Here is a 57,671-nt window from a genome sequence, read left to right as displayed (position 1 = left end):
CGATCAGGACGCTGAGATGCAGACGCTGCTTCAGGCCGTCAACGTCCTCATCGGACACGTGCAATCGAAGGCGACGCGGATCCTGCTGCTCATCGATGGGCTGGACCGGATCGTCGAGCTCGATCGGGCGGAGGCGCTGTTCATCGAGTCGGAGATGATCGCGCAGCTCGAGTGCCGCGTGGTCGTGAGCGGCCCGTTCGCGCTGCGATCGAGCCCCGTGGCGAGCGCGATCCCGCGCTTCAACCTGATCCTGCCGCTCGTCAACGAGCCGGTCATGGATCACCGCGATCCGACGCAGCGCGGGCCCGGGCTCGATTTCTTCTGCGAGCTCTACGCGCGGCGCACCGCCGATCTGGGCGCGCCGGATCTCGTCGCGCGGGCGGAGCTAGAGCGGCTCGCTTACTACTCCGGCGGCAGGGCGCGCGATTTCGTGAAGTTGATCCGAGCGCTCGCCGAGCAGGCCTGGCTCGAGGACGCGCCGCACGCGACGCCGGCGCTCGTCGACGCGGTGCTCGACAGCATGCGCCGGCTGCTCGAGACCGGCCTCGATGAAGGTCATATCGAGGTGCTCGAGGCGGTGATGGCGAACCCGCGGCACCGCATCCCCTCCGACGGGAGGGCGCGCGAGCTCCTCACGTACGGCCACCTCCTGCCCTATCCGAACGAGTCCGAATGGTATTACCCCCATCCGCTCCTGACGATGCACCTGCTCCGGCCGATCGCGCGCTCCACGAGCGGCTCCGCCTGATCCTGCGGCTCGGCGAGGCAGGCGTCCTCGTCCTCATCGACCAGGCGCGACCCGAGCGGCTCGGGTCCCTCGTGCGGGCGCTCGCCATGGGCGAGCCGGACCTTTTCGTGCACACCGACGCGACGCAGCTTGCCCGTGCGCCGAAGGGTGCCGTGGTCGTGCTCGTGCCGGACGCCGCGCAGGCGGGGTGGCTGAACGTGGAGCGGCCGATCCTGGCGGAGCGGGCGCTCCGGGTGATCCTGTTCAGCGACGCAGCGACCTCGGCGGCCCTGGCGAGGAAGGCGCCGGATTTCTTCCACTGGATCTCCCATCGGCTGGAGTGCCCGAGAGGGCCGTGGCCGCCGGTGGTCTGGGGGATCCGGGCGGCAGACGAGCGGGGCTGGGGGATGTTCTGGCAAGAAGGAGATCTCGATGAGGCGTTCGCGGCGGCGCTGCCAGCGAGCACGCGGGTGCGCGTGTCCGCGACGGCGCCGTATCCGGCGCTGGTGGAGGCGATCCGGGCGGCAGACGGCGGCTGGATCGAAGCCTGCGAGGTCGACAGCTTCTTCGAGCTGCGCCGCCTGCGTTGGGCGCTCGTGGAAGCTGGGCGGAGAGAGCCGCTCGTGACCGAGCGGGTCGTGGCGCGCGGTCGAGCCGCGATGTCCGGTACCGGCAGCATGGGCCTGCTAGAGGTGGACTCGCGTCCAATGCCGCTCGCGCAGGCGATCAGGGAGCTCGAGGCCGCGGGAGCCGAGGGCGCTGGACGGCTCGCGGCGCTCCTCGATTTCGAGTGCGATGCGGTCACGACGGCGGTCAGGCTGCTCGAGGCAGGCCTCCCGCAGGCGCGGCTCGACGATGTTGCGCGCGCAGCGGGTGATCCGGTGCAGCGGCTATGGCCGCTCTGCAGCGCACATGGCATCTCGCCGGCGCGAGGAGTGGGGACGTCCCTGCTGCGCACCAACATCGCGCCTCGTCGGGATCTCCGTTTCTCCTGCGAGCAGCTCATCGCCGAGCGCCGCTGGATCGGTGCTGCGCGCGGCGCCATCGCGGACGGGGATCCGATCGTGGCCGTCCACTGGGCGCAGCGCGCGCTGGCAGAGGAGCGCGGCAACATGGATGCCGCTCGCACGCTGGGTGTGGCGCTGGCCGACGGAGGGCAGCTGGGCAGGGTCCGGGAAATCCTGCGCGAAGTTTTCGCCGAGAGCGAGCTGAAGGAGCACGCCGAGCTGGTCGATGAGCTGGTCGGTGTGATCCAGTCGATCGACCTCTCGGGAGCCCGTAAGCAGTTGGAAGAGGCGCTGACGCTCGTGGACGATCACGATGTCGAGCCCTCCCTCGAGGGCGCGAACGTGCTTCGCGAGCTGGCTCAACTTCAAATCGCCGCCGGCAATCTGACCGGCGCGCGCACCAAGCTGGAGGAGGCATCGTCGCTCCTGACGAGGACGCACGGGACCGAGGAACACCCGCGCGTCGCCGCCTCGCTGCGCGACCTCGCTCGCGTCCTCTTCGCGCAGGGTGAGGTGCCGCGCGCGCGCGAGCTCCTGGAGCAGGCGCTCCGTATCGAGACGAAGGTGCACGGAGACTGGCACCCGCGCGTCGCCGCCTCGCTGCGCGAGCTCGCCCGCGCCCTCTTCGCCCAGTCGGATTCGAGAGGGGCGCGCGAGCTCCTCGAGCGGGCGCTACAGATCCAGCTGCGGGTTTACGGGACGGGAGAGCATCCTGGTGTCGCCGATTCGCTCCACCACCTCGCCCGGGTCCTCTTCGCGCAAGGCGAGCTGCCGTACGCGCGGCAGCTCCTGGAGCAAGAGCTGAGCATCAGGACGAAGATCGAGGGGGCGAACGCTCCCGAGGATATCAGCGCCTCGCTCGAGTCGCTGTCCATGGTGCTCCTGTCCCAGGGCAACCTCGGGGGGGCACGCGAGGCGCTCGAGCGCGCGCTCCCGATGCTCGAGCGCGTTCACGGGACCGCCCGGCACCCCGAGGTGGCCGTCATGGAGGGGAACCTGGGAGCTGTGCTCCTGGCCCTGGGCGAAACGGAACGCGGTATCGCTTTGCGCCGTCGAGCGCACGAGACGCTGCGCAGTCAGCTGGGGCCCGATCATCCGTTGACCCGCGACATCGGGAGGAATCTTCCACGCTCGGCCAGCCAGACGGAGGCTGCGGAGCCTCATGCCATCGAGACCACAGAACGCATGCTGAAAGCACGCAACGCGCCGAGCTCGTGATGGCCCCTTCTACCCGCTGAGCTGCGCTCGGCGGTCCCCTCACGACGCTCGCCCGTTACGGTGCAACCCCGTCGCCCGGCGCCGGCGGGACCTCCAGCGCCGTGTACACGATCCCCTCGCGGTCGAGCCGCTCCCGCGCCGTCGCGAAGGCGAGCGGGCTCCGGTCGCCGCCGACGAAGCGGCGGCCGAGGCGCGCGGCCGCGACGAGGGTGGTGCCGCTCCCGCACATGAGATCGGCGACGGTCGCGCCGGGCGCGGAGGACGCGCGGACGATGCGCTCCAGCAGCCGCTCCGGCTTCTGCGTGGGGTAGCCGGTGGCCTCGCGGCGCAGCGGGGTGTTGGCGACCATCCCGGGAATGTCGCTCCACACGCTCCCGAGCCGGCGGCCCTCGTCGGCGTAGTACCTGTACGCCTTGCCGCCGAGGATCCGCTCGCGGTACAGGCGGCCGTCCTCGTCGCGGTGCTTGAAATGCATCGCGAGGCTGGTCTCGGCGTACGGCTCGCGGAGCGTCGGATCCGCGGCGTTGTAGACCACCTGGCCGCGCTCGCTCGCGGCGCGCGCGTAAAGGAGGATCGTCTGGTGCGTGACGGAGAAGCCGCGCGCGCCCCGGCCGCCGTTGCCGGGCGCCCAGATGATCTCGCCGAGGAAGGCGCCGCGGCCGAACAGGCGATCACACGCGACCTTCGCGTCGTGGACCGCGCGGTGATCGAGGTGCAGGTACAGCGTCGCGCCCTCGGTCATGCGATCGCGGATGGCCTCGAGGCGCGGCGCGAGCATCGCGACGAGCGCGTCGGCGCTCGCGCGATCGTCGTACGCGTCGGGCCCGCTCTCCGGCCTGCGCCGGCCGCGCGCCTGGCCGCGCGCCGCCCGCGCGGTCATCGTCGTCCCGACGCCGAAGGGAGGATCGAGGTAGACGAGATCGAACCGCACCTCCGCGGGGAGCGCCGCGCAGACGTCGGCCGCGTCGCCGTGCGCAAGGAGGTGGCTCACAGCGCGCTGTCGGGAGCCGCCACGCGAGAGCCCGCGGCGGCGCTTCCAGGCAGGAGGTCGTCGAGCAACGCCGCGGCGAGATCGCTGTCCGACGGCGCGATGAGCTCTGGCACCGCCGGCAGCCACGGCCACCGCGGGCCGCCGCCGAGGCAGCCGGAGAGGGTCTCGTCGGGCGTGCAAGCGACGCGGAGGTGGATGTGATCGTCGTGGGCCGTGCTGTCGCCCGGCTGGAGCAGCACGCTCTCGGCGTACCAGATGAGCTCCGGGTCCTCGCCGAGCGCGCGCGCGTACTCGATGAGCAGCGCCTCGAGCCAGCGGGCCAGGAAGAGCCACTGGACGTGCGCCTCGGGCGAGCGGATGAGCGACTTCACGAGCAGCCACTCCCGCTCGACGTCGAAGCGGACGTACTGAGGCGCGCCGGCGCGCGGCGACGCGGGCTCCTCGGCGCCATCGCTGATCCGCCCGAGCCCGTCCGGCCCGATGGCGACGAAGCCCGGCGACCGCACAGGGCGGCCGTCCGGGGTCAGCGCGTAAAGCAAGAGGTCGGCGTCGCGCCCGGTGCGGTGGGACCGGTGCCCCCGCGTCGCGCCGCCGTAGCGCGCAGAGAGGTCGCCGACGACGAGCGGCGCGCCGCCCGGCCGCGCCAGCGCCACCTCCGCCGCGGCGCGCTGGACCGCGGCGACCAGCCCCGCCGTCCCCCACCGGATGCCGTTGCTGCGGAGCAGCCGGTAGCCCGGGCCCTGCTTCGGGAGCTCGACGGCGTCGGTGATGACGCCGTGGTGCGGGACGCCGATCGAGCCGCGGAGCGCGGGGGCGAGCGGCGTGGGCGAGGAGCCGACGCAGGCCGCGCAGCAGAGCGCGACGAGCCCGAGGAGGAAGGCGGCGAGGAGAGGACGGCTGGTCATCACGACGAAAGAGAGGAGGGCCGCGGCGCCAGGCGCCGGACGGACGAAGCTGACAGCCGCTCGTTAACCTCGCCGGCGGCGGAGGGGAAGTTCTCGGCTCACCAGGATGCCCGGAGCGCGGCGCGCGCCGCGATCGTGGGTCCAGCCGGCGACGCAGATGAGCTCGCCTGCGCGCGTGCGATCCCCATGAAAGTTCAGGTCGTTGATGATCCATGGAGGGGCCGTGTCGGGAGGCCCGTCGTGGACACGATCGGCCTGGTTCAAACGCACGCCGGGCCCGGGAACAAGATGGCTGTTTCGGTGATCGCTCGTCCTCCTGGCGGAGGTGAACTCGCAGGGTCCTGCGCCCCGAGTTGGTCCCTCGATGGTGGATATCGAGCATCGATGGATATCGGCACGACCCAGCGCGCGCGAACCGGCGTCGCGCCGCGCAGAGGCGGCCGAACTGCCACGCAGATCTGGCGCCGCAATACGCTCCCCCTGCCCTCGCGGAGCGATCAGCGCTAACACCCACGCCCCATGGATCCCGACCAGCGCGCCGCCCAGCGGAACACCAGCCAGGGGAGCACGGGCGCAGATCGACAGCCGCCGCCAGCGGACGAGCCCGAGGGCGTCGCCTGGAAGGGCGCGCTGGCCGTCGCCCTCGCCGTCGGTGGCCTCGTCGTGTGGCGCGCCTGCTCCGCCCCGGGAGGCGCCGCGAGCGACGCGCCCGCGCCGCCCAGCGCGAGCCCCGCGGCGTCCGCGCCGAGCGACGCCGACGATGCCGCCGCGGCGCAGCAGCCGGCGCCCCCGCGCTGCACGCCCGCGAGCCCGCCGCCGTTCGTCATCGGCGACGCGCCGCCCGCGCGCGGGGCCGAGCAAGGCGCGGGGGGCGGCGGCGCGGACGGCGTTGAAGACATCGCGCCGTTCGCCGTCGAGGTAGGCCGCGGGACGACGTTCTCCGGCGGGTTCGCCGTGGGCGCCCAGCGCGAAGCCGAGGGCGGGACCGTCGCGATGGTGGCCACGCTCTCGGCCGACGGCGCCCAGGGGAAGCTCGTCCGCCTCGCGCGATCGCGCGGAGACATGGATCCTCCGGTCGTCGCAGGCGCCGGGGGCGCGATCCTCGCCGCGATGCTCGAGCCGAACGCGGGCGGGCGCGCGATCAAGGTCGCCAGGGTCGAAGGGGACCACGTGACGTGGGGGGCCGAGCTCGCCGAGGGGCGGGACGAGTCGCTCGCGCTGGACATCGCCGCGTCCGGCGAGCGCGCGGTCATCGTCTGGGACGACGTGACCCGCGACGGCAAGCGATCGCGGATCATGCTCGCCTCCGCCGACGTGGGCACGCTGCGCTCCGTGACGTCGGCCCGCCCGGTCTCCCAGCCGAGCACCGACGCCGAGATGCCGCGCGTGCTCGGCCGGCCGGGCGGCTACTGGCTCGCGTACATCGCGCGCGCCGAGGAGCCGGCGCGAAAGGCCGCGGCCAAGATGGACGACGGCGACGAGGACACCGCCGCGGCAGGCGAGACGATCACCCACCAGTGGATCGAGGTGGTCCCCCTCGACGAGACGGGCGCGCTCACCGCGACGCCCCGCGCGGTCACCCCCAAGAACGGACACGTGCTGGCGTACGACCTGACGCTCGGCGACGACGACGGGCTCATCCTCGCCTTCCGGGACGACGACACCCCGAGCGGCTCGATCGGGGGGCGCATCAGCGCCGTGCTGGTGCGGCTCGGCGGCGCCAGCGAGCCGCGCGTGCTCGTCGGCGGCGATCGCGAGCAGGACGCCCCGCCCGAGGCCGCGCTGGGCCTGGGCGCCGGGGTGCCGGCGCTCGTTCCCGGCGCTCGAGGCCCGGCGAAGGCCGCGGGCGCAGCGGCATGGCTCGCGATCGCGAACGCGTCCGGCCCGACGCAGCTCGCGACGCTCACCGCGAGAGGCGAGCTCGACGGCGGGCTGCAAGCCGAGCCGGCCCTCGGGCGCGGCGAGCCGATCGCCGCCTCCGCGGATGCGCTGCTCGTGGCGCACCCGGCCGGAAAAGCGATGAAGCTCGCCTTGCTGCGCTGCGCGTCGACAGCACCGCTCAACAAGTAGGTCGCCCCTGTATCGGTAAGCGCGCGACGCCGGCGAGCAGGCGCATCGACTGTAGATTGAAGGCGCGTGGATGTGTAGCATCCGCGGCGGTGGCCCACGGGGACGATCCGCAACACGAAGCGTCGCGCCGGCCTGGTTTGCCGAGCCTGTCCGGATCGCCGGACGAAGGTGGCTGGGAAGCCAACGCCGACAACGCTCAAATGACGCGCGCGAGCGCGCAACCTCAGCCCGGCGCGAAGACGCTGCTCGTCGGCACGAGCACGTCGAGGCTCGGCGCGCCGTCGAGCGCGAGCGCGCCGGCAGACGGCGAACCGCTGCAGGCAGCCGCGAGCGCGCCGACAGGCGGCGAGCCGCCGCCGGCGACCGCGAGCGCGCCGACAGGCGACGGGCCGCTGCCGGCGGCCGCCAGCGCACCGACAGACGGAGAACCGCTGCCGGCGACGGCGAGCCCGCTGCCGCCGCCGAACCCGCCGCCGCTGCCGAGCCCGCCGCTCACCTCGATCCCGCCACCGCTGCCGAGCCCGCAGCTGGCCTCGAGCCCGCCGCTGCCGCCGAGCGCGCCGCCGCCAGGGCCAAACAAGACGCCGGCCCCGAGCGTACCGCCGCCGGTACCGAGCAGGCCGCCGCCGCTGATCCGCCGCAAGGACGGCAGCGTCGCGAGCGGGCCGCCACCGGCGCCGCCGTCGCTTGCGCCGCCATCGAGGCCACCGCCGCCGATGCCTCCGGGAGGCGCGTCCAGGTCCAAGACGACGGCGCCCCCTGGATCCCCCCCAGCCCGCCCTCCGGCGCGCGGCCCAGGCCAGCGCCCGCCGAGCCCGAACCGCGCCGCAACGCAGCCCGCTCCAGGCTCCGCCGCGAGCGCGGGCAAGCCGGCGCCGGGCTCCCAGCCGGGCGGCGCGGCCCAGGCGATCGCCGCCTTCGACGCAAGCACGACGCCGATGCCCATCTCGGTCGAGCCGACCGCGACGCCGCTGCCCATCTCGGTCGAGCCGACCGCGACGCCGCTGCCCATCTCGGTCGAGTCGATCGAGCCGGCGCCCATCTCGGTCGAGTCGATCGAGCCGGCGCTCGCACAGAGCGGCGCGCCCGCGCAGAGCGCTGCGCCCGCGCCCGTACAGAGCGCCGCGCCCGCGCAGAGCGCCGCACCGGCGCCCGTACAGAGCGCCGTGCCCGCGCAGAGCGCCGCGCCCGTACAGAGCGCCGCGCCCGCGCAGAGCGCCGCGCCGGCGCCCGCGCCAAGCGCGACGCGCACGCCGCTGCCAGGCGGCGCGCACGCGCCGAGCGCCACGCGCACGCCGCTGCCGGGCGGCGCGCCCACGCCGGGCGCCCCACGCGCGCCGCTGCCGGGCGGCGCGCCCACGCCGAACGCCACGCGCACGCCGATACCGGGCGTCACGCCGAACGCCGCGCATGCGCCGGGCGCCACGCCCGCGCCGAGCCCAGCGGCGCTCGCGCAAAACGCCGCGCATGCGGCGACCGTCCTGCACGCGCCGAGCGCCGCGCATGCGGCGACCGTCCTGCATGCGCCGAACGCCGCGCATGCGCCAGCGCCAGCGCCGAGCGCCGCGCACGCGCCCGCCCAGCCACCTCCGGCGCCCCGCTCGCAGCCGAACGCGCCCGAGGCGCCCGCGCAGAGCCCGCAGCTCGCCGCGCCGGACCTCGCCGCCGAGCTCCAGCAGCGCGCCGAGCGGCTCAAGGGCAGCGATCCGGTCGGCGCGGCGCGCGCCCTCGTCGAGCTCGGCATCCATGAAGAGCGGGTGCTCAAGAACCCCGCCGCCGCGCGCCGCTCGTACGAGCGCGCGCGACAGCTGTCCCGCACGCTCGAGCCGGCGCTCTCGCGGGTCCACCGCGTGCTCGACGCGCGCACCGAGCTCGCCCTCGCGCTCGAGGTCGTCGAGGACAAGCTCCGCGTCGCCGAGACCGACGCGCTCCGGGCCGACCTCCTCGCCGAGCGGGCGCGCCTGCTCCAGGCCCTCGGGCGGACGCCCGAGAGCTGCGAGGCGTTCACCGAGGCGCTGCGGCTCGTGCCGCTCCACGCCGCGTCGCTGCGCGGGCTCGAGATCGCCCTCCGGCGCGAGAGCGCCCGCGGCGCCGAGCAGGCGGCCAAGGACCTCGCCGCGCACCTCGACCGGCTCTCCGCCGCCTACGCCCCAGGGCGCGGGCGGCCGGACGGCGACGGCCAGCTCACCGCCTGGGTCCACGTCGAGCGCGCCGCCGTGCTCGATCGCAAGCTCTACAAGCCGGAGCTCGCCCTCGCGTCCCTCGAGGGCGCGATCGCGTTCGATCCAGGGCCTGGGCCCGTGCGGGAGGCGCTCCGCCGCCACCTCGTGCACCACGACGGCATCGTCGGCCTCGTCAGCGCGCTCTCCCTGGAGGCCGATCACGAGAGCGACGACGACCGCGCGGCGCGGCTGCTCTACACGGCGGCGCGGCTGCTCATCGACAAGATCCGCTCCCCGGCGGACGCGGTGCCCCTCCTCCGGCGCGCGTCGACGCGGGCCCCGGCCGGCTCGCCGACCGCGCGGCGCGTGGTCGGCGAGCTGATCCGCCTGCTCGAGGCGAACGGCATGCTCGAGCTCGCCGCCAACGTGCGCCAGAAGGAGCTCGCGCTCCTCACCGACAAAGAGGCGATCATCCACGAGCACGTCCGCCTCGCGGAGATCTACGACACCCTCGGGGGCGCAGAGCAGGCCGCGCTCCACGCGACGCGCGCGCTCGACCTCGATCCCGAGGACAGCTCGACGCGGGAGCGGCTCGACCGCGCCCTCCAGCGCCTCGGCCACCACGCCGAGCGCGTGGAGGTGTGGACCGCCGTCGCCAACGCCGACCGGCCCGCGCCCGTCCGGGTCGCGGCGCTGCTCCGCGCCGCGGACATCTCCGAGCGCCACCTGAAGCGGCGCGACGAGGCGCTCGCCATCCTGCGCGCCGCGTGGGCGATCGAGCCGGGCAACAGCTCGGTCTTCGACGCGCTCTCCGCCCTGCTCACGCCGGACGCCCTGGCCGTCGAGGAAGATCCGCGCGGCGTGCAGGCGCGGCTCGACCTGTACACGCAGGCCGCGAGCGCGACGGAGGACCCGACGCGCAAGATCGGGCTGCTCGAGAAGCTCGTCTCCATCTGGGAGGACGAGCTCGCCCAGCCCGCCCGCGCCGTGGAGGAGATCGAGAAGATCCTCGCGATCGACCCGGAGCGGCGCGCCGCGATCCTCGCGCTCCAGCGCAACGCCGCGCGCGCGGGCGACGCGCAGCGGCTCGCGCGCGCGCTCTGCGCCGAGGCCGAGCTCACGGGCAGCCCGCGCGAGCAGCGCAGGCTCCTCCTGCGCGCCGCCGACGTCACCGAGCTCAGGCTCGGCGATCGCGACCGGGCCTCGTCGCTGGTCGATCGCGCGCTCGCGATCGATCCGGCCGACCCCGACGCGCTGCGCGCGCGCGTCCGCCTCGACGAGCGCGCCGGCCGGTACGAGGAGGCGCGGCGCGCGCTGCTCAAGCTCATCCAGCGCGACCCCGCGGGAGACGCGGCGTTCAGCCTCTGGCTCGAGGTCGCGGGGCTCGACGAGCGGCGCCTCAAGCGGCCGCACAGCGCCGTGGAGTCGTACCGCGAGGCGGCGCGGAAGCGGCCCGCCCACCCGCTGCCGCGGATCGAGATCGCGCGGCTCCTCCGCGAGACCGGCAACTACGAGAAGCTCGTCGAGGTGCTCAGCTCGCTCGCCGACGAGGCGCAGCGGCCCGACGACCACGCGCGGCTGCTCTTCCAGGCGGCCGAGGTGCAGGAGCTCGCCCTCGGGCGCGATCAGGACGCCCTCCGCCTCCTCGCCCGCGCCGACGCGGCGCTCGCCTCGGGCCAGCACGATCCGGCGATCCTCGACGCGATGGAGCGCATCTACGTCCGCGCCGGCGGCGCAGGCGTCGGCGTCGGCCTCGGCGCGCCCGTCGCCCAGCGGCCCGCGACCGGCGCCCGCGCGCCCAGCCTGCCGGGGATGTCCGCCTCCATGATCGCGAGCGAGCTCGCCGGGCTGTACGCGCGCTGGCTCGAGCGCAAGCCGCCGGCGCTCGTCGATCACGCGCTCCGGATCTCCCTTGCGCTGGTCCTCGCGGACAGCAGCCCGCGCCAGGCCGTCGAGATCCTGGAGGGGCTCGTCGGGGTGGTGCCGAACCACGTCCCGGCGCTCCGCATGCTGGAGCAGCTCTATCGGCACCTCGAGGCGCCGACGTCGCTCGCGACCGTCCTGCGCGCGGAGGCCGACGTGTTCACCTCCGCCACCGCGCGCGGCGGCGCCCTCTGGGAGATCGCGTCGCTCGAGGAGCAGCTCGGGCCGAGCGCCGCGCTCGAGGCGCTCGCGCGCATCGTGAAGGAGGCGCCCGACGACGCGGCCGCCCACATGGCGATCCTCCGCATCGCCGCCAAGGCGAGCCCCGCGGATCCGATCGCGCCGCGGGCGCAGGCCCTCTTCGCCAGCGCCATCCGCGACAGCCGGGAGCTGACGCCCGATCCCATCGCGCGCGCCCTCTACAGCGTCGAGGAGGCGCTCCTCGCGGAGGCGCAGGCCGACGCGGACCTCGCCGCCGCCCGCGCGGCGCTCGCCGGCTTCCGCAACGCCCTCGGGCTGTGGCCGGAGAGCGTCATCGCGGCGCGCGGGCTCGATCGGCTCGCGCAGCGCCTCGGCGACCGCGCGAGCGTGATCGCGGCCCAGCTGGCGCTCGCCGATCTCGTCCTCGGAGCGCCCGCGCGCGCGATGCACCTCGTGCGCGCGGCGGAGCTCACCGCCGAGGACGCGTCCCCCGAGGGCCGCGCGCGCGCGCTCGATCTGTACGAGAGCGCGCTCCGCGCGGATCCGAGCTGCGTGGCCGCGGCGCGCGCGCTCGCCAGGGAGCTCGCGGGCGATCCCCAGCGGCTCACCGACCGGCTCGGCGAGGCGCTCGGCAAGGCCGCGAGCCGCGAGGCGATCTCGCTGCTCGGCACGGAGATCGCCCGGTCGGTGCTGCAGCACCACGGGCGCCCGGGCGCGATCGACGCCGGCGTGGGCATCGCGGCCGTCCGGCGGGTCATCGAGACGCTCCCGAACGACGCGGCCGCGCTGCTCCTGCTCGCGCGGCTGCTCACCGCGCAGCGCGTCTGGCTCGAGGCGCGCGACGCCCTGAAGCGCACGGTGGCCGCGGCGACGGACGCCGAGACCAAGATCGCGGCGCAGTTCCTGATCGCCGACCTGTACGAGGGCGCGCTCGCGAACCCGGCGCTCGCCCAGGACGCGCTCCAGGCGGTCCTGTCGCTCGACGCGCAGAACCGTCCCGCGCTCGAGCGGCTGCACAAGCTCGGCGTCACGCGCGGCGACCACGCGCTCGCGCTGCGCGCGCTGGGGCGCCTGGTCGAGCTGTCGCCCGACCCGGGCTCCCGCGTCGAGGCCGCCCTGCGCCTCGCGGACGCCTACCGCGACGCCGGCGACACGGCCGGCATGGTCCGCACGCTGTGCGACGCGATCGTGAGCGCGCCCGGCGGCGACACGCGCGGGTGGGTGGCGCTCGCCCGCCTGTACCGCGTCGACACGAGCGAGGGCGCGGCGGCCTACGCCAAGGCGCTCGCGCAGCTGCTCGAGATCGCCGAGTCGCGCCGCATCCCGGCCGATCCGCGCTGGCTGACCACGCTCGGCCTGCTCGAGTCGACCCTGCTCGTGCGGCCTCGCGACGGGCTCGCGCGCCTCCAGCAGGCCGTCGCGCTCCCGGGCGCGCCGCCCGAGTCGCGCACCGCGCTCGGCCGCGGGCTCGAGGCCGCGGGCCGCAACGCGGAGGCGGTCCAGGTGCTGCGGGACGTCCTGACGCCCGATCCGGAGGTCTTCACGCGGCTCCCGGACCTCGGCCCGGCGCTCGCCGCGCTCGAGGCCGCGCTCGCCAAGGACGGGCGCGCGGAGGAGCGGATCACCGTGGAGGAGGTCCGCGCCTGCCTCGGCGAGGTGTCGCTGGACCGCATGTCCCGGCTCAGGGGCCGGCGCGTCCCGTCGGAGGCGCCGTACGCCGGGGCCTTCGCGGGCCCCGAGATGGGCCGGCTGCTCCTCCCGGAGGCCCGGAGCCCGTGGATCGACGTGGCGCTGGCGATCGCGCCGATCGCCGCGAAGGCGATCCGCTTCGAGCTGAGCAACTTCGGCATCAGCTCGCGCGAGCGGATCAGCCCGCGCGACAACCACCCGACGCGGCATCTCGCCGAGCGGGTGGGCCGCGCGCTCGGCGTCGAGGCGTTCGAGCTCTACCTCGTCCCCTCGTGGCAAGGAGCCGCCCGCGTCTTCCCGGGTGATCCCCCTGCCCTCGTCGCGCCGACGTCGTTCATGGAGCTCCCGGAGCTCGAGCAGACGTTCGCGCTCGCCCGCCTCTTCGCCCGCATCGCGGTCGGCTTCACGTTCCTCGACGAGATCCCGGCCGAGGCGACCGACGGCCTGCTGCTGGCGTCGATCCGCACGATCGATCCCGGCTTCGGGTCGGGCGCCATCTCGCCCCCGCGCGAGCACGCCGCGCAGCAGATGCTCCCCGGCGTGCAGCGGGCGATCGGGCGCCGCCAGCGCAAGATGCTCGAGGAGCTCGCGTCGACCGTCGCTGTGTCGTACGACGCGCGCGCCTTCGTCCTCGGCCTGCGCCGGAGCGAGCACCGCATCGGCTACCTGCTCTGCGGCGACGCGCTCGCCGCGATCGACTACCTCCGCCGGTACGATCGCGACATGGCCCGCTCGACCGAGGAGCCCCGCCTGCTCCTTCAACACCCGGTGTCGAACGAGCTCCTGCGCTACGCGCTCTCGGCCGAGGCCTACACCGAGCGCCGGCGCGCCGGATCCATCTGGCCCGCCGTCTGAGCGGCACGCGCCCGCTGCGGATACGGGCCCACCTCGACGTTTTCGGTGCTCGGCGTGCTGGAGCACGCCTGCGCGCCGAAAACGCCGATCTGGGCCCGTCTCCTGTGCGGGCGCGCGCCGCTCGGCGGGGCGCATTCCAGGGCGGATGAGCTCGGCGGGGTGCGTTCCAGGGTGGATGAGCTCGGCGGGGCGCATTCCGGGGCGGAGGAGCTCGGCGGGAGCGTTTCAGGGCGGATGAGGTCGGTGACGAGGGGGCTTCACCAGGGATGAGCTCGGTGAGGGGCGCGCCACGATGGATGAAGGAGCGGTGGTGACGCGGCTTGGCATGGTGTGTTTCATGACCGGTGAAGTTCGATGTCGAGAAGATATCGGTGCTTCTGCGGTAACAGGGACGTACAGGGGGCCGGTGATGTTATGTGGCTCCCGGGGTCGCGGTGGGCAACCGAACATCCGTGTTGAAAAGATCACCGCGCTTTTGCGGCGACAGGGACGTACACACGAGCACCTATGTCGTATGGCGCGCCGGGGTGCGCGGGGCTGCGTCGAACACGTAATTGTCCGACCGGAGCGGTGTTTGGGCGTTTGAGGCGCGCGGAGAAGGTCAGGAGGACGGCGCGTGGTATCCTGATCTCCGCGTGAGCAATCCGCTGATGCCAGGCGCCCTGGTGGCGAGTCGCTATCGGGTCGATCGCCAGCTGGCCGAGGGAGGCATGGGGGTCATCTGGGCCGCCACCCACCTCGCGGACGGCGAACGTGTGGCGCTGAAGCTGCTGCGCCCCGGCACGGCGGAGGACGCGTCGACCCGGCGGCGCCTCGTCCGGGAAGCGCGCGCGGCGGCGGCTGTCGATCACCCGAACGTGCCATCCATCCACGACGTGCTCGAGCTCGACAACGGGACGCCGTTCCTCGTCATGGATCTGCTCGAGGGGGAGTCGCTCCGCGACAAGCTGCTGCGCGAGGCGCAGATCCCGCTCCCCGAGCTGTCGCGCATCCTGCTGCCGGTCATCTCGGCCGTCGGCACCGCGCACGCGCTGGGGATCGTCCACCGCGACCTCAAGCCCGACAACATCTTCCTGCTCACGCCCGACGCGGCCGCGCCACGAGGCTCGCCCGGCACAGCCGCTCACGCCGCCGAGGAGCACCCGAGCGGCGCGGCGGCGCGCGGCTCCGCGGACGCGCCGGAGGCCGCGCAGCACGACGCCCGCGTCAGGGTGCTCGACTTCGGCATCGCCAAGGTCACCGCGGCGCCCGGCGAGACCAGCTGGTCCTGGGGTCGCACCGGGAGCGGCGAGATGCTCGGGACCCCGTACTACATGTCGCCCGAGCAGATCCTCGGCGAGCACGACGTGGATCACCGCGCCGACATCTGGTCGCTCGGCGTCATCCTCTACGAGTGCCTCACCTCGGTGCGGCCCACCGAGGCCGAGAACATGGGCAAGGTGATGAAGCGCATCCTGACCGGCTCCATCCAGCCGATCGGCGAGAGCGCGCCGACGCTGCCCGCCGACGTCGCAGCCATGATCGATCGCATGCTCAGCCCGGACCGCGCGCAGCGCCCGGCCGATCTCCGCGAGGTAGGCGCGCTCCTCGAGCGCTACGCGGCCGCCGCCCTCCGCCCCTTCGGCCCCCCGGCGGCGCCCAGGGTTCCGGAGAGCGACTCGCTCGTGCCCAGCGCCCGCGCGAGCGACCCGCTCGTGCCCAGCGCCCGCGCGAGCGGCTCGCTCGCGCCCGACGCCCGCATCAGCGACGCGTTCCCGGCCAGCACCGCCGATCTGGACGGGGACGCGTCGACCGCGACGCTGCGCGCAGGCAGCCTCCTGCCAGCGCCCCCCTCGAGCAACCGGCCCCGCGCGCGCGGCGCCGGAGCGGCCTCCCTGGAGGCGCCGCCCGGCGCCGCGGCGCTCTGCTCGCCGGCGACGGCCGGCGCCACCGCCGCGCTCGCCGGAGAGGGGGCGGTCGCCTCGCCGGCAGGGACACGCCGCGCGAAGCGCGCAGGGATCAAGCTCGTCGCCGCCGGCGTGCTCATCGCCGCCGGAGCAGGCTTCTCCCTGCTTCGCTGCTCCGCCTCGTCAGCGCAAGAGTCGCCCCGCCACCCCGTCATCGCGCCATCGAAGCGCGCGCCATCGAACGAGCAGTGATCTGGTCGACTCCGGATCTGCCGGAGAGCCATTGAGGGAGCTGCCTGAACGAGCCAGTGTCGAGCTCGCCAAGATCCGGTTGTGATGCGATACGCCAGCGTTCTGCCGGATCGGATTCCTGTTGCGCCTGGATCTTGAACGCGGCGACGCTCCCCCACCTCAGGAGAGCGTCATGCCCAGCGATGTCATCGTCCGGATCCGTTCGCCCCGAGGGTTCGTCGACCTGCCTGGCACCGTGGATGCCGTCGGGCCAGCCGCGTCGTCCGCCTTCGAAGAGCGAAAATCCGCGCCAGGCATTCACCTGCTCGCGGTCGCGATGAGCGACAGCGATCATGCCATCTCGCTCTCGGCGCCGGTCCCCGGGGACAGCCTTGCGGCGCTCCGGGAGCGCGAGGGCAAGGCGGTGCTCATCGTGTTTCCCGGCCGCTCGCCCGTGCGTCGACGGCTGCGCGCCGTCGCCGTCTCCAGCGTCGAGGTCGTGCCGGATCCGGGCGTGGCGTCGCAGGCGGCGCCGATCGACCTGAACGCGGGGCGCGAGGGCGCCGCGCCGCTCTGGCTCCTGCCCGCCGGGGTGTTCAGCGCGAGCCCGACCCTCGGCCCCGACGGGCCCGCCGCCCGCGATGCCCTCGTCACCGCGGCCCGGTGGATCTCGTCGCGCCGGACGAGCACGCTCACGCAGCTCTTCCCGCCGAGCGCGTTCCACCCGGAGGAGCCGGCGCGCAAGGAGCGGCTCTCGGCGCGCCGGGGCGCGGCGCTGCTGGATCAGGCGCGCGCGGCGCTCGAGATCGCGACCGTGGGCGGCGAGAAGGCGAGGCGCGATCCGACCGCCGCCGCGACCCTGCGCTCGGCGGCGACGACCATCCTCGCGCACCTCATCGCGACGTCGCTGGACGACCGCGGCTTCGCGCCGGTCGCGGAGCGCGCCGCCGAGGAGATCCTCGCGCTCATCGAGAGGGAGGCGGGCGACGAGACCGCCCGGCCGGCGCTGCGCGCGCACGCGATCCACCTGCTCCAGCTGCGCGCCCCGGGGCTCACGGCGGCCCAGCAGGAGCGAGCGCGGGGGCTCGTCCGCGGGCTGCTCCGCGAGGCGCCGCCGTACGACGAGCTCACGGGACCGTGGAACCTCGCGATGTGCGGCGCCTCGGAGTTCCACGAGGGCGAGTGCAACATCCTCGTGTCGACCCACGGCTTCAAGGAGATCGCCCTCCCGCCCGAGGCGCCCCCGTCGCCGAACGCCTCGAGCCCTTACCGCGCCTTCGAGGCCCCCTTCAAGACGCCCGCCGGCGAGCCCATCCGCGTCTTCGCCCGCGCCGCGACCCCGCGCGACGAGAACCTGGAGATGGGGATGGCGTTCTTCATCGGGGTGCACATCAACCGGCACGCCCAGCTCGGCGCCTTCGACCTCCGCGCGGCCGCGGTGCAGGTGAAACAGGAAGGGTACAAGCTGATGATGAACTCGCAGTGCGCGGGGCTCACCACGCGCTTTGCCGTCTCCCAGATGTTCCCGGACGCCGACATCTACTCTTCGTGGGACTCGACGTACTTCAGGACCGGACCGGACGGGGTGGTCACCTCGTCCGAGGGGGTCGACTGCTTCGTCGCCGCGCTGCGCGGGATGAGCAAGCGCGCGTCGCACGCGGAGCTCGACGCGCGCCTCCGGAAGGCACAGTGGCCCCACCCGCAGGCGCAGATCGCCGGGTTCTCGCAGTTCGTCGGGCCCTCACACCCGCTCGTCGTCGCCCGCTACTCCGACGTGAACCGGGACGGGCGCGCGGACTACTACGACGGATTCCTCGACTTCCAGCTCGCGGACATCGCCGAGGACATCGAGGCCTCGATGACGCCGCGCGACCCGGGGGTGAGCGCGTCGCAGATCGGCGGCGACGGCGCGGCGGGCCTCAACTGGGCGGCGGGCAGCCTCAATCGCGTCGCGCAGTACTCGGACATCTGGGCGGGGCTCGCGGGCCAGAGCGAGCTCTACTATGCCTTCCAGTCGGGGGGCTTCTTCAGCCACCGCGAGCCGCCCCACGACGTGCCCGCGGGCGGCGCCGTGCAGCAGGATCTCGGGCGGCTCCCGGTCATCACCCGCTTTCAGCAGAGCGAGGAGGCGCTCGGCGGCCTCTCGGTCGAGGTCATGTTCCACAGCCACCTGAGCCACGCGGCAAAGGAGCTGAAGCGCCTGCTCTGCGCGGCCGACGCCATGCGCCGCGCCTTCGATCTCGGCCACCTCGCGGGCGAAGGGGAGCTGTCCACGCCGAGGGGGCAGCGCTGCGCCATGCTGCTCACCATGGCTGGCCTCTTGGAGTTCCCGGCGGACCAGAACCGCATCGACGGCCTGTGGTCGATGGCGCTCAAGGCGCTGCGGCTCCCGGAGGTCTCGCGGAGCGCGGTGCGCGCCTGCATCACGGACGAGGATCACGAGATGTCGAACTACTACGGGTCGCAGCGCGGGCTGGCGCAGCTCCTTGCGGCGCTCGAGAAGAGCGATCCGGGGGCGTTTCAGCAGCTCGGGAGCGAGGATCCGCTCGTGGGGAGGCTTTCGGAGATAGAGCTTTCGGCCGAGGGGAAGCCGGAGGGCTGAGCTCGAGAGCGCAGGTGGGGGGCCGAGGCGGTCGTCGCACGCGTCGTGCTGGCGCAGCTCGTGACGGCCGGACGGAGACAGGGTGAGGGCGCAGCGCTACCGAGCGCGGGCGAGCAGCGCCTCGAGCTCCCGGATGCGCCGCTCGGCGGCCTCGCGGGCCGTGCGCTCGGCCTCGGCGTCCCGCTGCGCGGCTTCGGCCTTGCGCTGCGCGGCTTCGGCCTTGCGCTGGGCGCGCGCGGCCTCCCGGCGGGCAGCTTCCTTGGCGGAGCGCTCCGCCTCTTCCGGGGTCAACCAGCGCTCCGCGCCGGCCTCGTCGGTGCTGAGGTCGAACGACGCGCCGGCCGGCGTCCGCGCGGCGTGAAGCCAGCCCCGGACGAGCTCCGACCATGCGGGCCCCTCGCCGGCATGCACCTGCGCGAGCACAGCGTCGTCCACGCGGCGCCAGATCTGGATGCGGAACAGGCCGCCGTGGGCGCGCGGGCCCTCGTGGAACGGGTCGAGGATCCACAGCTCCTCGACCCCGCAAGCCGCATACTTCTGCGGCGCAATGACGTAGTCCTTCGTCGGGTGCTGCGCGCTGACGATCTCCACGGCGAGCCGCGGCGCGACATGGCCCTTCTTCCAGAGCCTCAGGCTGCGCACCGCGTCCCCCTCCGGGGGCGGCGGCTCGACGACGTAGACGTCCGGGTCGACCCCGAGCTGCGGGAGCTGGCGGTCCCAGCGGACGGCGAGGTTGCGGCCTATCTTCACGGTGCGCGCGGCACGGGCTGCCCAGCCGAGCAACAAGCCGCGGATGCGCTCGCTCAACAGATCGTGGGGGCTGGACTCGGGCACCGTCTCCTCCGTCAGCACCCAGCGCTCGAGATCCGGGACGACCTCGGAGCAGCGGATCACGCGGAGAGACGGCGGCATCGGCCCGGAAGGTAGCACGGGGCTGGGGGCGCGCTGCGCGGCGGGCAAGGTCGGCGGAATCCTGGGTGCGGTCATGGCAACACCTCCCCCCCGGGCGCGGAAGGGGCCGCGCTGCGGGGTGTCTCTGTTAAGGAGTTCCGGGCGGGCGGGGCGGGTGATTTCGGAAAATGCGTCGCCGCGTCGTGAGCGCCCGAGCGACGCCATCGGTCAGTGCGTCTTCATTCGACGTAGAGCATGGGGGTCCAGCTGCTGCAGGCGCCGGAGGTCATTGCGGTGCACCGCGTGTGACGAATGGCACCGGATGTGCCAGAACCACCGCCGGTCGAGTCGAGCACGTAGGCGAGCTCCACGGAGGCCGCTGCCGAGGTGCCGGCGCCCACGCCGCGGGCCAGCGCCGGAGAGCCCACGATGCGGATGCCGCTGACGGGCTGCGTCGCCGTCGACCAGCTGCCACTGCCGCTCGGGTTGAAGAACCTAGTATACAACGTTCCCGCTGACCCGCTGGAGCTCGATCGGTAGGCCATCACGACAAGCCCCCCGTCGAGAGCGGCGAGCGCGACCTGATGACTCGTCGTAAGCGTTCCGATTCGCAGCAACGGGCTCAACGTCGTCGTTCCCGTCCGCCTCCTCCAGTACATTCCCCCTGCCGAGTCAACGAGGACCACCCAGCAGATCGGCCCCGCTCCCGCCGCGGAAGGCGATGATCGAGGACGGCACGGTCGAGGACGGCGTGCCCCCTGAAACGTTCGTGCTGAGCACAGGCTCAAGCACCCATGCATTCTCGGCGTTCCTTTCCCTCGCCCGGATTTCCAGGACGTCCGACCCGTTCACCCTGATGCCATGCGTGTAGACCATCGCCGGGCGGTCCGACGGTGGTGCCGCGATATCAGGTGCCAATTCTGACCTGGTCGTGTCCTCGACGTACCCGAAAGGTTGCCAGGCATTGCCAGCAAACCCTCGCCGGGATGGAAGTGGGCTCCGAGGATGTCGTCCGCGCCGCCGAGCAACAGCACGGTGTGCGCCTGGCATGTTCCGGGAATCATGATGTTTCCCGTGCAGAAGGCGCCAGCGATGCAATCCGTGTCCGCGTTGCAGCTCGTCAGACATTGACTACCCGCCCACGCGTAGAGGTCACAAAGCGCAGTGTTCGCCGGGCAGTCTGCCGAGGCACCCGTGCACGACTCGGCCATGTCGCACCCGCCCGCCGCCGCGCGGCACTCCGTCCCGCTCGCCCTCACGCTCGTGGCGGCGATCGTCGCCGAGCGGGGGCGACGGCAGCTACGGCGGGCTCTCGAGGACACGCGGCGCGCGCTCACCGCGGAAGGAGAGGCGGCCCATGCCGCGTCGGCGCGGGAGCGCGAGGCCGAGGCCATGCGCAGCGGCGCGGAGGCCGCTCGCCATGCACGGGACGCAGCGCAGCGCGAGGCTGCAGCGGCGCGGCAGGCGCAAGACGCGGCCCAGCGCGACGCCGCGGCCGCGCTGCGCGAGGCCGCAGCGGCGCGGCAGGCGCAGCACGCGGCGCACGCCGCCCTGGAGTCGGCGAAGGCTGTCGCAGAAACGGAGCGCCAGGCTGCGCTGGAGGAGGCCCGGCAGGCGAGCGCCGAGCGGGACTCGTTCGCGCTGGAGGTGCGGGTGCTGCGAGCGGAGCTCTCGACGGCGCGCAAGCCTGTCGAGAAGGCGCCGCAAGCGGCGGAAAAGCTCGCGGGGACCTCCGTGAAGCCGAGGGCGCCGAAGACATCCGAGCAGCCGGGCAAAACGAGCTGGTGGTGTCAGCAATGCGGGCGAGGAGGGACGCGGCCCGAGCGGTGCGGCCTATCGCGGCCGATGGGTGGCAGATAGGTGCCGGGGAGCACCGCCGGACGAGCGCGATGCCGAGCTCGGGAGATCCGTCGCCGCACGCCCTTCGCGCGGCCGCCGCGCACGTCGGGTCTTGCAAAAAGGGCGGCGGAAGCGCTATCCCCGAGGACGGGACCTCATGTTGTGCCCTCGTTGCCACCGGCGGTACGCGGATGACCACCGCTTCTGCCCGCACGACGGAGAGAAGCTGGTCGCGAGCCACGACATCCGGCGGCTCCGGTCCCAGCCCACCGAGCACGTGGGCGCGATCGTCGCCGAGCGGTACCGGGTGCGGGGCCTGATCGGCAGCGGCGCCATGGCGCAGGTGTTCCTGGCGGAGGACACGAAGAGCGGCGCGCCCGTCGCGCTGAAGCTCCTGGAAACGAGGTTCCGCCGCGAGCCCAAGGTGAAGGCGCGGTTCCTCCTGGAGGCCAAGGCCGCGGCCACGGTCGTTCACCCGAACATCGTCGAGGTCCTCGACATCGGCCTCCATGAAGGGTCGCCTTACCTCGTGCTGGAGTTCCTCTTCGGCGAGTCGCTGAGCTCGCTGCTCCTGCGCGAGAAGCGGCTGTCCCCGGAGGCGGGCGTCCCCTTTCTCCTGCAGGCCGCGGCCGGGCTCGGCGCGGCCCACCGCGCGGGGATCGTCCACCGCGACGTGAAGCCCGCCAACGTGTTCCTCGTGGGGGAGAAGGGCGACGCCTGGGCGGCCAAGGTCGTCGATTTCGGGTTCGCGAAGCTGTACGAGCACTCGGGGCTCACGCAGGCCGGGGTGACCGTCGGCACCCTGGAGTACATGGCGCCGGAGCAGACCGTCAGCGACCCTCCCGACGGGCGCACGGACGTCTACGGCTTCGGCATGCTCATGTACCGGATGTTCACCGGCCGCCTCCCCTTCAGCGTCGCGCGGGCCTCCTCCCCTGCCCTGGCGCCCGCCATGGACGAGGCCGTGGTGCTGGCCAACCAGCTCGTCACGCCGCCCCCGCCGCTCAACCTGGGTGAGAGCCCGGCGTCGCGGGCGCTCGAGGCGGTGATCGCGAAGTGCCTGCGCAAGCGGCCGGAGAACCGATATCCCTCGATGGAGGCGCTCAGCGAAGATCTCGCCCGGCTCGGGCGGCCAGGCGCGCTGGCGGCGCACGCGCCGATCGCCTCGCCGGACGTGTACGCGGCGCAGACGCCCTATGGAGAGCACGCGGCGCGGTTCCTCTACAAGCAGCTCGGCAGGGTGTACGGCGACGCGCCGTAGCCGCGGCATGCCCGGAGCGCGCTCCCTCGCGCGACGCCGCGCTCGTGCGCTGGCCGCTTGCGCCGCCGTGGTCGGCTGGCTGCTCTGGCCGCTCGCCGCGGGCGCATCGCCGCTCGCCGTGGGCGCGTCGCCGCTCGCCGTGGGCGCATCGCCCGAGGCGCCGCGGCAGGCGGCGCCGGCGACCGCCGCCACGGAGCCCGACATCCGCCCCACGCTGGCGTGGCTCCTCGTCCAGCTCGTGCCGAGCCCCGAGCTGTGGCTCGAACCGGGCGGGGCGCGCTTCGGGTTCCGCTGGCAGGTGACGCCGCTGCTCTACTCGTTCGGCATCAACCGCAAGCTCTCGCCGTGGCGCGCCTTCATCGCGGAGCCGCTCACGCGTCACGCCGGCTCGATCGAGCTCTTCGGCTCGCCCGGGTACGTCGCCCGTCCGGGCGCGTTCGCCGATCGCTGGGTGATCCGGGGCGGGGTCCGCGCCTATTTCCCGCTCCTCGACAGCGGCGACTACCTGTCCTGCTCGCTCGGCGGGTCCGCGCTCTTTGCTCGAGGGCAGGTGGCGGCCTCGTACGAGGCGGGGGTCTACACCCTGTTCGGCGCCCTGGGCGCGCAGGTGGCGGCGACGCCGACGGCCGCCTTGCGATCGACCACGATCACGCTCAGCATCCGCTACTTCTGACGCCGCGCATGGCCACGCGCTCCTCCTCGTCGCAAGCTCGCCTGTCCGCCGCGGCGCTCCTCGCGCTCGCGGGCCTGTCGTGCGGCGTGCCCGCGCGCATCCTGGAGAGCAACGTGGCGAGGCTGTTCGCGAGCCCGCTGCCCGTGCCGGACAAGGTGCGCGCGCCGTACCGCCCCGAGGCGAGGCTCGCCGCGCTCTGGGTCGGGCACGCGACCGTGCTCGTGCAGATCGACGACCGATGGATCCTGACCGACCCCGTCTTCACGTCGACGGTGGGCCTCATGGTGAAGCGGCTCGTCGAGCCGGGGCTCGCCCCGGAGGACCTGCCGCCCATCGACGCCGTGCTGATCTCGCACATGCACCTCGACCACCTCTCGCTCGGGTCGCTGTCCCTGATCGAGCCGAAGGTCCGCGCGCTGCTCGTGCCTCGGGGCGGGCTCGTCTACGTGCCCAACCATCGCTTCGCCTCGTTCGAGGTCCCGACCTGGACGACATGGCGGCAGGGAGATCTCAAGATCACGGCCGTCCCGGTGCTGCACTCCGGCTATCGCTACGGGCTGGACCGGGACTGGATGGCGGAGAGCTTCACGGGGTATGTCGTCGAGTACCATGGAATCACGGTCTACTTCGGCGGCGACACAGCCTACGACCGCGATGGCTTCGTGAAGACGCGCGGGCGATTCCCCTCGATCGATCTGGCCCTCTTGCCGATCGCGCCGGTGGGGCCGCGCGAGTTCATGGAGAGCAAGCACGTCGATCCGGCGGAGGCGGTGCAGGCCTTCCTCGACCTCGGGGCGCGGCGGATGATGGCTATCCATTTCGACACGTTCATCAACAGCACCGATACGTTCGGAGAGGCGCCCCGCGAGCTCCGGCGCGTCATGGCCGCGCGCGGCCTGGGGCCGGATCGCGTGATCCTGCCCAGGCACGGAGAGCAGCGGATCCTCATCACGAGGGGCGAGCCCGGGGGCGCGGCGGCGACGAGCGCGCCGGCGCCGCGCGGCGACTAGGCCGGGTCAGTCGAGCTCGCGCAGCGCCGCCGCGTAGTCCTCGGGCGTGTTCAGGTTGCGCAGCGATCGCAGCGCCGGATCCGCGGCGCGGAGCCGCGGATCCGCGAGCAGGAGCTCCGGCTCCGCGACGAGGGTGCGCGCCCGCTCGAACAGGGTGGAGAGCCGCAGCCTGCCCTCGGCGAGCAAGGCCGCCACCTCGCCGCGCACGGAGCACGCGTACACCGCGGCGAGCGGGTGATGGTGCCCCTCTGCCCGCGGCACCGCGATGGCGTGGCCGCCCGCCTGGAGATCCGCGAGGCGCCGCACGAAGGCGGGGTGCAGGAAGGGCGCGTCGGTCGAGGCGACGTAGGCCCGCTCGGCGAGCGGCGCGATCGCATCGAGCCCGGCCGCGATGCCCTGAAGCGGCCCGCGGCCCTCCACCGGATCGCGCACGAGCAGCACCCCCTCCGGCAGCGGCGGCAGCTCCTGCCCCGGCGCCGCGACCACCACGAGCGGCGAGGCCGCCTCGCCGAGGCGCCGCACCACCCGCTGGAGCAGCGCCTCGCCCTCGAACGGCAGCCATGCCTTGGGGCGCCCCATCCGGCGGCTCTGTCCGCCGCACAGCACGACGCCCGCGAGGCCGGCCACGCGGCCCGCCCCGCCGCCGTCCTCCGAGGGCGCCGTCATGAGCTGCACCGCCGTCCTGCATACCACCCCTGCCCGGAACATGCGCCGCGGCGCGCGCCGAGCGCCGCCGCCGGTGCGCTCGTGCCAAGCCTCAAGGAGCCGGCAGGAGGACCCGCGCGCCGCGGGCGAGCGTCACGCCGTCCACGTGGCCCATCAGCGGTCGCTCCGGCAGGACGACGTGAAAGTGCGTGTTCGACCCCATGTGCGTGAAGACGCCGTGGTGGCGCTTCGAGAAGAAGCCCACCAGCACCCCCTCGGCGGCGGGGAGCGCTCCGTTCACCGACGCCCGCACATGGTCCGCGTGACCGCCGCCGGGGGCGAGCTTTCTCCCGTCGATGACGTGCCAGCGGAGATCGCGGAAGCCGCCGCGCACCTGGACCGGGACAGCGCCCTCCGTGTCGAGCCCGCGCTCCCGCAGCAAGGCCTCGATGCGCGCGTCGATCTGCCCGTCAGGCACGTCGGCGTCGAGCGTCGCCTCCTGCCAGCGCGCGACGTTCGCCACGACGAAGAGCGTCGCCTCCTCGTCCGCCCCGGCGGGGCGCACGTCGAGGGTCCCGTCGTCGCGCGCATAGGAGGTCCAGATCGCGTCGTCGACGACCGTCACCTCCCCGCGCAGCGCGCTGAGCGCCCCGATCCCGAACGCGCGCGGGCCCGGCACCACATCACCGATGCGCACGGCGGGCCCCGTCTGCCCCTCGTGCATGATGGCGCGCAGCGCGCCGAACGAGCGGACCTGCACCGCCGCCGGCGCGCCCGGCGCGGGTCCCGCGGCGGTCTCGCTGGAACCCGCTGCGGTCTCGCTGGAAGGCGTGCAGGAGGCGATCGGGGACATCAGGAGAGCTCCGAGGAGCCCGAGAAGAACGCTAGGGAGAGTCGCTCGCATCGCTCGCATGGGGTTGCTCCTCTGTCGCGCGGGTCACGCGCGAGAGCGCGCGATTCAGGACGTGCAGCGCGCGCACCACGGCGGCGCGCTCCTCGCAGGGGATGGCGTCCACGATCGACTGGAACCGCAGCAGGCTTTGCCCCTCGAGTCGCCCCGCCATGCGGCGCCCGGTCGAGGTGAGCCGCAGGCGGCGGACCCGCCCGTCTTCCTCGCTGACGTCCTGCTCCACCCGGCCATCCTCGCGAAGGCGCTGTATCAGCCGGGTGACATTGCTCTTGTCGATGCCGAGCGCCCGCCGCAGGTCGCTCTGGGAGAGCTGCTCTCCCGCCCGCTCGGCGTCCGCCAGGACCGTCAGGGCGTGGGCCTCGCGCGGCGCCACCCGGACGCCGCACGGCGTGCGCTCCTCGTCCAGGAGACCGAAACCGCGCACGAAGGCGCGGACCTCCGAGCGGAGCTCTCTCGTGGTCACCCGTCGAGGAGACCACGGATGGTTGCGATGCGCAACCAATTTGGCACCGGGGCAGCAGCGCCGCGCCCCGCCGGCGGCCGCGCCGCCCAGGGTCAAGGCGAGGGCGCTCGCCCCTGCTCTTCCGCGCTCGAGAGCGCGACCTCGCCGAGCACGCCGTGGTTCGCCGCGCCGAACAGGTTGTCCGGATCGACGGCCTGCTTCACCTGCTGCATGAAGGCGCGCGCGCCGTCCGAGTAGATGTCCTTCACGAAATCCTGCCGGATCTTGCCGATCCCGTGGTGGTGAGACAGCGACCCTCCGGCGGCGAGGATCTCCTCTCGCGCGGCGTGCTCCATCTCGGCGTAATGGCGCACGGGGTCGTCGACGCCCTTGGCGTAGAAGCCGAGATAGAAATAGATGCAGACCCCCGTGGGGTAGACCTGGGTGATACGCCCCGTGAAGAACGGCTTGCCCGGCAGGCGCCGCTGCTCGTGCTCGCGCAGGATGCGCTGGCGCACCCGGTCGTAGAGCTCGAGCGCCCGGCTCCACGGGACGCTCGTCTCGAAGCTCTCCGCGATCGCCCAGTGCTCGAACGTGAGATCGCGGATGTACGCGATGCCGAAGGTGAGCTGATAGCCGCGCTCGCCGTTCGCCGCGCCCGCCTTCATCCCTCCGTGCTGCGCCGCGATGCGGTAGAGCGTCTTCTCCTGGAAGTCGACCTCCTCCTTCGTCCCCTCGAACACGAGGGTGGCGACGGCGAGCTGGTGCGGATCGAAGCCCTTGATCCGGGTCACCACGAGCTTCTCCGCCTGGCTCTTCACCCGGGCGAGCAGCCCGGACTTCTTCGGCTTGAGCGCCTGACCGAAATGGAACTGCGTGTTGTCCATGACACGCACGCTCGCGGGCAGCGCGCCGGCGGCCTGCAGGTCGTAGAGGAAAGCGAGCCCGCGCCCGAGGTCGGGGAAGATGACGCTGCCGTAGCGCTGGACCTCGGGCAGGGGGAACAGCTTGACGACAGCGCTGGTGACGATTCCATAGTTGCCCTCGCTGCCGAACATGCAGTTCTTCGGGTTGGCGCCGACGCTCTCGCGCGGGGCCACGTGCGGCCGCTCGACCACGCCGCGCGCGGTCACGACCTGCATGTCGAGGACGAGATCCTCGATGTTGCCATACCGGTTCTTCTTCATCCCGCTCGCGTTCGTCGCGATCCACCCCCCGAGCGTCGAGAACTCGAGGCTGTCGGGCTCGTGCCCCATGGTGAGCCCGTGCTTCTCGAGCTCCGCGACGATGTGCCGCCCGGTCGCGCCCGCCTCGATGCAGGCCATGCGGTTCACGGGATCGAGCCAGAGGATCCTGTTCATGCGCCGCATGTCGACGGCGATCACCGTCCGCTCCTCGTGGATCGACAGGCGCAGGGCGTCCGTGACGTTGGTGCCGCCGCCGAACGGGACGAGGCACGCGCCGTGTTGCTTGGCGACCTCGGTGAGGCGCACGACGTCGTCGTGCGACGCGGGGAACACGACGAGATCCGGGACGCGCTCGAGGCGCTCGTAGCGGATCGCCCAGATCTCGGCGCCGGTGTGGCCGTGGCCGCGCCGGAGGCGCACGAGCGGGTCCTGCGAGATCTGATCGTCCGAAAGGAAGCCGCGGAGCGCGGCGACGAGCTCGCTCGCGACCCTGGCGTCGGGGATCTTGGGCGGGTAGTGCGGCTCGTTGCGGTTCTCGTAGGAGAGCGGCGCGGCGAGCGTGGCCGACATCCACGGGAGCAGCGACGGCAGCTCGACGTTGCTGATGCTGTACCGCGTGCCGGTCAGCACGACGCTGCCGCTCGGCTTGACGACGAACCGGGTGTCGGCGAAGCCCCAGCCGTCCTTGCGCTCCTCGTCGCGCGCCTCGTCGCGCGCCGCGGGGCCCGGCACGATGCGCGTGCTCGCCGGCGTCGCGCCGCGCGAGGAGACCAGCGTCGAGCCCGAGGGAGTCTCACGTCTTCGATTCACCATGGAGATAAGGCCTTCCAAGCAACCCGCGCACGAGCGCGCGTCCAATCCCGAGTAGATCGCGCTGGAGCGGGCCGGACGTCCATCGAGAGAGCGCGGCCGCCGATCGACGCCGCGGCTCTTCTGGGCCTGCTCAACGCGCGGCGATGGTGGCACGAACGTCGGCGGGCGTACCACCGGATACTTGGGCGCGGCCGCGGGCCCGTGGATAATGCGCGCCGAGACGCCGCTCGAGATGCGCCCTGCCCCTTTCTTCCTCGCGATGTGCGCAGCCGCCGCGCAGATCGGCTGTGAGCAGCCCGCCAACGTGGGTGCCGGGCTCGCGCCTCCGCCCGCCGTCGCGCCGGCCGTGCCGCGCGACGTCGCGGAAGCGACCCGGGGAGCCCGCGCCGCGCCGGCTGCCGCCACCGCCGCGCCGGCCGCCACCGCCGCGCCGGCCGCCACCGCCGCACCGGCCGCCGCGGCCACCGCCGCGCCGGCAGACGCCACCGCCGCGCCGGCCGACGCGATCACGCTCCTCGCCGGCGGCGACGTCTGCCTCGGCAAGGCGCTCGGCCAGGAGCTGCTCCGCGATCCGGCGTACGATCCGTTCGCCTCCGTCGCGGCGCTGTTCGCGTCCGCCGACGTGCGCTTCGTCAACCTCGAGAACCAGCTCAGCGACCAGGGCGGCGAGACCCAGCACCCGCGCCAGCCGCTCGTGTTCACGGGCCCGCCGGCCGGCGCGGACGCGCTCGCGCGCGCCGGCATCGGCGTTGTGTCGCTCGCGAACAACCACATGTGGGACTACGGCAAGGGCGCGTTCCTCGAGACGCTCGGCCACCTGGAGCGCGCGGGCGTCGCCTACGTGGGCGCCGGCCGGACGCGGCTCCAGGCGTACGCGCCGGCCATCATCGAGCACCGCGGCTTCCGCGTGGCGCTGCTCGCCGTGACCGGCATCTGGAACCAGGGCTCGCTCTGGCAGCACCCGGCGCGGGAGTTCGTCGCCGCCGCGGAGCGGGACGGGCTCGCCGCCGCGGTGCGCGCCGCGCGCAAGCAGCCCGGCGTGGACGCTGTCGTCGTGAGCTACCACGGCGGCACCGAGTACCTGGACACCCCGCTGCCCCAGGCGCGCGCGCTCGCCGGCGCCGCCATCGACGCGGGCGCCGACGCCTTCCTCGGCCACCACCCGCACGTGCTCCAGGGCATCGAGCTCCGCCGCGGCCGGCCCATCTTCTACAGCCTCGGCAACTTCATCATGAAGGTGAAGAGGACCGGCCCCGCGGTCGAGCTCGCGATGATCGCGCGCCTGCGCCTGCGGCGGGGCGCGCCGCCCCTCGCCGAGATCTGCCCGGTGCGCAGCGAGGGCCTCGGGACCGTCCCGCTCGCGGCCGACCCGCGGCGGGCCGAGACCGAGGCGGCGTTCGCCGAGCGGATGCGCCGCGTCTCGGCGTTCGTCAAGGGCGAGCCGGCGATCGGCCCCTTCGCCGCCGACGGCTGCGCGCCGCTCGAGCCCGCCGCGGAGGCGGCCCCCGCCTCGCCGCCGAGGGTCGCCGGCCCGATCCGCTGAGCGACGCTTCGCGGCCTCGCGACGGGCACGCGCGCGAATCGCTCGGCACCGCCGGCCGGCGCCGGCGGCTGGGCGGAGGCCGCCCGCGAAGCGGGTCGGAGCGAAGCGGAGAGCCTCGATGGCGTCGAGCACGGCGCCATCGAGGCATTCGGCGGGCGTTCGCGCCGTACGCCCACGAAACGTTCAGGAGCGCCACATTTTCTTTGGATCAGGGCGTCGCGTTCCAGACGCGACCCGATGCAGTTCCATTGCTACCGGGGTTGAACACCTCGACGGCCAGGACCTGATAGGTGGGATCGTCGCTCGCATCCAGGTTGTTCATGTTCGGGAGAGTCCAGCCGTTGTCGGACCATGCCTTCACGTGATCGGCGAAGATGATCTTGTGGTCCTGTCCGAGGGCCTGCGCCCGAGCGGGCTTGCTCCAGTACTGGTAGAAAGTGGAGCGACCATTGATGGAGGGCTGCTGATTCCGCGTCGAGCGGTACGTGGAATACTCGACCCCATCGCTCGTGAAGGTCTTGCCAGGGGTAGCACCCGCGCTGGGATCATAGCTCCATCGCTGCAGGATGTAATACTCCACCAGGTGTGCCGCGTTCGAGGTGGGCATGCTCTTGTCGTACCCCCAGCCGTACAGAGCGATGTAGCTCGCGCCGCTGTCGTTGTTGAGGCGGTAGCCGATCACCCTCTTCTCATCTCCGTAATGCCACCCTGGACCACCGACATAGTTATAGCCGCCGCCCTGCCAGGTCACGCTGAACTCGCCGTTCGGGTCCACGGTCATCGATGTCGAGCCGCCATCCTTCCAGTGAGTGAAGAAGAAATCACCGACGTGCCCCGTCGCGTGATTCGAATTGATCACAGTCTTCTCAGTGTATTTCTGAGTGTAGGCTGAGTACTTGGAGAAATCGGGGAGGGGCGTGACCGCTGTATCCAGCTCTCCATCATTGGAGAAAATAGCAAACCCTGCGATGGTGGGGTTATCTACACCCTTGATCAGCTCAATGGTGACGCTACCGTCATTCACCGCGACATCCGCGAAGGTCTCCGTGTGGCCCACGTCATGGCCAACTTCGGCATAGATATCCAGATCGCTGATAACGGAGTTACCTTCGATCGCAACGTCAAAGCTGCGCGCTCCAGCGCTGGTTTTATTGATCTCCGCGAAATGCAACTTCACGGTGTAGTTGCCGTTGGCGGTGACCGGAATTTCATACTTGAATGAGCCATACCGCTCTGTTTGATAAAGCTGCCCACCGACAACAGAGTCTTGCGTGCTGTTGGCCGTACCACCGCTAGCGTATTTGTCCGCCTGGTACTCCACGCCGTCGACCGTCGCGCTCGAAGTACCACCGGAGTTGATGGCGACCACCAATGCGAGATCGCCACCAGACGAGCTGGAGCTGCTCGAAGACGAGCTGGCGCTGCTCGACGATGAGCTGGAGTTGCTCGAAGACGAGCTGGAGCTGCTCGACGATGAGCTGGAGCTGCTCGAAGACGAGCTGGAGGAGGAAGAGCTGCTAGAAGACGATGAGCTGCTCGAGGGCCCTGTGGGATTGGTATCATCGCCGCAGCCAGCCAGCGCGACTGACGCGAACGCCAGTAGGGACCAACGAGAGAACTGATTCTGCTTTGACTTTGTCATAGGTGTTTCCAATGTTTCCCGAAGATGCGCACGAAGCGACTCGCCTGTCATGGACTCTCTGTCGCGCGTTGAGACCAGGGGGACAACGACATTCGAAGCTGATCACACAGGATCACGTAGCGTCATTCGCAGAGTCCGATATCTCGTCCGGACACCCATGCTCTCTATGGAAGATTACGTGGTCCTTCGACTGAATTTATACGCCATGGATCGGCCGCGACACAACGCCATTTTGCACGGTATCCTTGCTCGCATTTCTCACCCGACGTTGACACAGAGGGGGCGGAAAATGCCAACAGGATTGAGCCAGGCCGGACCAGAATCCGATGCGTGGATCGCGCAGAGAGGCGCGTTCCGGCTCCAGCCAACGGTCATGCGACTCAACAGGTCGAGGACGACGTACAGGCAGTAGAAGACCCCAGGCAGCGGCCCGCGCAGCTCGGGGATGTCCCACGTCCAGATCGGGTTGGGGGCCGTGGCGGTGAGCGTCGGCTTGGCGTGCTTCATCGGCGCACGCTGGGCGCGCCGCTCGCCGCTCTCGCCGGAGGCGGCGAGCGGCCGGTACATCGCGCGGAGGGAGGCGAGATGGACGCCGCGCGACAGCCGCGTCGCGCAGACCTCCGGCGGGGGCTGGTCGACCTCAGGCCCCCCCGCGCCGCGCGCCGTCCACCTCGTCGACCGCCTCGAGCGCGCTCTCGATCTCGCGGACGAGCTCGTCGGCCGCCTGCTGCTCCCTGTCGGCGCGCGCCTCCACGGCCGACGCGTCGAGGCGCAGCTCCACCCGCCGCAGCACCTCCGCGACCCGCTGGCCCTCCGTCGAGGCGGCGTCCACACGCCGCCGCTTCAGCGCGCCCAGCGCGGCCTCCACGGCCGGCACGAGCGGCGCGGCCACGACCGGGTCAGCGGCCCCCAGCTTGGCCCGGGTGCGCTTCGCAAGATCGAGCAGGCGGCCGCGCGGCGATCGGGCGCGCCGGCGCTGCAGGACCCACCCGATCGACGCGAGCACGGAGGCGCCGAGCAGCACGGCCGCGCCCTGCACGTAAGGAACGGCCGCGGGCGCGACGGGCGGGAGCACGGCGTCCGGCACCTCGACCGTGATGCCCCCGTGAAGGCAGCTGCCCAGCTCCTGCGCCGTCTTTAGCCGCGAGCGCGCGAGCGGCAGGAGCCGGAGCGGGAGGCACGGGGCTTCCACGCCCGCGAGCGCGCACGCGGGGGCCGGATCCCCGGTCGCGATGGCGTGGACCTCGTGGGTCGCGGGGTCGCGGCTCGTCATGTGAAAGCCGCCCTGCTCGAGGTCGACGAGCCCGCCGCTGTCGACCGACGCGCCGCCCGGCGCGCCCGCGGGCCAGGTCGTCGTCGCCGCGTCGATGACCGAGGCGTCGGTCGAGCAGACCAGCTTGCCGCGGAGGACGATCTCGCCGCCCGGCGCGACGTCGACGTGCTGCGCCGCCACATCGCGCCGGAGTGTGAATGTCTGGGTCATGTCCGCCCCTCGGCTCCGCCGGTGGATCGCCCCTGCGCCATCGTGCCCCGAGCCCCGCCCTCAGTGAAGGTGCGTCCGCGAGGCCGTCTCGAGCAGCATCGCCAGGACGAGCGGATCCCCCAGGCCGCCCGCGGCCCCCGCGTGGCCGCGGAGGCGCGCGAGGCGGGCCGCGTCCTTCAGGAAGAGCGGCTCCCCGAGCGCCTCGGCCGCGGCATGCAGGATCCCCTCCCGCTCGGAGAGCAGCGCGGCGGCGCGGGCGCGATCGCCGAGCGCGATCTGGCGGGCGGCCTCGGCCAGCGTCTCGCCGGCGGCGAAGCCCTGGATCGTGCGGGCGACCGACGGGTCGACGCTCGCCGCGCTGTCCGCGTCGCCGGTCGCGTACGCGACCCGGAGCGGCGCCTCGTCCACGACGTTCTTCTTGGCGACGCGGTCCTTGTACTTGAGCTCGATCGCCGCGATGGCCCGCGTGTCCGCGCCCGCCGGCAGGCCCAGCTTGAAGAGCATCGCGTGGCTGTCGTCGCGCGAGAACGCCGGGATGAAGAACCGCATCCCGCCCTCGGCGTCGTCCTGCCGGTCCCGCTCGATGCCGTCGCGCCGCGCGGACTGCGCGTCCGCCGCGACCTCGATCGTGCGCACGCGCGCCGCCTCCACGTCGTTCAGCCGGCGCGACCCGTAGACCTGGAGCAGCTTCACGTCCGGCTTCAGCCGCACCCGCAGCTCGACCGCCGTCGCGACCGGATCGAGCCGCCTGTCGAGCTCCGTCGCGAGGGCCGGGGCGATCTGATCCGGATCGCGCAGGTAGTAGTACCCGCCCGCGCCGTCGCTCGCGATGGCGCTCATCAGCGCGCCGTCGTAGTCGGCGCCGAGCCCGAACGTGCTCGTCTGGACGCCGCCCTGGAAGGCGTCGAGCGCGAGGCGCGAGAGCCGCTCCGAGCTCGTGATCCCGGAGTTCGCGCGCCCGTCGGAGAGCAGCAGCACGACCTTCACCGCGCCCTCAGGGATGCCCGGCCGGGCGGCCTGCGCGTAGCCGAGCGCGAGGCCCTGGCCGATGTTGGTGCCGCCGCCCTCGCGGATGCCGTCGATCGTGGCCTTGATCGCCGCCCGCCGCGGCCCGACGGGTCCATCGGCGATCCTGACGTCGGCGCCGCTCGAGAAGGTGACGAGGGAGAAGTCGTCGTTCGCGTCGAGCTTGTCGACGAGCGCCCGCGCCGCGTCGCGCGCCCGCGCCATGGGCTCGCCCTGCATGGAGCCGCTCACGTCGAGCACGAGGTGCACCGACAGGTGCGGCCGCGCCGCGGGCGCCTGCGCCGTCGAGCGGAGCGCGACGCGCACGTGCACCGGGCCGCCGCCGGGCGGGACCCGCGTGCGCTCGAGGTCCGTGCGCAGGGCGAGCGCCGAGCCCTTCGGGGCGTCGATCGAGGGGGCGTAGCGGGCGCCGACGTCGCTGACGAGCTCGCGCCCGTCGGGCGGGACGATGCCGCGCGCGACAGCGGACTCGAACGCGGCGAGGTGGCCGCCGCCGGGGCGGTACGTGGTGGCGAAGCGGCCGTTCGGGTCGAGGCCCGCGGCCTCGGGCGCCGCGGCGCGGACCGCGCCCTCGCCCGGCGCCGCGGTGGCCGCCGGGGCGGGGGACACCACGCCGCCGGCGCCTGCGCGCCCCTTCATGCCCGCCATGTCGCGCCTGGGCGCACGCGTCAGCTGGAGGGGCTCAGCGGCCGACGCCACGGCCTCGCGCTTCGCCTCGGCGGCGTTCCCCAGCGGCATCGACGGCGGGGACGCCTCCGACGACGCCTCCGACACCGCGGGGGCTTCCTTCGTGCTGCACGCGATCCCCGCCCCCGAGAGCCCCAGCGCGAGCGCGCCGCCGAGGAGCGCTCGCTTCACCCACACGATTCCGAGTTCGTTCATGGTCTTCCCCTCCCGCGGACAGAGCGGGTGCTCGGTCTGACGGGTGAGCGCCGCATCTGTTCTGTCGCTCCGCTCCGGAGCGACGGCGCCGGCCGCCGCCGGCCGCTCCAGCCGGAGAGACAGCGGCGATCGTACATTGTTCGGCAGGGGTCGCCCATGCGCCGGCGGAAGGCCTCCGCGTCGGCCGCCCGGTCGCCACCGCCGGCCACCGCCGGCCACCACCGCCGGCGGGTGCGACAAGGCCAGGGGGCGCCCGGCCCCGCTCCCGCGCGGAGCGCGGCGACCGGCCGGGCCTGCCTCATCGCCTCAGCGGATGTTGACCCTGAGCCGCGTCGGGCGGCCGTCGCGCTCGACGACGACGGAAAGACTCTTGTCGGAGCGCATGCGCGAGTAGGCCAGCATGGCCTTCTGTGGGTCGGTCAGGTCGATGCCGTTGACCGACCGCACGATATCGCCGCTCTGCACCCCGAACGACTCGAGCACCGAGCCAGGTTTGACCATCATCTTCAGCCCGATCACCTTGTTGTCCCGCATCTCCGGCACCGCCGCCGAGGTCTGCGTCACGAGCTCGGGCTGCGCGAAGATCTTCTCGGCGGCCGAGCGGTCGATGTCGATCTCCGTGTCGCTCACCCGCTGCATCCGCGAGGCGATCTCGGGCGGGACATCGCTCCTGCTGCTCGGGCGGTACGTCGCGCGGGGCGGAGCCGGCGCCGCCGCCTGCGGCTCGGGCTCCTTCTTGCCGCCCTCTCCGCCCTTCTTGCCGAGCTGCATCTGGCAGCGCGCGCCCCCCGAGGTCGAGGTCATCCACACCCGATCCCAGGCGATGTCCTCGACCTTGCGGCCGCCGATCTCTCCGCCTCGCCGCCCGAGCGCCGTGTGTCCGCCGTCGCTCTCGACGGCGGCGAACGACCATTCGGGGTCCTCGGACATGGCGATCAGCACGACGCGGCCCGTATCGCAGGGTGGAGCGAGGTAGGGGTCGAGCTGCGAGAGGTCCGCCGGGCCGGCGGGCGCGGCGCTCGGCGGGGGTACGAGCGGCCCTGTCGTCGAGTCGAACGGATTGCGCTCCAGGATCGGCGCAGCGCTCGGCGGGGGATCGTCGGAGGGCGGCACGTCGACCGGATCCATGACGAGGGGGGCGGAGGCCTCGCCGTCCCGCGTGATCTGGTGAGCGATGAGCTGAGATACCCCGGAGGCCTGAAAATACGCGGAGACCGCGACCATTCCTCCCAGGATGAATGCGAATCGGCGCTTGACGAACGCGTCCGGGTTCATGAGTAACGCTCCTCCTGGCCGGAGCGCGCCGGGGCTCGCTGCGCGAGTGTCCCTTGCCGCCGCGGCGTTCGCGGCAGTGCACGCCCTCGCCACCGGCGAGACAGCGCCTCGGGGCGAGCACCGAGCGTGCCTGCGCGAGAGCGAGCGCGACGCGCGTCCCCATGGCGCAGGGACTGCCGCTCTGACTGGACCGCTCAGCGCCGGTCGCGGCTCGTCCGATACGGACGCGGAGCGCGCCCCGCGGGCATCACGCGCGTCGCCCGGCGGAACAACCGGAAGATCCGTCGATCAGGGGAGATCTGGCGGGCAACGGGGACGGCGCGGCGAGCGAGCCCGCGCGCTCGCGCTGGGGAACGGGGCCGTGAAGGGCGCGCTCGGAGACCGAGGAGCGCCGTTCGCGCGGCTCAGCGGAGCGTGTACTCCAGGCCCCAGATGTCCACGGAGCTCCGCTGTGGGTAGTACACGGTGAGCTCGTCCGAGGTCTCGAGCCGGGCGGCGTCGATCAGAGGATCGGAGAAGAACCGGCCCGAGTCGGCGGCGTCGAGGAGCGTCCAGGTCGCGTAACCGTCGCTCGGGGAGGCGCCGGCGATGCGGAGATCGGGGAGGATCGCATAGGCGTTCTCGGTGGAGGAGATCGCGAGCTTGCCCCGGAAGTTCTGGACCACCCTCAGGCCGATGCCGTGGCGCGACCACGTCCCGTCGGTGTCGCGGAGATAATGGAAGAACTCGCTGCGCGTCCGGGCGTTCGTGAAGTTCGAATTGTCGGCCTCGGCGTCGGGGAGGTGCGAGAGCAGCACATGGACGCGGCCGCTCGCGTCGACCGTCATGTGTTCCTGGTTGATGAGCCCTCGGTTCTGGCCGAGGGGCCACACGGACAGGCCCTCCGTGCGCAGCGTGACGAAGGAAGCGCCGGTCGTCGCGACCGTGGCGCCTGCGTTGTTCTTCCAGGTGCGCCCGTGATCGTCGCTGTAGACGTACAGGAGATCGTGGTTGGTCGTCGCGTCGGGCGTGTCCCGCCAGCACCACGCCGCGTGCAGGCGCGAGCCGCCGCGCGTGTACGACAGGCCGTGCAGGTAGGCGTTCATGCTGGCGTCGGTGCCCTCGATGTACTCGCCGAGCGCGGTCCAGGCGTGCGTCGTGGCGTCGTACTCCCACAGGTGCTCATCGCCGCTGCCGCTCTCGCCGATCCGGGCGCTCAGGAGCATCCTGCCCCCGCCGGGCTCGGTGACGAACCGCGGGTACGTCACGAGGGACACGCGGGTCGATCCGACGAGCGCGCTCGAGACGGCGCCGAAGCTCGAGGCGGCCCAGGCCGCGCCCTCCGGGTCCGTCAGGAGACCCGTGACCGAGCGGCGGTAGTGCAGGTTGCTGCCGTGATGATCGAACGCGAGGTGCAGCGTGCCGTCGCCCGGCGCGATCCCGAGAGAGATCGTGTTGTGGGCGTCGTCGGCGCTCAGCCGGTAATCCTTGAAGTCGAACTTCTCCCAGGCGCCTGCCGCTCCGCCGGCGCTCGCCGGCAGCCGCCGTCGCGCGAGGACGACGTTGCGGTTGGTGTTCCAGAAGGCGGTGTACTGGAAGCCGCCGAACGACACGATCGCGTCCTGCTGGAACGACTCGCCGTTCAGGTAGCCGCCGTAGGACACCACGGTGAGCCCCGACTCCGCGAGCTTTCCCTCGCCGAGCTTGACGATCCCCGGCGCGACGGGCTCCGCCCCTCCGCCGCCGGTGGTCGTGCTGCTGACGGTCGTGCTGCCGATCGTCGCGCCGCTGGTCGTCGTGCCGCCCCCCGCGCCGGTGGCCTCGGAGGTCGTCGCGACCGCGCCGCCGCCGCCCGGGTCCGCGCCGCCTGAGCCTGACGAGGTCGACGACCCGGGCGTCGAGGGGCGCTCGCCATCGCCGCAGCTCGTCAGCCATGCGACCGGCGCAAGGACGGGCAGGATGCAGAAGATAAGTCGGAGGGTCATGCGTTTGCCCGAGGATACTGCCGTGCCGCGGCGGTACCAAGCGAGGCAAGCGGTGGTCGTTGAAGGATTCGCGGCAGATAGCTCTCCAGCAATCGCATTGCGCTATCATCACCCACCGACCAGAGCGCTCCGAAGAGGGCGCTCCACAGGGAGACCTGGCAGCGCGGCGTGGTGTTCGAGCCGGTGAGGGGGAAGTGAGCGCTCGTTCGGCGTAGATCATGGCTGGAGCCGGCGGTCGACCTCCGGGACACCTCGATCCGACGAGAGCGATCCGATCGACCGGTTCCCCGGGAAGCCCGTCAGGACGCCGGCACGAGTGCCGCTCACATGAACAATTCCACCGTTTCGACCCCCTGGCTGCCACGCTCTGCGGCGCATCGCCCCGCGCTGGTCCTCGCTGAGCAACCCCTCCGCGGCGCGGCGATGCGCTTCCTCCGGCGCTCCACGGCAGCCGCAGCGCTGCTCGCGAGCGCGCTCGCGCCGTGCCTCGCCGCCGCCGCGCCCGACACGCCGCTGCCGCATGCAAAGCCGCCTGCGGAGCCGTCCGGCGATGCGCCGCCGGCGGCGCCGCCCCCCGATGCGCCGCCGGCGAAGCCGTCCGGCGATGCGCCGCCCCCCGATGCGCCGCCCCCCGATGCGCCGCCGGCGGCGCTCGTCCCACCAGCGCCGCTCACGCCGCTCGGCGCCGACTACCCTGCTGGAGCACACGGCGACGCGACGGTCCGCCTCGTCCTCACGGTCAACGCGGACGGGACCGTCCGCTCCGCGGTCGCCGAGGATGGCGTGGAGCCGTTCGCATCGGCCGCCGTGGCCGCCGCGACGTCGTTCCGCTTTGCGCCGGCCACCAGGAGCGGCGCGCCGGTCGCCGCCAGGATCCGCGTCGAGGTCCGCTTCACCGAAGCCGCATCACCCGCGCCGCCCGACGCCTCCGCAGCCGCGCCGCCCGGCGCCTCCGTGCCCGCGCCGGAGCGCCCGGCCACGGCTGCCGGGCCGGCGCCGAGCGCGCCGCGCCCGATCGAGGTCACCGTGCGCGGCGAGCAGCCGGCGCCCGGCGTCTCCAGCTTGAGCCGCGGCGAGGTCAGGATCATCCCTGGCGCGTTCGGCGACCCCTTCCGCGCCCTCGAGGTGCTCCCCGGGGTGACCCCCATCGTCTCGGGGCTGCCGTTCTTCTACGTTCGCGGCTCACCGCCGGGCAACGTCGGCTATTTCCTCGATGGCATCCGCGTCCCCTACCTCTATCACCTCGGGCTCGGGCCCTCCGTTGTCCATCCCGGCATCGTCGAGCGCGTCGACCTCTACCCTGGCGGCTACCCCGCGCGTCACGGTCGGTACGCCGGCGGCATCGTCGCGGGCGAGACGACGCCGCCGCTCCCGTACTGGCACGGTGAGGGCATGCTGCGGCTCGTCGACGTGGGCGGGCTCGTCGAGGGCCCCTTCGCCGGAAACCGAGGGGCCGTGCTCGTGGGCGGCCGCTACTCGTACACGGCGTTGCTCCTCTCGCTCGCCGCCCCCGAGGTCGCGCTCGATTACTGGGATTACCAGGCCCGGCTGTCCTACGAGGTCGCCCCGGAAGGCCGGTTGAGCCTCTTCGCGTTCGGCGCCCACGACTTCCTCGGGAGCGAGGAAGACGGCGAGCAGACGACGCTCTTCGACACGACATTTCACCGGCTCGATCTCCGGTACGACCAGGCCTATGGCCAGGGCAGCGCGCTGCGCGGCGCGCTGACGCTCGGCCACGACGAGACGGGGATCGGGGACGGCCAGAAAGCGCTGACGCGCAGCCTCGGCGCGCGCCTCTCGCTCGCTCACCGGCTGCGCGACGAGACGATGATCCGCGCCGGCATCGACGCCGTGATCGACGACAACGAGCTCGATCTCGGGACCGGCCCCGACGACCCTCCGGGCGACGCCGCGCCGGACGACGACAACGACGTCCCCATCGACGATCTCCTCTTGAGCCGCGTCGACCTCACGGTGGGCGGCTACATCGAGTCGGACATCGCGATCACCCCGCGCCTGCGCATCACCCCCGGGCTCCGGCTCGATCTCTACCACTCGGACGGCACGGTCGCGCTCGCCGTCGATCCGCGGATCTCGGCCCGGCTCTCGCTCGGGCGCGGGGTGACGTTCGTGCAGGCGCACGGCGTCGCCTCCCAGCTGCCGAGCTTCGTCGTCCCGATCCCCGGCTTCCGCCCGCGCCTCGAGGACGGCCTCCAGCGGAGCTTCCAGTCGAGCGCCGGCGTCGAGCTCGCGCTGCCGGAGGACATCACGGCCACGGTCTCGGTGTTCCACAACGCGTTCTTCAACATGACCGACGCGCTCGGCTCGCTGGGCCTCGAGTCGGCCGAGGACGCCTTCACGCTCCGCGCGCTCGGCGCCGCGACCGGCGTGGAGCTGTCGGCCCACCGGCGGCTCACGCGGCGCGTCGGCGGGTTCGCGTCGTACACGCTGTCGCGCTCCACGCGGAGCATCGGCCGAAGCCAGCGAGTGAGCTCGTTCGACAGGACCCACGTGGCGAACGTCGCGCTGACCTACGACTTCGGCCGCGGGTACAGGGCTGGCGGGCGCTTCGTGTTCTACTCGGGGCTCCCCCAGAGGATCGGCGGCGCGACGCTCCCGCCGATCAGCGGCGTCCCCGGAGGCTCCGGATCCCTCGCCGGCGGAGCGCCGCGGTGGGAGCGGCTGCCGCCGTTCTTCCGCCTCGATGTCCGCCTGGAGAAGCGCTGGTCGATCGGGAAGTCGGGCTGGCTGGCGGTCGTCCTCGACGTGCTCAACACCACGTTATCGAAGGAGACCATGCCGGGGATGTGTGATGCGTTCTCGCCGTGCAAGCCGACGACGTTCGGGCCTGTCACCGTCCCGAACTTCGGCCTGGAGGGCGGGTTCTGACGCCCCGGCGGCGCGGCGCCCCAGGCTGGCGGCGGCCCGCGCCCGCTCCGGCGGGAGGAGAGGATGCCTCAGGTCACCACTTCAAGGCTTCGATCATCTTCTCACCATAACGCGTGCCCATGAGGACGACGGACGCATGATCGAAGTGGTACTGATCCATGACCTTGGTCCCATCCTGAGAGACCCAGTATCCATCAGGCAGCATGTCGGCCGCCTGGCGCACGAGGTTGTTATGCGAGCTGCAACATCCGCCCGCAGGCAGCTCCCCGAGGATGAAGGGAACGTCGTAGTCGACGCCCCAGGCTGCCTTCATCTCGTTATAGAGCTGAACGACCTTGCCGGGCCATGAGCTCTGGCCGGTGTCGGTCTCACCCTGGTGGAAGATGATGCCCGCGAAGCGCGCATTCTCGGCCGTCTTCGCCTTGGCGATCTTGTTCAAGATCGTCTGGTGATGTGAGCCACCTGAGATGAACGTGTTGATCGACTCACCGCTCTCAGCGGTACCGATCAACCCGATCGTATCCCCCTCACGCAGCTTTCCGAGCAGGGTCTTGCCGAACCAGATGCCTGGGTCGACCGACGTCGACAGGTTGATTCGCGATTCACCAGGGCAATCGCTGAGCGGCGGATTGGCCAAGTTCCACTGTCCGGCCGGCTGGTTGCACCCGCCGAGGACCTTGAGCCGCTGGTCGGTGTTCTGGTCACTGGCCTGCTTGGCCGCGACGCCAGCCATGTTCGACTGGCCCATGAGCATGAAGATGTGAAACGTCGGACGTGAGTTCGGCGCGCCGCCGGTGCCTGCCCCGCTGCTGTCCGATCCGGTCCCCGCGGTCGTGCTGCTCGTGGCGCCGCCCCCGGTCCCCGCGGTCGTGCTGCTCGCGGCGCCGCCCCCGGTCCCCGCGGTCGTGCTGCCCGCGGCGCCGCCCCCGATCCCCGCGGTCGTGCTGCTCGTGGCGCCGCCTCCGGTCCCCGGACCGGCCCCTCCGGTGTTGTCGGTATCACCGGTCGCGCCGGGCGAAGAGGACTCGCCACAACCCGACGCAGCGAGCATGGCGAGCAATGGGAGGAGCAGGAATCTGGCAGTGCCTCGGAGTGTGCGGTTCATCTGGGTCATGGTCATTACCTCGTCGCGCCCGGTCGCGATCAGAACACAAGAGCGGAATTGGGGGGCCGGCCGTGCGATGCCGACAGGACGAACGTCGCCCGCAAAGAGCTCAGCGCCGAGGCCTAACCTATCGCATCTTGGGTGCCTGGCATCCAGGATTCGGCCCGAGATGGCGCGCGGAGGAGACCGCTGTCGATGGATTCTTTCATCATCGGCGGTGTTCGCTCTCCCTGCCCCTCGAGCGCGGACGGGCCCTCTCGAAACGAAGCGGTTTCATGGTCCCGGATCTCGGAAATTCGAAACGGACGCGCCGCGCTGGCAACGCAGGTGACTCATCACGAGGCAACCGCGTTGCCTCCGCGCTTCACCGCGATCGCTGGGAGGGCCGCCAAGCGCTCATCGATGCCGTTCGGACCACGCTCGGCATCCTGGTGAAGCACGCCAGCTCGACTTGTACACGGCTCCACCCGGCGGCAGACCTCGCCGCCCCTCGCCTCACGCGTCGTAGAGCAGCACCTCGACCTCGGCGCCCTCGCCTATCACCGCTTCCTCGGCCTGCACGATGACCACGCCGTCCGCGCGCGTCGTCGACGACAGGATGGACGCGCCGCTCGTCGCGATCGGAAACACCCGATCTCCCTCGACACGCACCCTCACGTAATCGACGCGCCCGGGCTGGGAGGCGATCTCGCGCGCCACCACGCACCGCCGCCGCCGGTGCGGCCACGCGCGCGGCAGGCCGCCGAGGGCGCGGATCGACGGGCCGGCGAAGAACTCGTAGGCGCAGAGGCACGACACCGGGTTGCCCGGCAGCAGGAACACCGCCCGCCCCCCGGGCAAGAAGCCGAACCCGGCGGGCTTCGCCGGGCGCATCGCGACGCCGTGGACCACCACCTCGCCCAGCTCCGCGAGCACGAGCGGCGCATGGTCCTCCGAGCCGACCGACGACCCGCCGGAGACGAGCACCACGTCCCCGCCAGCGGCCTCGAGGGCGCTGCGCACCGCCTCGCGCCGGTCGGGGACGTACGCGACGGCGATGTCCTCCGCGCCGTCACGGCGCGCGAGCGCCGAGAGCACAAGGCTGTTCGTGTCGACGATGCACGCCCCGCTCGGCGCGCTCCCCGGCGGCAGGAGCTCGTCGCCCGTGATCAGGATCCGCACCGACGGCCTGCGCACCACGCGCACCTCGGCGACCCCGGTCGAGGCGAGCACGCCGACGTCCTGCGGGCGCAGCCGGCGCCCCGCCGGCACGACCTCCGCGCCCTCCAGCACGTCCTCGCCGATCGCCGCGACGTGCTTGCCGGACGGCACCGGCTCGCGCGCCCGCACGACCGCCGCCCCGTCGCGGCCCGCGCCCTCCTCCGCGCGCTCCGCCACCAGCACCGCGTCCGCCCCCTCCGGCACCGGCGCGCCGGTCGTGATCCGCACGGCCTCGCCCCTTCGGATCGCGCCCGCGTGCGGGCGCCCGGGGAACGACGCGCCCACGAGCGCGAGCTCCACCGGCGCGAGAGCAGCCGCGCCGGCGGTCGCCTCGCCGAGCAACGCATAGCCGTCCATCGCCGCGCGGACGAAGTGCGGCACGCTGATCCGCGCGCGCACGGGCTCCGCCGCCACCCGCCCGACCGCCCCGGCGATCGGGACCAGCTCGTCACCGAGCCGCTGGATCCGCCGCTCCAGGACCTCGAGCGCGCGCGCGACCGCCGTGTGCTCGCGAAAACCCCGCATCCGGACGTCGCGCATCGGCTCTCCGTGGAACGACGGCCGCTCAGACCGCCGCGGAGGCCTCGAGCGCGCCCCGGTACACCTCGTCCACGTCGAGCAGGGCGTCGATCGACGCGAGCCGCGCGCGCTCGCCGGGCCCGGCCTCGTGGAGCGTCCACGTGCCGTCCTCGTTGCGCCGGAAGACCTCGATCCTCCGGTGCGCCTGGGAGACCAGGACGTACTCCCTCAGCGAGGGGATCCGGCGGTAGTGCGCGAACTTCTCTCCCCGATCGTACGCCTCCGAGGAGTCCGACAGCACCTCGACCAGCACCAGCGGGTTGACCACCGCGTCCTTGTCCTCGGGATCGCGCGCGATCGGGCCGCAGACGACGCTCACGTCGGGGTAGGTAGCGAGGCCCGTGGCGCGCACGCGCACGCGGAGGTCGGACGAGAACACCTCGCAGGGGCGCCGGCCGAGCTGCGCGCCGAGCGCCACGGTCACCCGCGCCGCGAGCCGCGCGTGCTCCGGCGTGCCGCCGGCCATGTCGAAGACCTCGCCGCCAAGGAACTCGTGCTTCGTCGGGCTCGCCCGCTCCTGCTCGAGGTACTCGGCGTAGGTGAAGGAGAGCCGGCGGGCGGGCGCGTTCACGTCATGACCTCGTCCGGGAGTATGCCACGGGAACCGCCCCCCCGGTGCGCCCCCCTCCCGGAGCGCCGCCGCGCGGCCTACCGCCCGCCGCGCCCGCCGCCCTTCCGCGGCCGGCTCGCGCGGCGGAGGGGCGCGATCAGCGCGAACATCCCGAGCGCCATCACCGACAGCTTCGGCCCGCGCTTCTTCCGGGCGCTCGACTTCCGCTCGCCCGCGATCGAGCAGTCCTCCGACTCGGCGGAGTCGTCGGTGTCCCCGCTGCAGCCGTCGTCCTCCGCATAGTACTCGTCCTCGGACTCGCTCGTGTCCCCGCTGCAGCCGTCGTCCTCCTCCGCGTAGTACTCGTCCTCGGACTCGCTCGTGTCCCCGCTGCAGCCGTCGTCCTCCGCGTAGTACTCGTCCTCGGGCGCCGGCTCGCTGGTGTCCCCGCTGCAGCCGTCGTCCTCCGCGTAGTACTCGTCATCCTCGACGTCCTGCGTGTCGACATCGTCCACGACCACCGTATCGGCGGTGCCGGAGCAGCCGCAGCCCACGTCGGGGGCCGGCTCGTCGTAGTAGTCGTCATCGTCCGGCAGCGGTTTCCCGGCGCCGGACGAGCCGCTGGCCGGACCAAATCCGCCGCTGCCCGGCCCGCCGCCCAGGCCGTCGGGCCCGCCCACGCCCGACGAGCCGCCCGCGCCGCCCGCGCCGGAGCACTCGTCCACGAGGACGCGCCCGGCCCTCACGACGGGCGAGATCGCGGCGCCCTCCCCGAAGGTCAGCGGCCAGTCCGCGCCGGGCTGCCCGGCCGCGAGCCGGAGCGAGACGCGGGTCAGCCACACGGACGACGGCGCGAGCCCGGAGAGCCCCACCGCGAGATCGTCGGCGGCCGGACCGCAGCGCAGGAGGTCGGGGTCGGTCTCGTCCCTCCGGGGCGACTCCGCGCAGTCGAGCGCGCCGTCGACCACGCCGTGCGCGGCGCGCGGGCAGCTCGCGGCGACCTTGAGGCTCGACTCCAGCGCGGCCGCGGCGACCGCGGCGCACGTGCCCGGCCCATCGCCGATGTCGCCGTACGCGCTCGCGCGCGCGAAATAGGCCTCGATCACGCTGTCCACGCTGTCGCTGCCGAGGGAGATGCGGCGGCTCAGCGCCTCGTGGCCCGCGCCCTCGACGAGCGCCCCGTGGAGCCCCGCCTGGCCGAGGGCCCCGGCGCGGAGCTCCGCATAATCGCTGCGCTGCGCGCTCGCGTCCCAGCTGAGCGAGGCCAGCGGGAGCGTCACGGGCGCCGCGCCCGAGAGCGCGCCCCGGCCGTCGCCGAGCAGCCACGCCGTCACCTGCACGTCGCCCGCGCCCGCCCCGGCCAGCGACAGCGGCAGGATCGGCTCGCCGCCGCCCATGGCGATGCGCAGCGTCCTCGTGACCGCCGCGCCGCCGGGAGCGTCGAAGCGGGCCGCCGCGAACCGCATCCCTTGCAGACCCCCGAGCTGCGCGGCCGCCTCGGAGGACAGCGCGAGCCCGGCCGACGCCGCCCAGCGCGCGACAGCGTCGGCGTCCTCGAGCACCGTCACCTCGACCGGCTCGAGCGTGGCCTCGTGGGCGAGCCGCCCGACCGTCTCGAAGGGGCTCGGCGCGCCCGCCTCCCCCGGGCAGTACGGGTCGACGCCCTGGGGCGGGAGCACCCGGGGCGCCGTCGCCGCCTCGAGCGCCTCGAACCACGCGTCCGAGCTCGTGTCGAGCGCGGCGAGCGGCGGCACCGGAACGACGAGGGCCACCGGCCCGCCCGCGCCCTGGAACCGCAGGCTCGTCCAGAGCGTCGTGCGCTCCGGCCCGGCCGCGATGGCGACGCGCTGCTCGACCGACGCCTGTCCGGCGCCGGGCAGCCATGCCCCCGTGGCGAGGGCGTCGCCGGAGAGCGAGAGGAGGACCGAGGAAGAAAGAGCGACCGCAAGCGACCGTCGGGGCATGCGAGGCCGATTGGCAAGCAGCATGCCCTGCAGAGTACGCCTTGTTCGAGGCCAACTTCCACGCGGCCGCGTCCGGCTGAGAACGGCGGTTCACGACGCCCCGGCGCCACACGGGCGCCACGGCCGACCGGCGAGGATCACCCCTCGTGGACGATCACGATGTCGTCGGGGTGGAGGTGGCAGAACACCCGGTCTCCGACGTGCAGCGCCGCCTGGCCGGAGCTCTCGTTGGCGACCACCGCCGTGAGCACGAGGCCCGCGTCGGTCCGGAGGCGCAGCTGGTCGGTGGCGCCCTTGAACAGCTCGTCCTCGACGCGCGCCTCGAAGCGGTTCTCCGGCGCGCCCTCTGGCTCCCTGCGGAGCGCGATCTTCTCCGGCCGGATGGAGACAAGGGTGCTCCCGGCCCCGCCCGCCAGGTGCTCGGCGTTGGCGTTGACGAGCAGCTCGAGCCCCCCGTCGAGCTGGACCCGCGCCCGCTCGCCGCTCCGCGAGAGGACGGTCGCGCGGAGGATGTTGGCCTGGCCGATGAAGCTCGCGACGAACGTCGTCCTGGGGCGGTGGTAGATCTGCGATGCGTCGCCGAGCTGCTCGATCCGGCCCTTGTTGATCACCGCGATGCGGTCGCTCATGGTGAGCGCCTCTTCCTGGTCGTGGGTCACGAACACGAAGGTGATCCCCAGCTTCTTTTGCAGCGCCTTGAGCTCCACCTGCATGGCGTGCCGGAGCTTCGCGTCGAGCGCCGAGAGGGGCTCGTCGAGCAGCAGGACCTTCGGGCGGCACACGATGGCCCGCGCGAGCGCGACCCGCTGCCGCTGCCCGCCGGACAGCTGCGACGGCTTGCGCTGCTCCATGCCCCCGAGCGACACCATCGCGACAGCGGCCCGGACCCGCTCGTCGATCTCCGCCCGGGGCACCTTCTTCATCCGCAGCCCGAAGCCGATGTTCTCCTGCACGGTCATGTGAGGGAACAGCGCGTAGCTCTGGAACACCTGGTTCACGTCCCGGCGGTACGGCGGCTCGTGCGTGACGTCCTTCCCCTCGAGCAAGACGGCGCCGCTCGACGGCGTCTCGAAGCCCGAGATCATCCGGAGCAGCGTCGTCTTGCCGCACCCCGAGGGGCCGAGGAGGGTGATGAACTCGCCCGCCCTGATCTGGAGGTCGACCTCGCTCACGGCGTGGAAGGCGCCGAATCGCTTGGTGACCGCGCGGAGCTCGACCATCACATCCATCGATTCACCTCGGAGGGCCGGCGAAGCGCGCGGGGGAGGCGGAAGAGGCGGCAGAGGCGGAGGCGAGCGGCGCTGGGCCACCCCGCGCGACGGCGCCGCATCAGGCCTCCGGCTCCTTGCGCAGGCCGAGCAGGAAGAAGAGCGAGAACAGGAGCAGGAGCGCCATGCCGAGCGCGGCGCCGAAGGGCCAGTCGCGCGCCTGACCGAACTGGTTCTGGATGACGTTGCCGATCATCGGCACGCGCGATCCCCCCATGAGATCCGTGATCGCGAACATCCCGAGCGCCGGGATGAACACGAGCAGGACGCCCGCGAGGATGCCCGGGCGGGTGAGCGGGACGATGACGTGCGAGAACGCGGACACGGGCCCCGCGCCGAGATCGAACGCCGCCTCGATCAGGGCGTTGTCGAGCTTCTCGACGCTCCCGTAGATGGGCAGGATCATGAACGGCAGATACGAGTACACGAGGCCGATGACCACCGCCGTCGGCGTGTACATGATGTCGAGGGGGGTCGAGATGATCCGCAGGTAGAGGAGGAGCCCGTTGAGCAGCCCCTCCGACTTGAGGATCGACATCCACGCATAGGTCCGGATGAGGAAGCTCGTCCAGAACGGCACCATCACCAGCATGAGCAGCCGGTTCCGGACGCCCTCCCTCGCCCGCCCGATGAAGTACGCCACCGGATAGCCCGCGACGAGGCAGATCGCCGTGGTGATGGCGGCGTACTTGATCGAGCTCAGCAGGATCTTGAGGTAGGTCGGGTCGAAGACCCGGGCGTAGCTCGACAGCGAGAGCTCGAAGACCACCTGCCCGAGCTCGTCCCGCTCGCAGAAGCTGTAGACGAGCATGATCGCGGTGGGCGCCACGACGAAGGCGAAGAGCCAGAGCAGGAGCGGGGCGAGCAGCAGCCACCCGCGGACGCCCGGCCTCCGCCGGGCGCCCTGGAGCTCGACGACCTGCCCGGTGGCCGTGTTCATGACGCCCCGCCGCTCACTGCGACGCCTTGAGGTCGGTCACCAGCTTGTCCACGTCCGCGGCCACCTTGCCGATGTCGTGGAACGTCTCCATCCCCGCGAGCGGCGGGTAGCTCGCCGGGTTCGCGAGCTGCTCCGGCGTGAGCAGCTTGCGCGCCTCCGCGTTCGGGTTCGTGTAGGGGAACTTGTCCGAGATGATCTTGCTGACCTCCGGACGGAGGATGTAGTTCATGAACATCTCCGCGCCGATCTTGTTCTGTGCGCTGTCGGGGATCACCAGGCTGTCGATCGCCTTGTGCGTCCCCTCCTGGGGCAGGACGAACTGGAACTTGTCCTTGTCCTCCTGGTAGAGCAGGGCCGCCTCCCCGCTCCAGACGACGCCGATGTCGACGTCGCCGTTGAGCAGCGCCGTCTTCGGGCTGTCGGAGTCGAACACCTTCACGAGCTTGATCCACTCCGCCAGGGTCGGCTTGACCTTCGCGAGGCTCTCGGGCGTGACGTCGTTGGGGTTCATCCCCATCGTCACCATGACCCAGGAGACCATCTCCCGGTTGTCGTTCAGGGCCACGATGCGCCCCTTGTACTTCGGCTGGAACACGTCCTTGAAGCCCTTCACGGGCTCCTTCACCTTCTGGGTGTTGACGACGATGCCCACGACCGTGCCCATCCACGGGACCGAGTACTTGAGCTCCGGGTCGTGCGGCTGGTTCCTGAACGCGGGCGCGATGTTCTTCAGGTTCGGGATGCGCGATTGGTCGAGCAGCTGCAGCTTCTTCTGCCGGATGAGCGCCTCGACCGCGTACTCCGACGGCTGGATGAGGTCGTACCGGGTGCTCCCCGCGAGGAGCTTCGACAGCATCTCCTCGTTCGAGGCGAAGGTCTCGTAGTTGACCTTGATCCCCGTCTCCTTCGTGAAGCCGTCCAGGACCTCCTGCGGGACGTACTCGGACCACCCGAAGAGGTTGAGCTCGTCGCCGGGCTTCGGCTCGGGCGCCGCGGCGCTCCCCGAGCCGGCCGCCTGCTGCGGCGCCGGGCTCTCCTTCTTCCCGCAGCCGAGGAGGCAGAGGAGCGGGACGAACATCAGTATCAAGAGCGCTGAGATGCGTTTCATTGGCCTTTTCCTTGTCTCGCCTGCGCCGGCGCAGGCCCCCGCGTTCGCGCCGCGCGCCGCTCCCCTTCAGCCCTCGTCGGGGAGCCGCCGCGCGGTGCCCTTCAGCGACTCGGCGACCACGACGAGCATCGCGGTCGCTGCGATGAACACCGTCGAGATCGTGTTCAGCATCGGGTTCAGACCGACCTTCGCCATGCCGAACACCTTGATCGGCAAGGTCTCGGACTTGGGCCCGCGGGTGAAGTAGGTGACGATGAGCTCGTCCATCGACAGCGTGAACGACATCAGCGCACCGGAGATGATCGCGGGCAGAAGGTAAGGCACCATGATCAGGAAGAACGCCTTGAGCGGCGTCGCCCCGAGGTCCAGGGCGGCCTCCTCGAGCGACGGATCGAGCCCCGCGAGCCGCGCCTGGACGGCGATCAGCACGAACGGGAAACAGAAGGTGACGTGCGAGATGATGACCGTCGTGAAGCCGAGATCGAGCTCCACCGTCTTGAAGAAGATGAGCAGGCTGATCCCCATGATGATCTCCGGGATGATCATGGGAATGAAGATCAGCGTCGTGATCGACCGGAGCGCGGGGAACCTGTACCGGTAGAGCAGGAAGGCGCCCGCCGTGCCGAGGGCGACCGAGAACGCCGTCGTGATCGCGGCGATGATCACGCTGTTGCTCAGCGACTCGATGAGCGGCGACCGCCGCTCGTCGCCCAGGTGGGCGACGAGCTCATCGAAGAGCTGCCGATACCATTTGAAGGTGAACCCCTCCCACACCACGCTCATCCGCGAGTCGTTGAACGAGTAGGCGACGAGGAGCAGGATCGGCAGATACAGGTAGAGGAGGACGAGCCCGCTCCAGCCGCCAAGGAGCCAATTCGACAGCTTGATGCCCGACATCGTCCGGAGTCGCATGCGGCGGCCTCGCAACCCGACAGGATCGCCGCGCGAGCTTATCGCTTGCAGAACGCCGCGCGCAACCCATTGCCGAGTGGAGAGGAAGGGCGCGACGCAGGTGATCGCGGCCACGCTGGCTGTCGTTCGCGAGGGCGCGCCTGCACCGGCCGCACGCCCGCACGCCCGGCCGAGCGCGCGCCCGCACGCCCGACCGAGCGCGCGCTGCACGCGCGCTGCGTGCGGCGGGCGCGCGCTGCATGCGGCGGGTGCGGCTCCTTCCGTAGAAGCCCTTGACACCGCACTCTCCTCCGCTTACCGGCCCTGCATGACCGGGTCGTCGCGCCGCCCTTCAGGTGAGGTCCCGTGAGCACCTCCCGCATCTGGACGATCGAAGAAGCGAACGCGCTCGTCCCGCGGCTCTCGTCGATGATCGGCCGGCAGCTCGCCCTGGCGAGCGACATCGAGCGCTGCTGGCAGGAGCTCGTGCAGGCCGTGCAGAGCCCGGCCGCGACGCCGGATCAGCTCATCGAGATGGCGCGCAACGGCAGCGAGCAGGCGCGTGCCCGCGAGCGCGAGCTCTCGCAGAAGATCGCCGCGTACGAGTCCGGGTGGCAGGAGATCGAGGCGCTCGGGGTCGTCGTGAAGGACCAGCGGATCGGCCTCTGCGACTTCTACGGGCGCCTCGACGGCGCCCTCGTCTGGCTCTGCTGGCGCTACGGCGAGCCGGCCGTGGAGCACTACCACGGGCTCGAGGCCGGCTACGCCGGGCGCAAGCCGATCACCGCCGAGAGGCGCCGGCAGCTGCTCAACTGACGAGGCCCCCAGTGATCGATCGGAAGAGAGCGGCGTGGGCTATCGAGGAGTTCCTCCGCGCCCTCGGGCGCGACGTCGAGGGGGACCTCGCGGGCACGGGCGAGCGGGTCGCCGACGCGTGGGCCGACGACCTGATAGAAGGCGAGGCCATCGACGCGGCCGCGGTGCTCCGCGAGGGCGCCATGGAGACAGGCCCCTTCGAGCGCGGCCTCGTCGTCGCCCGCGATCTCGCCGTGACCACGATGTGCCCGCACCACCTGCTGCCGGGGCACGGCACAGGCATCATCGTCTACCTGCCGGGCGCGCGGGTCGCCGGCATCGGGACGCTCGCGCACGTCCTCGACGCGCTCGCGCGGCGGCTGACGCTGCAGGAGCGCATCGGCGGGCAGCTCGTCGAGCTCCTGGTCCGCGAGCTCGGCGCGCGCGGCGCGCTGTGCAAGCTCACGCTGACCCACACGTGCCTCATCGCCCGCGGCGAGCGCAAGGCGGGCGCCCTCATCGAGACCGTCGCCGCCGCCGGCGAGCTCGCCGAGCCAGGCCCCGAGCGCGATCTCGCCCTCGCCGCGCTCTCCGGGGGGAGGGCGTGACCGACGTCGCTGTCGTCACCGGGCCGAGCCGCGGCATCGGCCGGGCGACGGCGCTCGCGCTCGCGCGCCGCGGCCTCTCCATCGCGCTGCTCGGCCCGCCGAGCCCGCGCCTCGACGAGGTCACCGACGAGGTCCGCCGCCTCGACGTCGCCGCGCTCCCGGTCCCCTGCGACGTCGCCTCCGAGGAGCAGGTGGCGCGCGCCTCCGCCGAGGTGGTGGCGTGGCTCGGCGCGCCCCGCGTCGTCGTGAACAACGCCGGCATCGTGAGCCGCGGCGCGAAGGTCCACGAGACCGCGCCCGCCGCCTGGGACGAGGTGATCGCGGTCAACCTCCGCGGCCCCTTCCTCATCTCGCGCGCGTTCCTCCCGGCCATGCTGAAGCAGGGGCGCGGCCGCCTCGTCCACGTCGGCAGCATCTCCTCGACCCTCGCGTGCCCCGGCAACGCCTCGTACGCCGCGTCCAAGTGGGGCCTCATCGGCCTCTCGAAGAGCCTGGCCGAGGAGCTGCGCGGGACGGGGCTCCAGTCCGTCGCCGTGCTCCCCGGCTCGGTCGACACCGACATGCTCGTCGGGAGCGGGTTCCCCCCGCAGATGAGCGCCGACGAGGTGGCGCGGCTCCTCGTGTACGCCGCGCTCGACGCCCCCGACGCCGTCACCGGCTCGGCCATCGAGATGTTCGGCTGACTGCGCGCCGCGCTCGCTCCCGCGGGACGCGCGCCAGAACGCGGGCCGGCGACAGCGGACCGCCGAGCCCGATGTGCATGTGCGTGGCGCCGCCACACCCCACCCCCCGCGTGCTACCCTGCGGCCCGTGGACACGACGCCTCCGCGCCCGGGCGACCTCAGTGCGGCATTGCCCGAGCTGCCGCTGTTCCCGCTGCCGCAGACGGTGCTCTTCCCCGGCGCCCTGCTGCCGCTCCACATCTTCGAGCCGCGCTACCGGGCGCTCGTGCGCGACGCCCTCGGGACGCACCGCATCCTCTCCGTCGTCCTCATCACGGACCCCCGCGCGATCGACGCGCACGGCCACCCGGCCATCGCGCAGGTGGCCGGCGCCGGCGAGATCATCGATCACGCCGAGCTGCCCGGGGGCCGCTACAACATCCTGCTGCGGGGCCGCGCCCGGGTCCGCCTGGCGGAGCGCCCGTTCGTGCCGCCGTACCGCACGGCCGCGGCGACGGTCCTCGAGGACGAGCCCGGGGAGGTCCCGGCCCAGGATCACGCCGCGCTCATCTCCACCGCGGCCTCGTTCGCGGCGCTCGTCCGGGATCGGGACAGCAATTTCGAGTTCCGGCTGCCGCGCGACGCGGCCACGTCGCTCGTCGCGGATCTCTGCGCCCACCACCTCATCCTCGACGCGCGGGAGCGGCAGGCGGCGCTGGAGACCCGCGACGTCGTCGCGCGGGTGCGCCGCGTGACCGAGGCGCTCGCGCTCCAGCAGCTCGCGCTCGCCTCGGCGGCGCGCGACGTCAACTGAGACCCGAAGCGCCGGCCTGCCCGCATGGGCCCGCGCGGCGCACCTGAACACGGGTCCAGAAGGGGCTCCGGGGCGGATGCGGTCGTCCCAAGATCGAGTAGGCTGCGCCGCCTATGGCGACCTCTCGTTCAACGGAACCCTCGGCCCCGATCATCGTCAAGCACCCGGGGTGTCCCCAATGGGGACTCGGATACCTCGTCGAGGAGCGCGACGAAAAGCGCTTCTACGATTTCGAGGATGGCCTCAATCACTCCATCGCCAAGGCTTTCTGGTCGAAGCTCGAGCCGGTGCAGCTCGGCGACGACGAGGCGAGCGCGCTCGAGGCCAGGATCCGCGGTCTCCGTGACCGGCCGTCGGCCGCCGCCAAGAAGCAGCGCGCCCGCGTCGTCGCGCCGCCGGTCACGAGCTTCGACGAGCAGGTCGCGAGCTTCGAGTCGCAGTTCGAGGGTGGGTTCGGGGGTCCGCAGTTCATCGCCGAGGAACGAGGCGCCGCCGGGGGCGAGGGGGCCGAGGGCCCGGCGAGCGGGGGGAAGAAGAAGAGCAAGGCCTTCAAGCAGGGCGCCATCGAGACCGCGCGCGCGCTCCTCGCCAAGGGCGAGCTCGAGGCGCTGCTCGCGGCGGGCAACCTGAACGATTTCATGGAGCGGATCACCAAGGTCCACAAGGCCGCGACCGGCCTCCTGCACCCCCTCGGCGATCTCATCCCCTTCAACAAGATGCCGGCCGAGCACCACCGCGCCTACGCCGAGGCGGTCGTGGATCTCCTCTATGGCGCGGGCGACTACGCCGCGCGCTTCGACCGGCTGGCCGGCGTGCTCGCCGCGGCCAAGGTCGTCACGTGGCCGCTCGTCACGATCCTCGGCGCGCTCGTCTACCCGGGCGAGCACGTCTTCGTGAAGCCCTCCTTCTACGAGAAGCAGGCCGCCGTGCTCGGCTTCGATCTCGCCTACGATCGCGCGCCGAGCGCCGAGGGGTATGCCCGGATGCAATCGCTGGCGCGCGAGCTCGAGCGGCGCCTGCGCGAGCGCGGCCTCGCCCCGCGCGATCTGATGGACGTCTACGCGTTCCTCTGGCGCACGATCTCCCCGTCCAAGCCGGCCACGAAATCCTGACATCCCGCGTCAGGCCGCCCTGCGCGACGTCGTGCGGCGCTGCGCGGGGCGGTCCCCGGCGCTCTGCGACGCGGCGCGGGCGCGGCCGGCGGCCCTCGACCCTCGACGCGCGGCGCTGGCCCGCTTATGCGACCTTCCCAAGGAGGGTCTCGCATGAAGGCTGCCGTGCTCGAAGCCGTGAAGAAGATCGCCGTTCGCCATGACGTCGCCCCGCCGCAGATCGGCCCGCGCGACGTCCTCGTCCGCGCGAAGGCGTGCGGCATCTGCGGCACCGACGTGCACATCTGGGAGGGCGATTTCTTCCCGACCTTCCCGCTGATCCCCGGGCACGAGCTCGCCGGCGAGGTGGCGGCCGTGGGCGACGAGGTCGAGGGCCTCCGGCCCGGCGATCGGGTGATGGTCGACCCGACGGTGACCTGCGAAGAGTGCCACTTCTGCATGATCAACCGGCAGAACCACTGCCTGAAGTGGAACGCGGTCGGCGTGACGCGCGACGGCGGCTTCGCCGAGCTCGTCCGGGTCCCCGCGAAGAACTGTTATCGCTTCGAGCGCGTCTCGTTCAGCGAGGCCGCCTTCTGCGAGCCGCTCGCGTGCGTCGTCTTCGGGCAGGATCGCGCGCGCATCGAGATCGGCTCGGAGGTCCTCGTCCTCGGCGCCGGCCCGATCGGCCAGCTCCACCTCCAGGCGAGCCTCGCGAACGGCGCCGCCGCGGTCACCGTCGTCGACGTCGTCGAGTCGAAGCTCGACCTCGCCCGCCAGCACGGCGCGACCGAGGTGGTGCTCGCCGACAACGCGCTCCAGGCGAAGCTCAAGAAGATCGCGCCCTACGGCTTCGACGTCGTGATCGACGCGACGGGCATCGCCCGGGTGCTCGGCGACTCGGTCCAGTACGTCAAGAACGGCGGCCGGTACCTCGTGTTCGGCGTGTGTGGGCCGCAGGACAAGGTCGAGGTCTCGCCGTTCGAGATCTACCGGCGCGATCTCGAGATCATCGGCAGCTTCGCGATCCGGCGGACGTACGACCGGGCGTTCAAGCTGATGGAGCGCGGCGCGGTCGACGTGAAGAAGCTCCTCTCCGAGGCGATGCCGGTCGAGGAGCTCCCGCGCGGCCTCGAGATGATGAAGAAGGGCACCGCGCCCATGAAGCTCCAGGTCGTGTTCTAGCCGCGCGGCCTGCGCGCTCACAAAGCTTACGTTTTTCTCGATTAGTTAAGAGTCGTTACGAAGATCACCGAAGTAGACGAAACTGCAAAAAGGACGCTTTCCATGGCCATCGTGATCGGAATCGACGTCGGGACCAGCGGCCTCAAGGCCATCGCAGTCGAAACGGAGCGCGGCGCGGCGGTCGCGTCGGCGCACCGCGAATACCCGCTCTCCACGCCGCACGCCGGGTGGGCCGAGCAGGATCCCGAGGACTTCGCCGCGGCGGCGCTGAGCGCCCTCGGCGAGCTCGCCCGCTCCCTCGGCCCGCGCCGCGACGACGTGCGCGCGATCGGGCTGACGGGGCAGATGCACTCGGCGGTCTTGCTGGACGAGGCGCAGGCGGTCATCCGGCCTGCGATCCTGTGGTGCGACACGCGCACCACGGCCGAGTGTGAGGCCATCCGCGCGAACCCGAAGGTCGGCGACGCGGGGCTCGCGCGGCTGGTCGGCAACCGCGCGCTCGAGGGGTTCACGCTGCCGAAGCTGCTCTGGCTGCGGGCGAACGAGCCCGAGGCGTTCGCCCGCGTCCGCGCGGTGCTCATGCCGAAGGATTTCGTCGGCTTGCGGCTGACGGGCGAGCTCGGGACGGACGACAGCGACGCGAGCGGCACGCTGGCGTTCTCGCCCGGGGATCGCTCGTTCAGCGCCGAGCTCCTCTCGGCGGTCGGCGTCCCGCGCGCGGTGTTCCCGCGGTCGGCGCCCTCGAACGCGCCGCTCGGCCAGCTGACGGCCGAGGTCGCGGCGGCGACGGGGCTGCCGGCGGGCATCCCCGTCGTGCGGGGCGCCGCGGACAACGCGGCGGGCGCGGTGGGGCTCGGCATCGTGCGCCCCGGCCGGGCGATGGCCTCGGTCGGCACGAGCGGCGTGATCCTGGCGCACACCGACTCGTGGATCGTGGAGCCCGAGATGCGGCTCCACAGCTTCTGCCACGCGGTCCCGGGCCGCTTCTACTTGATGGGGGTGATGCTCGCCGCCGGCGGCGCGCTCCGCTGGTACCGCGACGTCCTCGGCGACGGGGAGCGCCTCGCGGCCGAGCTCCGCAAGGTCGATCCGTACGAGATCATCTCGGACACGGCGTCGACGGCGCGCCCGGGCGCGGGCGGCGTCGTCTTCCTGCCGTACCTGATGGGCGAGCGCACGCCGCACAACGACGCGGCGGCGCGCGGCGCGTTCGTGGGGCTGAGCGCCCGCACGACGAAGGCCGATCTCTCGCGCGCGGTGCTGGAGGGCATCACGTTCGGGCTCGCGGACTCGCTGGATCTGATGCGCGGCGTGGGCCAGACGAGCGGCGCGGCGGCGGTCTCGATCGACGAGATCCGCCTGACCGGCGGCGGGGCGCGGAGCCCGTTCTGGCGCCAGCTGATGGCCGACGTCTTCGAGGCGCCGGTGGCGATCACGACGTCGACCGAGGGTCCGGCCTACGGCGCGGCGCTGCTCGGCGCGGCGGGCGCGGGGCTGTTCTCGTCGGTCGAGGAGGCGGCGGACGCGTTCGTCCATGTCGTGTCGCGGGTCGCGCCGGACGCGGCGCGCTCGGCGCGGTACCGGGAGATCCACGCGGTGTACCGGGGGCTCTACAACGACCTGCGCGGGCGGTTCCGGGAGCTCGGGCGGCTGGCGTGATGGGGTGAGGGGAGCCGGGCGGCTACGGTGGGCGTGAGGGCTTGCCGGGTCGCCCGGCGCCCGGAGAGGGGGTTCTCCGCGCGGGGTGGGGGCCCCGCCGAACTCGCCTGAGTCATCCCTCCTCCGGCTCCGCCGGAGGAGGGATGACTCAGGCTCAAACATCGGCCCATCCCCCACCCCGCGCGGAGAACCCCCTCTCCGGGCGCCTACCGCTCACTTGACTGATCCAACAGACAGATCAGACAGACATCGGCCCGTCCCCCACCCCGCGTGCTCGAACATCGGTTCGTCGGCGCTGGTCATGGACGCATGCCTGCCTGGCAGATCCTTCCGTTCGAACATGGCTCAGGAGTCACCGAGCTTAACGTCAAGACGCTCGCCAAGGTGGCCCCTGCAGCAGATCTTCCGCG

44 protein-coding genes (2 of these 44 only partly in view) are annotated in these 57,671 nt (G+C 72.6%); 21 read left to right on the top strand and 23 right to left on the bottom strand.

Translation table 11 applies throughout. The features are described 5' to 3' along the window. Window positions 1-748: the 3' portion of a hypothetical protein gene (locus WMF22_RS50805; RefSeq protein ID WP_438034432.1), read on the top strand. It extends 623 nt beyond the left edge of the window; only the last 748 of its 1,371 coding nucleotides appear in the window; its start codon lies off the left edge, out of view; it ends in the stop codon at window positions 746-748. Further along, window positions 673-2,952 (top strand): tetratricopeptide repeat protein, encoded by a 2,280-nt coding sequence (locus WMF22_RS50800; protein ID WP_438034431.1) that lies wholly within the window; start codon window positions 673-675, stop codon window positions 2,950-2,952. Before WMF22_RS50805 ends, WMF22_RS50800 begins: the two co-directional genes overlap by 76 nt. Window positions 2,953-3,007: 55 nt before the next feature. On the opposite strand, the gene WMF22_RS50795 is transcribed toward WMF22_RS50800, so the two are convergent. Beyond that, window positions 3,008-3,943 carry a DNA-methyltransferase gene (locus WMF22_RS50795; RefSeq protein WP_437297054.1) on the bottom strand — a complete coding sequence of 312 codons (936 nt, stop codon included), beginning with the start codon at window positions 3,941-3,943 and terminating at the stop codon, window positions 3,008-3,010. Further along, window positions 3,940-4,848, bottom strand: a complete 909-nt coding sequence (locus WMF22_RS50790) for a penicillin-insensitive murein endopeptidase (RefSeq protein ID WP_437297053.1) — start codon at window positions 4,846-4,848, stop codon at window positions 3,940-3,942. The genes WMF22_RS50795 and WMF22_RS50790 overlap by 4 nt, the downstream gene beginning before the upstream one ends. Before the next feature lie 519 nt (window positions 4,849-5,367). Between WMF22_RS50790 and WMF22_RS50785 the strand changes: the two genes are divergently transcribed. Further along, entirely contained in the window at window positions 5,368-6,918 is a 1,551-nt protein-coding gene (locus WMF22_RS50785) for a hypothetical protein (protein ID WP_437297052.1), read from the top strand. Window positions 6,919-7,141: 223 nt separating this feature from the next. Here the strand turns inward: WMF22_RS50785 and WMF22_RS50780 are convergent, their stop codons facing one another. After that, window positions 7,142-7,897, bottom strand: coding sequence for a hypothetical protein (locus WMF22_RS50780; protein WP_438034430.1), 756 nt, complete (start codon window positions 7,895-7,897; stop codon window positions 7,142-7,144). On the opposite strand from WMF22_RS50780, the gene WMF22_RS50775 reads away from it, so the two are divergent. The 3 genes from WMF22_RS50775 to WMF22_RS50765 all read left to right on the top strand — a co-directional run bounded on the left by WMF22_RS50775 (window position 7,857) and on the right by WMF22_RS50765 (window position 18,467). Next, window positions 7,857-13,748: a cellulose synthase gene (locus WMF22_RS50775; RefSeq protein WP_438034429.1), complete on the top strand. Its 5,892-nt coding sequence runs from the start codon at window positions 7,857-7,859 to the stop codon at window positions 13,746-13,748. The genes WMF22_RS50780 and WMF22_RS50775 overlap by 41 nt on opposite strands. Before the next feature lie 635 nt (window positions 13,749-14,383). After that, window positions 14,384-15,886: a protein kinase domain-containing protein gene (locus WMF22_RS50770; RefSeq protein WP_438034428.1), complete on the top strand. Its 1,503-nt coding sequence runs from the start codon at window positions 14,384-14,386 to the stop codon at window positions 15,884-15,886. Between the two features lie 172 nt (window positions 15,887-16,058). Continuing rightward, window positions 16,059-18,467 carry a hypothetical protein gene (locus WMF22_RS50765; protein ID WP_438034427.1) on the top strand — a complete coding sequence of 803 codons (2,409 nt, stop codon included), beginning with the start codon at window positions 16,059-16,061 and terminating at the stop codon, window positions 18,465-18,467. Between the two features lie 96 nt (window positions 18,468-18,563). Here WMF22_RS50765 and WMF22_RS50760 read toward each other — a convergent pair whose 3' ends face one another. Together WMF22_RS50760 and WMF22_RS50755 are read right to left on the bottom strand one after the other, a co-directional pair. After that, the gene (locus WMF22_RS50760; RefSeq protein WP_438034426.1) at window positions 18,564-19,454 is read right to left on the bottom strand and encodes a Uma2 family endonuclease; all 891 of its coding nucleotides are present in this window, start codon (window positions 19,452-19,454) and stop codon (window positions 18,564-18,566) included. A gap of 143 nt (window positions 19,455-19,597) precedes the next feature. Further along, entirely contained in the window at window positions 19,598-19,864 is a 267-nt protein-coding gene (locus tag WMF22_RS50755) for a hypothetical protein (protein ID WP_437297046.1), read from the bottom strand. A 703-nt stretch (window positions 19,865-20,567) separates the two neighbouring features. Between WMF22_RS50755 and WMF22_RS50750 the strand changes: the two genes are divergently transcribed. From WMF22_RS50750 to WMF22_RS50735, 4 genes are all read left to right on the top strand, one after another. Then, window positions 20,568-21,218, top strand: a complete 651-nt coding sequence (locus WMF22_RS50750) for a hypothetical protein (protein WP_438034425.1) — start codon at window positions 20,568-20,570, stop codon at window positions 21,216-21,218. Between the two features lie 136 nt (window positions 21,219-21,354). Next, complete coding sequence (locus tag WMF22_RS50745) at window positions 21,355-22,458, top strand: serine/threonine-protein kinase (protein WP_438034424.1); 1,104 nt, start codon at window positions 21,355-21,357, stop codon at window positions 22,456-22,458. Window positions 22,459-22,525: 67 nt separating this feature from the next. Further along, window positions 22,526-23,131 (top strand): hypothetical protein, encoded by a 606-nt coding sequence (locus WMF22_RS50740; protein WP_438034423.1) that lies wholly within the window; start codon window positions 22,526-22,528, stop codon window positions 23,129-23,131. 8 nt (window positions 23,132-23,139) lie between these two features. Beyond that, window positions 23,140-24,141 (top strand): MBL fold metallo-hydrolase, encoded by a 1,002-nt coding sequence (locus tag WMF22_RS50735; protein WP_438034422.1) that lies wholly within the window; start codon window positions 23,140-23,142, stop codon window positions 24,139-24,141. A gap of 6 nt (window positions 24,142-24,147) precedes the next feature. Here WMF22_RS50735 and mobA read toward each other — a convergent pair whose 3' ends face one another. The 4 genes from mobA to WMF22_RS50715 all read right to left on the bottom strand — a co-directional run bounded on the left by mobA (window position 24,148) and on the right by WMF22_RS50715 (window position 28,138). Further along, window positions 24,148-24,807 carry a molybdenum cofactor guanylyltransferase gene (mobA, locus tag WMF22_RS50730; RefSeq protein ID WP_437301699.1) on the bottom strand — a complete coding sequence of 220 codons (660 nt, stop codon included), beginning with the start codon at window positions 24,805-24,807 and terminating at the stop codon, window positions 24,148-24,150. Between the two features lie 91 nt (window positions 24,808-24,898). Continuing rightward, a complete protein-coding gene (locus WMF22_RS50725; RefSeq protein WP_437297041.1) occupies window positions 24,899-25,639 on the bottom strand; it encodes an acetolactate decarboxylase in 741 nt (246 codons plus the stop codon). A 31-nt stretch (window positions 25,640-25,670) separates the two neighbouring features. Further along, window positions 25,671-26,120 carry a MarR family winged helix-turn-helix transcriptional regulator gene (locus WMF22_RS50720; RefSeq protein WP_438034421.1) on the bottom strand — a complete coding sequence of 150 codons (450 nt, stop codon included), beginning with the start codon at window positions 26,118-26,120 and terminating at the stop codon, window positions 25,671-25,673. 131 nt (window positions 26,121-26,251) lie between these two features. Further along, window positions 26,252-28,138: an FAD-binding oxidoreductase gene (locus WMF22_RS50715; protein WP_437297039.1), complete on the bottom strand. Its 1,887-nt coding sequence runs from the start codon at window positions 28,136-28,138 to the stop codon at window positions 26,252-26,254. Window positions 28,139-28,370: 232 nt separating this feature from the next. On the opposite strand from WMF22_RS50715, the gene WMF22_RS50710 reads away from it, so the two are divergent. Continuing rightward, the gene (locus WMF22_RS50710) at window positions 28,371-29,681 is read left to right on the top strand and encodes a CapA family protein (protein ID WP_438034420.1); all 1,311 of its coding nucleotides are present in this window, start codon (window positions 28,371-28,373) and stop codon (window positions 29,679-29,681) included. Between the two features lie 208 nt (window positions 29,682-29,889). Here WMF22_RS50710 and WMF22_RS50705 read toward each other — a convergent pair whose 3' ends face one another. After that, on the bottom strand, window positions 29,890-31,050 hold the full coding sequence (locus WMF22_RS50705; protein WP_438034419.1) for a glycoside hydrolase family 11 protein: 1,161 nt from the start codon (window positions 31,048-31,050) through the stop codon (window positions 29,890-29,892). Between WMF22_RS50705 and WMF22_RS50700 the strand changes: the two genes are divergently transcribed. Further along, the gene (locus WMF22_RS50700) at window positions 31,040-31,303 is read left to right on the top strand and encodes a hypothetical protein (protein WP_438034418.1); all 264 of its coding nucleotides are present in this window, start codon (window positions 31,040-31,042) and stop codon (window positions 31,301-31,303) included. The genes WMF22_RS50705 and WMF22_RS50700 overlap by 11 nt on opposite strands. Before the next feature lie 278 nt (window positions 31,304-31,581). Here the strand turns inward: WMF22_RS50700 and WMF22_RS50695 are convergent, their stop codons facing one another. From WMF22_RS50695 to WMF22_RS50675, 5 genes are all read right to left on the bottom strand, one after another. Beyond that, complete coding sequence (locus WMF22_RS50695; protein WP_437297035.1) at window positions 31,582-31,890, bottom strand: hypothetical protein; 309 nt, start codon at window positions 31,888-31,890, stop codon at window positions 31,582-31,584. Window positions 31,891-31,963: 73 nt separating this feature from the next. Further along, complete coding sequence (locus WMF22_RS50690; RefSeq protein WP_438034417.1) at window positions 31,964-32,806, bottom strand: hypothetical protein; 843 nt, start codon at window positions 32,804-32,806, stop codon at window positions 31,964-31,966. 60 nt (window positions 32,807-32,866) lie between these two features. Further along, complete coding sequence (locus tag WMF22_RS50685; protein ID WP_438034416.1) at window positions 32,867-34,714, bottom strand: vWA domain-containing protein; 1,848 nt, start codon at window positions 34,712-34,714, stop codon at window positions 32,867-32,869. Between the two features lie 306 nt (window positions 34,715-35,020). Further along, entirely contained in the window at window positions 35,021-35,989 is a 969-nt protein-coding gene (gene gspC, locus WMF22_RS50680; protein WP_437297032.1) for a type II secretion system protein GspC, read from the bottom strand. Between the two features lie 404 nt (window positions 35,990-36,393). Beyond that, window positions 36,394-37,953 (bottom strand): BNR repeat-containing protein, encoded by a 1,560-nt coding sequence (locus tag WMF22_RS50675; RefSeq protein WP_438034415.1) that lies wholly within the window; start codon window positions 37,951-37,953, stop codon window positions 36,394-36,396. Window positions 37,954-38,280: 327 nt separating this feature from the next. Here WMF22_RS50675 and WMF22_RS50670 point away from each other — a divergent pair, with 327 nt between their 5' ends. Continuing rightward, window positions 38,281-40,842: a TonB-dependent receptor domain-containing protein gene (locus tag WMF22_RS50670; RefSeq protein ID WP_438034414.1), complete on the top strand. Its 2,562-nt coding sequence runs from the start codon at window positions 38,281-38,283 to the stop codon at window positions 40,840-40,842. 73 nt (window positions 40,843-40,915) lie between these two features. On the opposite strand, the gene WMF22_RS50665 is transcribed toward WMF22_RS50670, so the two are convergent. The 8 genes from WMF22_RS50665 to WMF22_RS50630 all read right to left on the bottom strand — a co-directional run bounded on the left by WMF22_RS50665 (window position 40,916) and on the right by WMF22_RS50630 (window position 50,468). Then, window positions 40,916-41,947: a sialate O-acetylesterase gene (locus WMF22_RS50665; protein WP_438034413.1), complete on the bottom strand. Its 1,032-nt coding sequence runs from the start codon at window positions 41,945-41,947 to the stop codon at window positions 40,916-40,918. Between the two features lie 495 nt (window positions 41,948-42,442). Continuing rightward, window positions 42,443-43,687 (bottom strand): molybdopterin molybdotransferase MoeA, encoded by a 1,245-nt coding sequence (locus WMF22_RS50660; RefSeq protein WP_438034412.1) that lies wholly within the window; start codon window positions 43,685-43,687, stop codon window positions 42,443-42,445. Window positions 43,688-43,712: 25 nt separating this feature from the next. Next, window positions 43,713-44,297 (bottom strand): Uma2 family endonuclease, encoded by a 585-nt coding sequence (locus WMF22_RS50655; protein ID WP_437297027.1) that lies wholly within the window; start codon window positions 44,295-44,297, stop codon window positions 43,713-43,715. 77 nt (window positions 44,298-44,374) lie between these two features. After that, the gene (locus WMF22_RS50650) at window positions 44,375-46,240 is read right to left on the bottom strand and encodes a DUF2330 domain-containing protein (protein WP_438034411.1); all 1,866 of its coding nucleotides are present in this window, start codon (window positions 46,238-46,240) and stop codon (window positions 44,375-44,377) included. Window positions 46,241-46,377: 137 nt separating this feature from the next. Continuing rightward, window positions 46,378-47,469: an ABC transporter ATP-binding protein gene (locus WMF22_RS50645; protein WP_437297025.1), complete on the bottom strand. Its 1,092-nt coding sequence runs from the start codon at window positions 47,467-47,469 to the stop codon at window positions 46,378-46,380. A gap of 100 nt (window positions 47,470-47,569) precedes the next feature. Further along, complete coding sequence (locus WMF22_RS50640; protein WP_437297024.1) at window positions 47,570-48,448, bottom strand: ABC transporter permease; 879 nt, start codon at window positions 48,446-48,448, stop codon at window positions 47,570-47,572. 13 nt (window positions 48,449-48,461) lie between these two features. Next, window positions 48,462-49,556: a polyamine ABC transporter substrate-binding protein gene (locus tag WMF22_RS50635; RefSeq protein WP_437297023.1), complete on the bottom strand. Its 1,095-nt coding sequence runs from the start codon at window positions 49,554-49,556 to the stop codon at window positions 48,462-48,464. 66 nt (window positions 49,557-49,622) lie between these two features. Beyond that, window positions 49,623-50,468, bottom strand: a complete 846-nt coding sequence (locus WMF22_RS50630) for an ABC transporter permease (protein ID WP_012241911.1) — start codon at window positions 50,466-50,468, stop codon at window positions 49,623-49,625. Window positions 50,469-50,813: 345 nt separating this feature from the next. On the opposite strand from WMF22_RS50630, the gene WMF22_RS50625 reads away from it, so the two are divergent. The 8 genes from WMF22_RS50625 to WMF22_RS50590 all read left to right on the top strand — a co-directional run. Then, window positions 50,814-51,263 carry a DUF2203 domain-containing protein gene (locus tag WMF22_RS50625; RefSeq protein ID WP_437297022.1) on the top strand — a complete coding sequence of 150 codons (450 nt, stop codon included), beginning with the start codon at window positions 50,814-50,816 and terminating at the stop codon, window positions 51,261-51,263. An 11-nt stretch (window positions 51,264-51,274) separates the two neighbouring features. After that, on the top strand, window positions 51,275-51,850 hold the full coding sequence (gene folE, locus WMF22_RS50620) for a GTP cyclohydrolase I (protein ID WP_012241909.1): 576 nt from the start codon (window positions 51,275-51,277) through the stop codon (window positions 51,848-51,850). Continuing rightward, window positions 51,847-52,533: an SDR family NAD(P)-dependent oxidoreductase gene (locus WMF22_RS50615; RefSeq protein ID WP_012241908.1), complete on the top strand. Its 687-nt coding sequence runs from the start codon at window positions 51,847-51,849 to the stop codon at window positions 52,531-52,533. Before folE ends, WMF22_RS50615 begins: the two co-directional genes overlap by 4 nt. Window positions 52,534-52,660: 127 nt before the next feature. Then, entirely contained in the window at window positions 52,661-53,326 is a 666-nt protein-coding gene (locus tag WMF22_RS50610) for an LON peptidase substrate-binding domain-containing protein (RefSeq protein ID WP_438034410.1), read from the top strand. Between the two features lie 113 nt (window positions 53,327-53,439). Continuing rightward, entirely contained in the window at window positions 53,440-54,438 is a 999-nt protein-coding gene (locus tag WMF22_RS50605; RefSeq protein ID WP_437297020.1) for a hypothetical protein, read from the top strand. Window positions 54,439-54,591: 153 nt separating this feature from the next. Then, on the top strand, window positions 54,592-55,602 hold the full coding sequence (locus WMF22_RS50600) for a zinc-dependent alcohol dehydrogenase family protein (RefSeq protein ID WP_438034409.1): 1,011 nt from the start codon (window positions 54,592-54,594) through the stop codon (window positions 55,600-55,602). Window positions 55,603-55,704: 102 nt separating this feature from the next. After that, window positions 55,705-57,261, top strand: coding sequence for a xylulokinase (gene xylB / locus WMF22_RS50595; RefSeq protein ID WP_438034408.1), 1,557 nt, complete (start codon window positions 55,705-55,707; stop codon window positions 57,259-57,261). Between the two features lie 309 nt (window positions 57,262-57,570). Further along, a protein-coding gene (locus tag WMF22_RS50590; RefSeq protein WP_438034407.1) for a hypothetical protein crosses the window boundary here: on the top strand, window positions 57,571-57,671 show its 5' end (the start). It continues 964 nt past the right edge of the window; the window shows 101 of its 1,065 coding nt (coding positions 1-101); it begins with the start codon at window positions 57,571-57,573; its stop codon lies off the right edge, out of view.

Origin of the sequence: Sorangium sp. So ce204, assembly GCF_051526795.1 — a bacterium.
GTDB classification, from domain to species: domain Bacteria; phylum Myxococcota_A; class Polyangia; order Polyangiales; family Polyangiaceae; genus Sorangium; species Sorangium cellulosum_B.
Note: the sequence above shows the minus strand (reverse complement) of the source record. Positions and strands in the feature narration are given on the sequence as shown.

Bases quoted from the DNA above. Each gene is read 5' to 3' on its own strand.
- WMF22_RS50790 (WP_437297053.1), bottom strand. From the start codon at position 4,848: ATGACCAGCCGTCCTCTCCTCGCCGCCTTCCTCCTCGGGCTCGTCGCG.
- WMF22_RS50710 (WP_438034420.1), top strand. From the start codon at position 28,371: ATGCGCCCTGCCCCTTTCTTCCTCGCGATGTGCGCAGCCGCCGCGCAG.
- WMF22_RS50630 (WP_012241911.1), bottom strand. From the start codon at position 50,468: ATGCGACTCCGGACGATGTCGGGCATCAAGCTGTCGAATTGGCTCCTT.
- WMF22_RS50640 (WP_437297024.1), bottom strand. From the start codon at position 48,448: ATGAACACGGCCACCGGGCAGGTCGTCGAGCTCCAGGGCGCCCGGCGG.
- WMF22_RS50700 (WP_438034418.1), top strand. From the start codon at position 31,040: ATGGCGACCACCAATGCGAGATCGCCACCAGACGAGCTGGAGCTGCTC.
- gspC (WP_437297032.1), bottom strand. From the start codon at position 35,989: ATGAACCCGGACGCGTTCGTCAAGCGCCGATTCGCATTCATCCTGGGA.
- WMF22_RS50735 (WP_438034422.1), top strand. From the start codon at position 23,140: ATGGCCACGCGCTCCTCCTCGTCGCAAGCTCGCCTGTCCGCCGCGGCG.
- WMF22_RS50800 (WP_438034431.1), top strand. From the start codon at position 673: ATGGTATTACCCCCATCCGCTCCTGACGATGCACCTGCTCCGGCCGAT.
- WMF22_RS50635 (WP_437297023.1), bottom strand. From the start codon at position 49,556: ATGAAACGCATCTCAGCGCTCTTGATACTGATGTTCGTCCCGCTCCTC.
- WMF22_RS50775 (WP_438034429.1), top strand. From the start codon at position 7,857: ATGCCCATCTCGGTCGAGCCGACCGCGACGCCGCTGCCCATCTCGGTC.
- WMF22_RS50660 (WP_438034412.1), bottom strand. From the start codon at position 43,687: ATGCGCGACGTCCGGATGCGGGGTTTTCGCGAGCACACGGCGGTCGCG.
- WMF22_RS50690 (WP_438034417.1), bottom strand. From the start codon at position 32,806: ATGACCCAGACATTCACACTCCGGCGCGATGTGGCGGCGCAGCACGTC.
- WMF22_RS50675 (WP_438034415.1), bottom strand. From the start codon at position 37,953: ATGACCCTCCGACTTATCTTCTGCATCCTGCCCGTCCTTGCGCCGGTC.
- WMF22_RS50765 (WP_438034427.1), top strand. From the start codon at position 16,059: ATGCCCAGCGATGTCATCGTCCGGATCCGTTCGCCCCGAGGGTTCGTC.
- WMF22_RS50645 (WP_437297025.1), bottom strand. From the start codon at position 47,469: ATGGATGTGATGGTCGAGCTCCGCGCGGTCACCAAGCGATTCGGCGCC.
- WMF22_RS50665 (WP_438034413.1), bottom strand. From the start codon at position 41,947: ATGAACCGCACACTCCGAGGCACTGCCAGATTCCTGCTCCTCCCATTG.
- WMF22_RS50685 (WP_438034416.1), bottom strand. From the start codon at position 34,714: ATGAACGAACTCGGAATCGTGTGGGTGAAGCGAGCGCTCCTCGGCGGC.
- WMF22_RS50745 (WP_438034424.1), top strand. From the start codon at position 21,355: ATGTTGTGCCCTCGTTGCCACCGGCGGTACGCGGATGACCACCGCTTC.
- mobA (WP_437301699.1), bottom strand. From the start codon at position 24,807: ATGACGGCGCCCTCGGAGGACGGCGGCGGGGCGGGCCGCGTGGCCGGC.
- WMF22_RS50785 (WP_437297052.1), top strand. From the start codon at position 5,368: ATGGATCCCGACCAGCGCGCCGCCCAGCGGAACACCAGCCAGGGGAGC.
- WMF22_RS50725 (WP_437297041.1), bottom strand. From the start codon at position 25,639: ATGTCCCCGATCGCCTCCTGCACGCCTTCCAGCGAGACCGCAGCGGGT.
- WMF22_RS50760 (WP_438034426.1), bottom strand. From the start codon at position 19,454: ATGACCGCACCCAGGATTCCGCCGACCTTGCCCGCCGCGCAGCGCGCC.
- WMF22_RS50605 (WP_437297020.1), top strand. From the start codon at position 53,440: ATGGCGACCTCTCGTTCAACGGAACCCTCGGCCCCGATCATCGTCAAG.
- WMF22_RS50600 (WP_438034409.1), top strand. From the start codon at position 54,592: ATGAAGGCTGCCGTGCTCGAAGCCGTGAAGAAGATCGCCGTTCGCCAT.
- xylB (WP_438034408.1), top strand. From the start codon at position 55,705: ATGGCCATCGTGATCGGAATCGACGTCGGGACCAGCGGCCTCAAGGCC.
- WMF22_RS50695 (WP_437297035.1), bottom strand. From the start codon at position 31,890: ATGTACCGGCCGCTCGCCGCCTCCGGCGAGAGCGGCGAGCGGCGCGCC.
- WMF22_RS50670 (WP_438034414.1), top strand. From the start codon at position 38,281: ATGAACAATTCCACCGTTTCGACCCCCTGGCTGCCACGCTCTGCGGCG.
- WMF22_RS50715 (WP_437297039.1), bottom strand. From the start codon at position 28,138: ATGGTGAATCGAAGACGTGAGACTCCCTCGGGCTCGACGCTGGTCTCC.
- WMF22_RS50780 (WP_438034430.1), bottom strand. From the start codon at position 7,897: ATGGGCAGCGGCGTCGCGGTCGGCTCGACCGAGATGGGCATCGGCGTC.
- WMF22_RS50650 (WP_438034411.1), bottom strand. From the start codon at position 46,240: ATGCCCCGACGGTCGCTTGCGGTCGCTCTTTCTTCCTCGGTCCTCCTC.
- WMF22_RS50750 (WP_438034425.1), top strand. From the start codon at position 20,568: ATGTCGCACCCGCCCGCCGCCGCGCGGCACTCCGTCCCGCTCGCCCTC.